The following is a 57,671-nucleotide window of genomic DNA, read 5'->3' on the forward strand; positions in this document are numbered from 1 at the left end:
TTTGCAAGTCTTAGCCAAAGCGTAGGCCTAAGCATACCCTTCACAGGTCTCTCTGTTGGCGAAGTCTTTGATCGCTTCCGCTCCGGACTGGATCAATCCCGCATAATCTTCATAATAGTTCTCGATGAAGTAGACTCACTAATCAAAGACCGCGGCGACGCCTTTATGTACGAACTTACCCGCATCAATGAAACCCTAAATAAAAGTAAAGTTTCCATCATCGGAATATCAAACGACTTACGATTAAAAGAATTCCTTGATCCCCGCGTCTTTAGTTCACTTAGCGAAGAAGAACTAGTTTTCCGCCCCTACGACGCAGGCGAACTCCGCAACATACTCCTCGAACGCTCCAAACTTGCTTTCCAAGACGGCGTGCTCTCTGACTCAGCCCTAAGTATCTCCTCAGCTCTAGCTGCCGCCGAACACGGCGACGCCCGACGTGCCCTAGATCTATTGCGGGTTGCAGGCGAAGTAGCTGAACGCCAAGGTGCAAAAGGCGTAACCGAAGAACATGTACGCCAAGCCGAAAAACACATCGAACACAACCGTGTCATCGAAGCACTCAAAAATCTAACTCTCCACTCAAAACTGGTGCTGTTAAGTGTATATCACCTAAACAAACCCAGCGCTACCACAGGCGAAATCTATGATGTCTACAACGAATTATGCGGCGAAATGGGCGCAGGACTTCTGACACAAAGACGCCTAGGTACCCTTGTTAACGAACTTGATTCCATGGGGTTGGTTAACGCCAAAGTTGTCAGCATGGGCCGCTATGGCAGAACCAAAAAGATCCGGCTTGAAATCAGTCGTGGTTTAATCCGCGATGTTTTTGGCGGCGATAACCGCTTTAGCCAATTGTTTGCCTCCTCTTCAAAAAATAGCAACAAAAACTCAGGATAACGGATTTATAAAATCTAGAACTGCAGTTTCTCTTGTTTGCAGATTTATCACTGGGACTTTTCCTGGGGTGGGAACTAGACCTAGTTTTTCCATATAATCAGTTTGTTCCTGCCAGCCGCCTGAATTCACCACCAAAACTCCACGGTAGTTACAAAGACCATTGACATGAGTATGGCCGGCATGGAATATGTCTGGAACTTGGTCGACAACAAGATAATCACGGTTCTCAGGTGAGAGCATGGTTTTCCCACCATATACCGGTGCTAGATGGCGGCACTGTATCAGTAGTCGCATTGATTTTTCGGGATGCTCATTGTCCATGCCTGGTACAACTCCAATTATGTCATTTAGACTCACACCATGAAACATCAAAACTTCAATGCCATGTAAACTGAGATAGCATGGACTTCCAACAGAGTGAATGTTTGTTTTGTTTTTGATAGATGTAAGATAACCCTCTGGGATGGCGGGTTGGGGTTGGGATTTGCGTGCGGCGTCATGGTTACCCGGTGAGAGCACAATTTCTATATAATTTGGAATTTTTTCTAAATATTTAGTTGCAAAATTATATTGTTTATGTATGTCACGGATGGTTAACTCTGTTTGTTGCCCTGGATAGATACCCACCCCATCCACGATGTCCCCAGCAATTAAGAGGTACTTTACTCTGCCTGCTATCTCTCGCATTGCAGGGGTTCCATATTTTCCTCTGAGCCAAAGTATGAAACGTTTGAAGGCTTCTTTGTTGAACTTTGTACTGCCAACATGAATATCTGAGGTGAAGACTGCATAGACCGGTTCTTGTGCATGCTGAGGTACTTTTCTGCCCACTTCGGGAAAAATAATGTCCTCAACCATCAAGAGATTTGTTTTAGTCTTGATAACTGCCGCACAGAAAATAGTGTCGGGTAGAAGCATAAGCGCTTTTCTTTTAACTTCCTCGGGTGCCTTTTGTGGTACTAGAATAGTTGCACTGCCCCCCAGATCCTCTACAGAGAGTATAGTGCTATTTTTGGAGTCTCGCTTCTCAGTTAACATGCATATAACTTTAAGTTTGGATTGAGGCTGTGATTTGAGTGCTTCCACAATAGGTGTGGCGGCTCTAACATCCATTCGCTGTCTGAGTATTTTCTCTAAGCGTTTGAAGCGGTCTTGGAAGAGCCCTTTGTATTCTTGAAGAGTACCATTGGAGGTTAGTTTGCCTGTGGCATCTTCGAGAATTTTGAGTTCTGAGGGGATGTCTTTGGCATAGGGATAAAAATCGCTATCTGAGCCGTTAAAGCGTACTACTGTTGATTCAGAATAGTTTGGTTCTGACGTGGGTGGTGGCGATGATGGTTGGATGTGTTTTTTGATTGTTTCTTCAACGGTTGCGGTCGCTTGTTGTATAATTGCTTCAAGAAACTCCCGTTCGATAAACATGGGTTTGTCTGTTAGTGCTTCAAGTTTTTGAATTGCCAGCGTCATAATTTCAAGGGGATCGTTGACTTCTGCGTTTTGGATGAGAAATTCAAAGGCTTCGCTGTTTAATTGGTAGCCTGCTGTTATAGTTGATTCGATGGCTCTTTGGAGTTTATCCTGTGCACTCATCATTCTGCCCATGTGATGCTTAATTAGTGTTTAGCCAGTATTGTGTTTGAGTTATTTACTGTTTTGCGTTTGCCGATTCACTTTTAGGAGTCAGCGCTAAAACTATTAGGGCATGCGATAGGTTTAACTTACTTTTACTGGGCTCTCAGCTGTTTCGATATGATCTCCTTACTGATTCTTGGGTTGAAAAAACCCAAATGCCCGCCAGTCCCCGGAGTTCCAGTTCGGTGCAGGGTCCGTATCCTGTTTTGTTTGTTATGGATGAAAAGCTTGTAGTTACAGCTGAATTCTATTTGGGGCCCCACCGTTATGAGCCGAAAGTTTTGGTTTATGATCCTAAGAAAGATGTTTGGAGTGATGAGTCAACGGGGCCTATGGTTATTTGTGATGGGCTGGGTTTGGTAACCTCAGGTGTTTTTGCTCCTCAAAGAGTCTATTTTGTGGGCTCGGCGCCGGGTAGTACTCGGGGGGAGGTGTTGACTAATCAGGCTTATAATTTTGCAGATATGGTGCTTGGACAATTGGTGAGGTATGCCTATGCCTCGGTTAGATTTTGGTACGGTGGTTGTGGATGATATTTTATACGTAATTGGCGGGTATATACATGTTTCAGTTTATCCCTATACACATTATAGTGCTTTAGTTGAGGCGTATGTGCCGTTTGGTTATCGGTCTATACCAACCATTGGGATGGTTTCGCCGTTAGATGTGGTGTATAATGTGTCAGGTGTTGATTTGGAGTTTGTTGTGGATCGGCCATTTAGTTTGTTGTATTATTGTGTTGATGGAGGCGATAATGTGATTTTTGCTGGGAATACTGCTTTATCAGATTTGTCGGGTGGGGTTCATAATGTGACTGTTTTTGCGGAGGATTTTTTGGTAATGTGGGGGTTTCAGAAACTATTGTTTTTACGGTTGATTTTGAACCTGATTTCATATTACCGGTTCCTGTTGTTTGTGGCATTAGTTGTGGTGCCTGTGTTAGTTGCAGTTGTTTTGTTTTTGTTTTTGTTTTTAAGGCGACACAGGGCTGGCAGTCTTTACAGGCGGATTTAATACACCTGCGTTGGAATGTTTATGGGTTATATGCATCGGTAAAACTATTTAGCGTTTCTAGATAGGTTTAACTGATTGTATTTTTATCCTACCGATATATCAACTATAAAATAATTCATATAAGCCATCAAATGTTTAGATGAATTATATTGGTGGTTAATGTAATGGGCGAACTACGTAAGGTTCAACAGACGCCAACCGGCACCTACTTTATCTGTCTGCCACGTGATTGGGCAAAAGAACACAATCTCCAAAAAGGTTCCCAAGTAAATCTAGAAGCCTCAACTGATGGTAAACTCTTAGTCGATACCCAATTTGACATAGAACCCCAGCCAAAAATAATCACCCTCAAAATAGGACCCTACTTGAGCCGCGAAATTATTGGTCACTACCTCTTGGGTTATGATATAATCCGAGTAGAAGCCAAAGGCCGCATAGACCCCGCGGTGCGCAACCAAATCAAGTCCACTGCAAATTCTCTGGCGGGATTGATGATTGTTGAGGAAACTACCTCAATGATGGCCCTTCAATGCCTAATGCAGCAACCCTTCACCTCACCAAAAAAACTGCTCCAACGCAACCAAGGCAGCGCTGCCTCCATGATCCGAGATGCCGCCAGCTCATTTATCAACCGTGACACCGATATGGCACAAAACGTCATCGAACGCGACGTTGAAAACAACCGATTCTACTTTTTGCTCGTACGAATACTACGTACCATAATCCAAAATCCCCGACAAGGCGAAAAATTCGAAATAACCCCCATCGAATGCATAGACTACCGCCTAGCCGCAAGCCTAATCGAGGACATAGGCGATGTCTGCGTCCAAATTGCAACCACCACCCTAGCACTCAACGACGCCAAACTCTCCGACGAAGTACGCAAACTCCTCGCAGAATTACAATACGCCTGCTTTGAAGCCAACGAACAAGCCTTCAAAGCCTTCTTAAACAAAGACATCTCCATAGCAGAAAATGTACGCGATATGCGTGCAAAAATCGAAGCCGCCTCACTAGAAATTGAAGATGCCGCAAAAAATTCCTCCGTGGATTTAATGCCCCAAATACTAGCTGTACGATCGTCTCTAAAACAAATCTATGAATGTAGCGTCGACATGGCTGACCTAGTCGTATAACTCTCTTTAATATACAAAAATAATTTTTCTTTTTATTTTAAGATGTTAATGAGGTTTAGTGTTCCATCCGGTTGAAAGCTGGCAAAGAAAACATTTCGACCAAAAGGCGAATTGCTATAGTCATCTGATCCTAACAGGTCTAATGATGGGCCTTCATAGATCCTGTCATTTGATTGTAAAGATCCATAACTGGAAAAAGATATGCGTAGTTCAGTTATTTCTGGAATTATTCCCGTTTTATTTTGATAGGCCTCTATGGCACAGTTGCAGTACCACCGAAGTCCTAAATCATCAATTTGCTGAAGCGCCTTATCAGATGATTTTTGTTGAGGCGCTATTTGAGATACTGCGAAGGTGTTATCATATGCTGAAACTATTGGAACATCATATACCTGATAAGCTTCACCACTTTTTGCACTAAAACTAATCGCATTGCTTCTCGGGGCGTTAAAGAAACTGTTAGATGACTGTTGAGACAGTACAAATTCAATTCTTCCTCCCATATAATCAACAGTATCTAATGAAATGCCGCCTATGATAGTTTCGCCCGGGTGTTCTAACATGAAAAGCTTGAAGGTAAGCGTGTTTTTGACACTTTGTGCCGCCTCAATTAATGATACGTCTAATATGTGAGGATAAGAAATGGTAACACCGGGTTGTGCGGTGCCAAAAGTTGGGGGATACTCAACATGTCCACGTGCGTAGCCTTCAAATGTTGCAAAGCTTAGAGAAAAAACTGTCACTGCGAGCAGTGTATATTTTAGTGTTCGTCGAAGTAAACCATGGGACACTAACCAACCAATGCTCATAACCACAATTAAACTAATTGTCACAATTTTTATCCAAGAATTACTGAGAAATATTATCGCAGAAAACAAACCCACCGCAGTCATTACGACCATAAACAAATTTTTACCGCTTGCATAGCTACTGTTCTTTGAGGTCATTTGTTTTACCCTTCACCGTTCGACCCTTAGTGTGGACGTTGCAATTTACACACATTTCCTATGTTTTAGCGTTATGTTCGATTTATGACAAACGTTGCAACAATATTACGTATTGCCCATCTTTCAACATACTGAATATGTACCGTTCCTCTCTTTTGTATGCAACAATATCCAACGTACCTTCGGCCAAATGTTGCTTCTCAATAGATGCTGGCTTGAGGGGCTATTGTTTGTCGTATTTCATGATTTCGTCATTTATTATACAGAGTTCGATTCCTGCTTGTTTAAACATCTCGATAGTGTCTGCATCGGCGTGGTAACGTTTCTCACACACAACGCGTTTGATGCCCGCGTTAATTATCATCATCGCACAAGTACGACAAGGTGTCATCTTACAAAACAACATAGCACCCTCTAAGGGAATCCCAAACCGTGCCGCTTGGAGAATCGCATTTTGCTCAGCATGAAGCGTACGCACACAATGCATACTTACTTCCCCATTACCATTAGTCATCTGACGAATATCATGACCTGCCTCTGAGCAGTGTGGTAAACCCGAAGGAGAGCCAACATACCCTGTTGTCATAATACGCTTGTCTTTGACTATAACACAACCACACCGACCTCTATCACAGGTTGCACGTGCCGCTACAGCTTCACACATATCCAAAAAATATCGATCCCAATTAGGACGTAACTTAGACTGGTCTGCCGCCATATTGATACCTCAACTTAAAAAATGTTATCGACCGACTTAATAAATGGTCTCTGTCTGTATAGCGGTTATTTTTGGATGATGTGAATTTCACGCCCAACTTTATGGCGTTCATCCATCTCTACCAATGACGCCATACCCATAAGCCGACCATGCTCAGGCGCATCAGAACTAAACAACTCATCAGTAAAAACATAAATTCGTTTAAAACCAACCTCTTTGAGCTTCTCATCAATAGACATAGTCACCGCCTCACGCGAACGGGTACGAATATAGGGTGTAACCAAAACCAGCCGCCCGCCCGATCTCAAAACCCGATAAGCTTCTTCTATAAATCCTAAAAACAGCGGTTCGAGCTTCTCGATGATTCTTTGCGCATAGGCTCCTGTTGGAGTTTCACGGATCGCCGGACCCAAATCCGGCTCAGAAACAACACAATCAACACTCTCAATTCCCACCTTCTCAGCCAACCGCTCCACATCACCCAGTAAAACCCGAAAATCTGCTCCCGAAATATCATATTCATCGATAAGCCACTCAAGATTCTCCTCTGATGCCTTAATACACCACGAATTAACATCCATCCCAACAACCGCGGCATGTTCCAGCAGGGCTTCTTGGAGAATAGTGCCCACCCCACAAAACGCATCAAGAAGTGTTTTCTCCTCTGTGCAGGCTGAGAGGTTAACCATCATACGTGCCAGCCGTGGCGGCATACCAAAGATCGCCCGCTGATTGGGTTTGTAAACATCTCTTTTTTGAAACTCAAACGGATTATGTACCGCAACGGTATTGGCGATCCAAGTTTGAGTTTTACCGATGCAAAGAAGTACTTCCGCTTGATTTTCTACTAACTTCTTTTTGAGCACCTCAACATGACTAAGCTGTGCCTCACTACGATCTGGTCCAGTACCCATAAAACTTGACTTCTTACCCTGCGCTACCAGTTGATCTTTAATAGCGCTACCTATGAAGCGCTGAATTCTACCCCCCATTGGTTTTATTGCATTATCCGAGGTGTAGATGCTGATACCAAAGAGCAACTTATTGGGTGCTTTTGTCATGCCTTCCAATGCGTTGCTGGTGGTGATGATTTGTACTGTTTGCCTTTGAGCGGGTTTATTTTTTTCAAGAAAGGCTTCTTTGAGCGTTTTTGATGGTAATGTTATTTTTACATGTGCAATTTTTATGGTTCCACCCAAATCGTCAATGATTTGGGGGTTAAGCTGGGTTTCAAAGGTTAATGTGAAGAATTCGGTTGAGAAGTACTCGATGCTAAACTGAGTGTTTCGTGCTTGGAAATATGTGGTAAGCTCTGCTAATGAGAGGGCCCAGTTTTTGCCTGAAATAAAGATATATGTTGGCATTTGGGAAAAAGAAAGGTAGCCTGCCTAATAAGCTGGTGATGGATAATTGTTGTAGTTTAACATTTTTAAGTAAATAGCGAAAACTATCTATAGGATAGAAGGTTTTAAATAAAGGCTGAGAATATTCGTTACTGCTTTAAGCAAATTACGAAATCTGCTGGAGTATGAATACATGCACGCAAGAAACTATCGTCACGTAAAGAATCGTGCCTACACAAGAAAGGATTATGCAAGAGGTTTCCCACCGCCTAAAATCGTAAAGTTCACTATGGGTGATACTAAAGGCCAATTTGACATTGAAGCGACGCTTCTTGCTACTGAGCGCGTGCAAATTCGTCACAGTGCACTAGAGGCTGCACGTGTCGCGTCAAACCGTATTTTAATGGACAAACTCTTAACTGAGTATTATCTGACGGTTCATACTTATCCGCATATTATTCTTCGGGAAAACAAGATGATCTTTGGTGCTCATGCTGACCGTCTTCAGCAGGGTATGAGGCGTAGTTTTGGTACCGCTGTTGGTACTGCTGCAAAAGTAGAGGTAGATCAGCCTATCATTACTGTTAGGGTTAAGGCGGGTGCTTTGGAGACAGCTAAGGAATCTCTTAAACGTGGCAGTGCAAAGCTTCCGATTCACTGCAAAATAGTTGTCAAAAAAATTCAGCCCGCTCCTAGTAGTAGTCCGGTTGAGCAGGCTGAGTCGGAGTCTGAGAGTATTTGAGCGACGGTAAAGTGGTCGAAAAACAGAACGCGCTTGTTTTATTTTTTGATCATTTTACCAACACCGATGTGGCTATTGTCGGTGGCAAGAATGCTAGTCTTGGTGAGATGATTTCTGCAGGGTTGCCGGTTCCTTTTGGTTTTGCTGTGACTGCTCGCTCGTATGAGCGCTATATTGTTGAGACGCAGCTTTCTGAGAAAATATATAGTATAATTAAAGATACTGTTAAAAATCCAAATGATCCTAAACAGTACGATATTGCCTCCAAGCATATTCGGGAGCTTATGGAAAAGACTCCGATGCCTAAAGATATCGAGGCTGCTATACGAGAGGCCTATATCGAGCTTAACAAACGCTTAGCGTTAAAGGATACGTTTGTGGCTGTGCGTTCTAGTGCGACGGCGGAGGATTTGCCGGATGCTTCTTTTGCTGGTCAGCAGGAGACTTATCTTAATGTGAAGGGTTCTGATGATCTTATTGAGAAAGTGGTTAAGTGTTGGAGTAGTCTTTTTACTCCGCGTGCAATTTTTTACCGCAACGAGAAGGGTTTTTCTCATGAGAAGGTTTTCATCAGTGTGGGTGTGCAAAAGATGGTTAACAGCCGTGCTGCTGGTGTAATGTTTACTATTAATCCTGTTTCAGGTACTCCTGATGAGATTGTTATTGAGGGTAATTTTGGTTTAGGCGAAACAGTTGTAGCCGGTGCGGTTACTCCTGATAATTTTGTTGTTGATAAAGAGTCTCTTAAAATTAAGGCTTGCAATATTGCTAAAAAAACAATCAAATACATCCGTGATCCCAAGACGGGCAAAACCGTTCATCTTGATGTTGCTGAGAGGGAGCAGAAGCAGGTCTGCATTACCGATACAGAGATTGCGTACTTGGCCAATTTGGCTAAGCGTATCGAGAACCACTATAAGCGTCCTATGGATATTGAGTGGGCCATAGATCAGGATTTTTCCTATCCTGCCAATATGTTGTTGGTTCAAGCACGTCCTGAGACTGTGTTTGGGACAAAAATTATGGAGGAAACAAAAGTGGAAGAAACTAAAGCTCAAAACGTAAAAATTGTTGTCCGTGGAATTTCTGCTGGACGACGAGGTTATGGTGTAGGTAAAGCTCAAATTGTTCTCAACCCCCAAGATGCACATGAAAAAATGACCAAAGGCGCTATCCTTGTTACCGGCATGACTGACCCTGACTTTGTTCCCTTCATGAAAATGGCCTCAGCCATAGTTACCGATAAAGGCGGCATAACCAGCCACGCAGCGATTGTTAGCCGTGAACTCAACATTCCCTGTGTAGTAGGAACTGAAACAGCCACCCAAGTCATGCAAACCGGAGAAGAATACACCGTAGACTCTCGAAACGGTCTCATCTATGAGGGCATACTTGAACAAGCCACCGCCCCACCCACAAATGTTTGCGCAGCAGTCCAAACAGCTGAACCAGCCCCCGTCACAGCAACAAAAATTTATCTAAACCTTGGCACTCCTGAGATGATCGAGCAGTACCAGAATTTACCCTTTGAAGGCATAGGTTTGATGCGCACCGAATTTATCATGGCAAGCGCCATAGGCAAACATCCCATGCTCTTTGTTGACAACAATGAAAGCCAACAGTTCGTTGACACCTTTGCTGACAACATTGCAAAAGTGGCACGCGTCATCCAACCAAGACCCGTTGTGGTACGCTTTAGTGACTTTAAGACAAACGAGTATCGCAACCTCAAAGGCGGCGATAAATACGAAATTGTCGAAGAAAACCCCATGCTTGGCTGGAGAGGTTGTAGCCGCTACACCAGCAAATGGTATGAAGCAGCATTCCGATTAGAATGCCAAGCCATCAAAAAATGCCGAACTGAATGGGGCCTAAAAAACGTCTACGTCATGCTTCCAATGGTCCGAACACTCTGGGAAGCCAAAAAAGTTTTAGCCCTCATGAAAGAAGAAGGCCTAGAACGCAACAAAGACTTCAAAATCTGGTTCATGGCCGAAACACCCTCCATTGCCATCCTAGCAGACGAATTTAGCAAACTCGTTGACGGATTTAGCATCGGCAGTAATGACATGACCCAAGGCATCCTCATGATTGACCGTGACAGCGAACGCCTCGGCCAAATGGGATACTTTGACGAACGCGACCCCGCAGTTAAACGCATCATTGCTCATCTCATCAAAGTTGCACACGAAAACGGATGCACCGTTAGCATCTGCGGTGAAGGCCCAAGCAACCTACCCGACTTTGCAGAATTCCTTGTCCGCGTAGGCATTGACAGCATCTCAGTTAACAATGATGCCATAGTAGCGACCCGCAAACATGTCGCTCAAGTAGAACAAAAACTTATACTAGAGCGTCTAGCTGAGCAAGCCGCAATAGCCTCTGGTCGCCCAATCAAAAAACCCACTCCCGACTGGGAATGGAACCCCTAAACCCCTTTGGGTTTAAATGTTTGTTTAATTTTTTATCTTAACCGTTGTTAGTGGATACTATGTTAGGGTTTGATTTTGAAGTCGACAAACTAAAACAGGAAATCACTCGACTGGGTGCTAATCGGGTCTTACTTCAAATGCCTCAGGGCCTAAAACCTCACGCAACCCAATTTGCCCAACTGGTGCAATCCTGCAATGCCCTCCCAATTGTCTTAGTTGATCCCTGCTATGGCGCATGTGACATAGCACAAAACGAAGCGGAAGGATTAGATGCTGATTTGATCGTACATATTGGACACACCCAAATGATCAATCAAACAAAAACACCCACCCTCTACATAGAAGCCCACGCTAATCTCCAAATCACATCCGCCATCCAGCAGGCCCTCCCACTACTAATAGATTACAAAACAATCGGATTAACCACCTCTCTTCAACATATAGAAACCCTCAACAGCACAAAACAACTCCTAACCGAACACGGCAAAACCGTTCTTATCGGCGATGCAGGCCAGCTCCCCTATGCCGGTCAACTACTTGGATGCAACTATAGCAACGCTAAAACAATCGCCCACCAAGTTGATGCTTTTCTCTTTATCGGCGGCGGCCTATTCCACGCCCTCGGTGTTGCTTTAGGCACAAACAAACCCACCATCATCGCTGATCCCTACGACAACAAAGCCTACTCCATCACCAACCAAGCCCAACGACTACTACAGCAACGCTATGCAACTCTGCAAGCCGCCAAAGACGCAAAAACCATCGGCATTCTGGTTGGCCTAAAACTAGGACAAAAACATCTCTCCCAAGCCCTAACCGCCAAAACCACAGCCGAAAAATCTGGCCGAATTGCCCTCCTATTGGCTGGACGAGAAATCAACCCCGAGGCACTTATGGATTTTCCCAACATCGATGCCTACATCAACACCGCCTGCCCCCGCATCTCCCTTGACACTCCCAGCAAATTCCAAAAACCCATCCTGACCCCTAACGAGTTTATGGTACTCTGCGGCGAAATCTCATGGACCGACATGCTCAAAAAAGGCTTATTCGAAAACTAGATCTCGAGCTCTTTGTAGCTTCATTACAGCCTCAACCCAACCCCCAAGTGCAACTAGAACAGTATACCACACCTGAAGCCATAGCCGCCAACCTACTCTACCTAGCCGCATACACCCACAACGATATCATAAGCAAATCCGTGTTGGATTTAGGATGCGGCACAGGCCGATTAGGTTTGGGTGCAGCATTTTTGGGAGCGACAGAGATTGTTGGCATAGACCTTGACCCCATCGCCATAAAAACCGCCCAAACAAACACCCAAAAAACGGGTTTATCTAACTGTGCGCAGTGGATCAACGGTGACATATCTGCTATTGAGGGTCGCTTTGATACGGTGGTGCAAAACCCGCCGTTTGGAGTACAAAACCGTAAAGCTGATCAAGCCTTTTTGGTTAAAGCCCTTGAAGTCGCAGACAAAGTCTACTCCATTCACAAACATCCCGAAGTCGATGAACATTTAATAAAGATGCTAAAATCCAGCGGGAGCTTTGTTCAGGTACATCCCTCTCCCTTTTTGGAAGGGTTTATAGCTAAATCTGGCGGAGCCATAACTGCAGTATATTCAATGCTTATGACTATTCCCAAGATGTTTGAGTTTCACCGTAAACTTAAACATGACTTCGTAATTGATCTATACATTATAGAAAAACAGCAGTAACTGCGTGAATAAAGCGTAAACTGATCGTATGTTATAAAACAACACTTGGGTTGGTTGTTTGAGCAAGGTTACCCTCGGTATCGTAGGTGTCAAATCGAAGTGGCGAGTATAGCCCTATAGACTGGCGGTGTTGTTTTTCTATTTGTAGTCGCCTTGGATGGGTGCTCTTTTTGTTTATCAAAAGGTTTATTGAGTAGAATCGAAACTAAACTTATGCGTTTATCAGAATTAACTTACTATTTACGTAACGAAGATGAATATCATGACATTAAAAGCTCCTGAACAAAAAAGTGGTCACCTCGTAATACCCGGCGAACGTCTCGGGGTCATCGAAGAATTTATTCCTGACTCAGGAACCTACGTCAAAGACGGTGTGATATATTCAAAGATTGTTGGCCACAGTCTTCTTGATTTGCAGAATCGGCGCGTCTCTGTTTATCCTTCTATTACTTCTGCTGTGGTACCCAAAGTTGGGACCGTTGTTATTGGACAAATTGGTAATGCCCAGTCCGATAATGTTTTAGTGAAAATCTTTAGGGTGGGTAAAAAACAAGTTTCTGGTACCTTTGGCGGCATACTCCATGTTAGTGATGTTTCTGATCGATATGTGGAGTCGATGGGTGATGTATGTAAACCCGGTGATATCATTCGTGCTAAGGTTATCAGTGAGAAAAACCAAATTTTCCACCTCTCAACCAATGACAAAAATCTCGGGGTGCTCTATGGTTTCTGTAGTCGAGATGGTACCCTGCTAATTCAAGACCATTATGATCTCAAATGTTCTAAATGTGGTAATGTTGAGCGCCGCAAGATGGCTCCAGATTACGGTAAAGAATCGCTATATAGAGGGAAAATAAGTGAAAGTTAGAGTGCTAAAAAAAGAAGGAAACGAACTTAAAATTGAAATTGAAGGCGGTAGCCATGGTATATGTAACCTTATTCAGAAACGTCTTCTCGAAGATGAACGTGTAGAGTTTGCAGGTTATGATGTGCCGCACCCCTTAGCTTCCAGCCCCATAATATATCTGCGTATGAAGGGCCAAGCCAAACCTGAGGATGCCCTAATTGATGCTGTTGCCAAAGTGCGCGAGACTAACGATGCTTTTGGCAAAGAGCTGGCTCGTATTTTTAAAGCTTAACTCTTTTTTATTCTGCTCTGGGTTTACTTACTTGTTTGCTGGTGTAGTTGTAAACCTCAAGGGGCATGGTTTCTTTATTCCAATAGGTTTCAAAATAGCTTCTGGCCAGCATTATGACTGAGGGGCTGTTTGTCCACAAGACGGGGGTTTCTGCAAAATTGCGCTCTTCAAATGATATTATTATTTCTTTTCCATCAAATATGAAGAACTGTGCTCTTGGCGGTGGTATACTATCTTCCATTTTTGCATTGGTTTGCTCATTGTAAACTGAGAGTTTGTTTGTGTCTTTGTCAGTGTTTATTTTTTTGGTTATCCACCTTATTTTTACGCCTTTGTCTTTGGCGATCTTGATTGATTCTTCTACGCTGGTTAACCATGGTAAGAGTTCTCTGTTTGGTGTGAGACTGTCTACTGTGCTTTGAGTTTTCTCAATGGATTCTTGGATTTTACGTATGATGGATTGTTTTTCTGTGATCATTACAATTTGATCTTTTTCATGATAACTTATGGCTGAAGTGTACTTTTCGTGAGCATTATTGGCGAATTCTTCAGCTTTTCGATTTAATTCCTGAAAATTTTCTTTCTTTTTTTCTATGAGAATGGCTGTTGCTTTTTTGGGTTCGACTGCGCGAAATCTAGTTGGTTTGGATATTATTTTTTCAACTATGCCTATTTGTTGAAGTTCGCTTAGTACGCGGTAGATGTCTTGTCGAGCTATGCCTGATACTTTAAAGATGCTGAATGCTTTAGATGCGGTACCTAACCTTAGGAGTGCTAGGTATACTTTTGTTTGGTTGATTGTTAGTCCCAGTTCGGCGAGTATTCTGTTTTCGTCGCTGTCGCTAAATCCTTCCATATTACCTATTGTGTATGTTTTTCTTTTTAACCTTAAGCCTTTATGTCGGATGCTAAACTTATGACATTTTTTAAAAGAATGCTTTAGACTTGACCTGTTGTGTGTAGTTGCAAAAATTTCTTAAAATTAAATTGTTTATTTGTGTGGTATTGGGGGAAACCGGTTGATAAAAAACACTGTGGTCTGTGGTTGTTGTGTTTGTTTGTCTATGTGTTTCAGTTTGTAGGCTTCGTGAAGGGGCTCTGATGTGGTGTGGGTGGTTGTTGCTTGATGTGCTGTCAGTTTTTAGTTGTATGTGTGTATTTTGAGCCGGTTTGGTTGTTGATTTCTTTTGTTTTGTTTGATTTTTATTCTGTTATATTTTTCGTGCTGTCTTGTCATAAGCGATACTTACGGCTTTCTTTTATATATTGACCATTGCATTGATTCTACCCACAAAGCGCTTGACAGATCACAATAGATTTGCTGGCGCTCAAGGAGAAAAAAGAAAAATGCAAACAAAAAACAAACTATTTGCTGCAATCGTAACTATAATACTAGTCGTATCTACGTTTACAGCTCTCGTCAACATACAACCTGCTGCAGGCTACAATGCCGCAACTCAAGCGGCCATCGACGCAGGCATGAAATGGGATCGAACCGAGGATGCCACTTCTCAGAGAATACTGATGTGGGAACGATACAAAGACAAGGTTCCAACATACACCTATGGTGTGGTTACACCTAACCCTGCTGCTGTGGACACTCGCGTATCACTCATTATATTCAACCCTATGCTTCCTCCAGGCGCATCACCAACTAATCAAAGCGACGTCCGCTATCGATACAAAGTAGAAATCACCGATCCTGACGGCAACAAACAATTCTTAAACGGCGGTCATGAAGGCGATATTTATGTCTCTGACTCAACAGGAACAACGTACGCATTCTTCACACCTACCAAAATTGGCAACTATTCCGTCACCATCATGTTCCAAGAACTTTACTTTAAATGGTGGTCTGCCCTTAGCGTTCAGAGATACTATACTGGTACTACATTCTTGGCTAGCAACAGAACCTACAATTTAGAAGTCCTACAAGAAGTCCCTCCACCAACTATGATAACTTGGTATCCTCTTCCTGAGGAATACTGGTCTCGTCCCATAGATGGTCAAAACGATTCTTGGGGTGCAATTTCATCTAACTGGCTCAACAACGCAAAAGACCGAAACTACGGCAGCGTCGAAAACAGATACCAACCCGAGGGTATTGCTCCTAACAGTGGACACATACTCTGGACTAAGGTAACTGAAGACGGCGGTGTTGTTGGTGGAAACCAATACTTCTTCGAAGAAGGTGATAGCGGTGAAGTCTTTAATGCAGGTCACCAATACCAAACAAGATTCCAAACACAGATCATGATGCACGGCAGATTAACCTACCAAGAACCTATATCATTCTCAAACACTGGCGGCGCTTGGGTTACTGTAGATTTGAACACAGGTGAAGAGATTTGGCGCAACCAAACCATGAGTGCTGCTCCTTCATTTGGTTACTACTACGCTTTTGACAACATGAATCAACACGGTGTTGTAAACCCTGGCTACATATTCTCAAACAACTTTGGCACTGCAATTCATCCACGCTATGGTACAACAATGGGAATCTCTGTCACAAACGTTCCTTCTAGCGACGCAGAAGTAATCGGAAACAAAGGCGAAGTCCTACGATATGTCTTTGTTAACCGAGGCACTACAGCAAATCCAGAATGGTGGCTCTATCAGTGGAACTCCTCCCGAGTGTTTATAGACCCTATCGGATCAGCAATGAGTCCAGCTACAGGCACTCTAAACGGTGGAATCACTGGATCCAGATGGCCAACTTATGACTGGAACTCTTCTATGACCAAGTCGGGCGGTGCTCAGGTATTTAGCAATACACCAACACCTATAGCGGTCGTTGATGATGTCTTGCTAGTCAGCAACGGTACACTCACCCGTGGCGGTTCAGGTTCTATGGCTTACGTAAACGCTGGCGAAGTTACTATAACAGGCATCAGCCTCAAAGAAGGCGAAGAAGGCAGAGTCCTATACCAAAAGAATTACGACGAAACTATGGCCGATGGTACACAGAATCTCTTTATACGTGCTGGTGAGGGTGTCTTTATCTTCCAGCGTATGCCTATGCTAAGTTTCACTGCATATGATGTACGAACTGGAAACAAAGTTTGGACAACTCCAGACTTAGCTGACGAAAACCCATACGGCTACTACACATGGAGCAGTCTTATGAACGTACACGGCTCATCAATGGCCTACGGTAAATTCTTCGCAACCGGCTACACAGGCATGGTTCACTGCTACGACGCCAAAAACGGTACCCTACTCTGGAAACAAGAAGCACCCACAGGTTCAGAATTTTACAAATACTACACACTATTCATAGGCACACTAGCTGACGGTAAAATCTTCATTGGAACTCACGAACACTCCGCAGATACTCCATTGCTAAAAGGTGCTAAAGTACGCGTCTATGATGTTGAAACTGGCGACGAAGTCTGGTCCATGATGAGTTGGGCACACCCAGGCACAATGGCAATCGCTGATGGCACTCTTGTCTACTGGAACAACTATGACCACCAAGTATACGCAGTCGGCAAAGGCCCAAGCTCAACTACTGTAAACGTCAAAAACAACATAGTCACTGAAGGCTCTAGTGTTATGATTACAGGCACAGTGCTCGACATTTCAGCTGGAACCAAACAAGGCGAACGTGAATACCGCTTTGCCAATGGTGTCGCTGCAGTCTCTGAAGAAAGCCAAAGCCAATGGATGGAATATGTCTACATGCAGAAACCAAGACCCGCAAACGTAACTGGTGTCGATGTTGTCTTATCAGTGCTTGACTCCAACAACAACTACTATCAAATAGGTACTGCGACTAGCAATAGCGATGGCGACTACAGTTATATGTGGAAACCTGAAGTCTCCGGACCATATGTTGTCTATGCTGAATTCAAAGGCAGTGAATCTTACTACCGCTCTCGTGCATCTACCGCATTTGGTGTGGACGAGGCAGTTGTAACACCTGCACCAACCGAAACCCCACCATCAATTGCTGATCAATACTTTGTCCCCGCAACTGTAGGCATCCTCATAGCCATAATCGCTGTCGGCGCACTGCTAGCACTGCTACTGCTAAAAAAACGCGTCTAAAAAAATAAAAACAAAAATAACTTTCCTCTTTCTTTTTTATTTTTAAACTCTTTTAATACTAACCATACTAACCCCTAATAACCAATAAACTGAGCCCTTGCATATTTTGTCGATAAAACGGCTTTAAAGTAAACTTCAAACTAACTTTAAGATCTGAGCGATTGATGAAAATATGCCTCTAATACTCCTGTACACGATACACCAGTTGTTGCTGTGATTTGGAAAGGTATAAAAGCTCCTACGCTAAGGAATTCCCCCCAAAAGGGAAGGTCAAAATGGAATTTTGTCCAAAGTGTGGTTCACGTCTTGAACCAAAAAAGTCCAAAAGCGGAAAAGAAGCAACACTGGTTCTTGCCTGTCCAAAATGTGGCTATAAAAAGCCTGATGCCGTCGAAAAGGTTGACCAGAAAGTGGCCTCAAAAGTTATCCAGCACAACCCCCAACAGTTTGTAGCAGTTATCGGTAAAGAGGAACAGAAACTTAGCACGCTTCCAACAGTGCGGTTTGAATGTCCTCGTTGCAATAATAATACTGCTTATGTCTGGCAGGTACAGACTCGTGGTGCTGATGAGTCCTCTACCCAGTTTCTGCGCTGTACTAAATGCAACTATACCTTTAGAGAATACAGCTAATCATTTTTCCAAATTCCTGCCTGTATGCACCTGCTACAGGTCAGTATTTTTTAATTTTAATCCGACGCTAATGGTTGTATATTGCCGACTTAGCAAGGGTTTAGCTATCTTCGATTAGAGTTGCTAGTCCTTGCTTGATTAAAATCTGAGCATTTAGCGTCGGCAAAGATGCCACATCCTCAGCGGTGAAGGGTCCATAGGACTTCATGTCTGCACCCATAATGGCTGGAATAGACTTTGTGAAACGCAACGTTAAACGTTTATGAGTGACATGAGCCACAGGTGGTTTGAATTCTGTTTTAGTGGTCTGTAATGTTTGTTGTGCGGGTTGGGTGATTTGGTTTGTTGTTACTGTTATGGGTGTTTGTTCACCCTGTTTGAGGTTCTCTGCAAACTGCATGTAGGTCTCTGCAAAGCTGACAAAATTTTGACACATCTTGGTTTCTTCTTCAGTGAGTAGTTCGATGGGGGCTCTGTGGAGGCGGGTGATGGTTTTGAGGATTTTTCTGTACCGTAGCTCCAACAGTTCGCTAAGCATGTGTTCTACGTTTTTAGTTTCATGCTCCAGCAGATTAACCTTAACAGTTTTTTTATCAAGGGGTTTGGTGTTTTCTTCTTTAATGTGTGATAGGTACTCTGTGATTTTGAGGTAGAAATCTGGCTGTAGTCCCCCAAGTGTGGGGTCATCGATTTCACGGCGCCAAGCTGCATAGAGTTGGTTATACATTAGGGTGCCACCTCAGCTCTTTTTTTGCATATGAGTAAGACCGCGGCAGCTACAGGTAGCTCAACGGTTTGGTTTTTGTATGGACCCAATGTTTCTCCACTCATCCTAAACTCTGGTGCGTCAGATACCAACACTTTCACTTTTCCCTTTTTAAAAGCTACCGCTTCAGTAAAGGGGTCAAAACTTTGTAGTTCTTTAGATTTAAATTCGACTTTTTTGAGTCCGGTTTTGCCATGAAGAGTGCCGTTCATACGGATGAGCCTATGAGTGTCAGTGGTAACCACGGTGTCAATTTTGGCTGCCTGCTCTTGGCGAATATGCTCTGTGAGCTTTAGCCATGTCTGAACACTGACGCCTGGGATGCTTTCCCACAAACCTTCGTTTATAGCACGTTTGATAATGGTTTCTTTGCTCTCAAGTAAGGTCTTGTTTTGTAATCCTGCTTCTTTGAGATCTGCGGGCAGGGCACTTTCAAGAAAGGTTTGCATGCCCCGTTTTAGTCGGCGGTTCCAGCCATAATTGTGCAGATTAAATTTCTTTACACTGGGCTTTTTTTGCGGTTTTTCTTCTTGGGGTTTTGGTTTATTTTTCTCCAAGAGACTTAACCCCAAGCCGGTTACGTAATCGACGATTTCTCTTCTTGCCATGGCATCTAGGGATCGTATGGTTTCGCTTTCAAGATGTATGTGGTAGCCGCGGTGTCCCGAAAAAAACACTCTAACCTCATCTTGGGCAAAACCAAAATCATTCTCCAACATGTCAAGCAGTTTAGCAACTTCGTTACGTGCAGATGCTATACAAAGATCACATGCCCAGATTTTTGTTTCAAACTTTGTAGCTCCACAGCAAGGGCAAACCTCAGGTGTTGTGCCCCGGCCCTCAAAGCCACATGCTACACAGCGAAATTCATCATGAATCTTATTACAAGCGGTGGGTATGTGATCAGCATCTATATCAAAAACCACATCACTGCCTATCCAACCCTTTTTATCCATATCAAAATCTGGATTATCATAATAGGCACAACTATGATAGACATCTGAAGGCACCGTATCAGCTAAAACAACTCGAAAGTTGGCAATTTGCTCAAAACGCCTATGACGCACCATAAATTTTTCTCTAAACATGAGATAGCCAAATTCACGTTGATGCGCCAGAGGCGGAGCAGGCACAGCATTAGCGGGATCACTGTAGAACTCACTAAACAGCTGATAGACAAATTCTCTAGAATCCAACCCCATATACTCGCCCGATATGAATGGTATGTAAACTACCACCAATTTAACCTTGACCCGCAAAAAACCCAAACTATCCCGCTTGGCATCTAATGCCTACGCCCGCTCTAACCTGAGCTGGTAAGAGAACGCGCTGTTTACTTTTTATGTTGGCAAAACACCCTCAGCTAAGCAAAACCTTGTTTGGTATCTTTCTGCCCAGTTCTATGTTGTGCACAAGGTTTCTTTGAGCATATTTTCCTTTTTGTTCTTGGATGCAGAGCAGAACTCTTTGATCTCTCGGTAAGTGTATCGAAGTTTTCAAACAAATTTATTAACCAAACCGCAGTGATAAGCTAAATATAACTGTACTGTATGCTGTGAGCGAGGAAGAGAGGTTAATGTTTAAGCTTAAAGTGTCTGATGCTAAATTACTTCGAGACATGGCAACTGCCATCTCTATTTTGGTCGATGAAGCCACATTTAAAATCGAACCCGATGGACTCAAATTGCGCGCGATGGATCCATCCCGTGTCGCTATGATCGACTTTGAGTGGCCAAAAAGTATCTTCCAAGAATATGACGCTCCCCAGTCCAGCAAAATGTGTCTCAATATAAGTGAACTTCTCAAGCTTCTCAAACGTGCTGGTAAAGAAGAAGCTGTCGAGCTTTGTCTTGATGAAAAAACAGGTAAACTCCAAGTCAGCATAACCGGAAAGTACGTCCGCAAATTCACCATGAGTCTGCTTGAACCAAGCGAGGAAGAAGTACCAACACCTAAAATCAGCTTTAACATCAAAGCCAAAACCACCACCACTGGTCTTAGCCAAGCAATAGAGGACGCACAACTAGTGAGTGATCACGTTAAAATCGAAGCCGAACCCGAAAAACTCACCCTGAGCGCATCAGGTGACATCATGGGCGCAACTATAACCATCCAAAAAGGCAACGATGCACTGTTGGATCTTGAAGTCAAGGAAAACGCTAAAGCAACCTTTAGCCTCAGCTATCTCAGTGAGATTATAAAAGCCGCTTCAGCAACAAGTGACATCGCAACCCTAGAATTCTCAACCGATATGCCAGTCAAAATCGATTTTCAGCAGACCAAAGAGGGCAAACTAACATTCTTCTTAGCACCCAGAATTGAAACCGAATAAAACAATTCATAACTGATTGTTGGGTTCACCAACAACTTGGAAGCCCCTCGGGGTCTCCAAACCTGCTCTTCTTAATATGATTTTAATCAAGTAATTTATGCAAATAATTTCAGTTAATAATCCCTTGCACAATAGCGCTCTGCTTTTAAGTGTAAGTATGTACACCGCAAATACTTGCATTGATCATCTGTATCTACTGTTGGTTAAGCAAGGGAATAGTCGTAGTGGCGGATATTCTTAATGTTTATTAATTTTCTTTCCTTTTCTATTTATGAGTCATTTTAATGGGTTATCAATTAGTCGAGAACGTTAATCACTCTGAGATAGGCGTAATATTGCCAACATTTGGTGAAGCTGACAACATAGCTCAACTGATTGAAGATATTGAAAACCTGCATTTGGACCTATCCATCCTGGTGATAGATGATTCAAGCCCCGATGGAACCGCTCAGATCGTAGAGGAAAAACAAACCAAATATTCCAATTTGTTTCTCTGTAGTCGACCCAAAAAATTGGGTTTAGGCACTGCTATAACTGATGGCTTTAAAATTTTTCTCTCACAAAACCAGCCGCCAAAATACATTCTCACCATGGACGCTGATTACTCCCATAATCCCCAAGACCTGCCCAAACTATTAGCAGTAATGCAACAATACGAATGTGCCATAGTCATAGGTAGCCGCTACAGCAAAGGCGGTAAAATCCTGGGCTGGCCCCTTTCACGAAAACTCATTAGCAAAACCGCTAACACACTCGCCCGAACTTCGTTGGGATTGGATCTTAAAGACTGCACCAGCGGCTATCGTTGCTACGCCACTATTTTTCTCAGAGAAGTCATCAATAATCTGCACAGCCACACCTATGAAATCCAAATTGAAACCATACGACAAGCGGCCCTTAGAAATTTCCAAGTTAGAGAAATCCCTGTACTGTTTGTGAACCGTAAACACGGTAAATCCAAGCTGACTTGGAATGAAATTCAGAACTTTCTCTCATACACATTTCGAACTGTTTGGCATCTTTGAGTGCCCTTTATTTGGGTAATTGGTAAGTATTAGGGTATACCTCTTAAACGGTTGTCGGTAGTGTTGCAAACGATAGCTGACCACTAACAACCTTCTATGGTTGTTAGATCAAAGTTGATTGACGGTAATTGTGTTCTAAACATCATAACCGCTTGTTTACGTCGTTATGGCAAGGTTTATAACTCGTTGTACTATTTGCTAAAGGCGCGAAGCGGATGATCAATGGGACATCGTAAACATCATGCTCCAAGACATGGTTCATTAGCCTACTTACCGAGGCATCGTGCTAAGAAACCAGTAGCACGTATTAGATACTGGCCTCAGATAAAGTCAGACTCACCTAGGCTTTTAGGATTTTCAGCCTACAAGGCAGGTATGACCTACATCTTTACTATCGAAGACCATAAACGGTCACCAAACTTTGGTAAAGAAGTTATGCGGGCCACAACCATATTAGAAACGCCGCCGATTCTTATCTGCGGTATAAGAACCTACACAAAGACCCCCTACGGTTTAGAAAACATAACTGAAGCTTGGATGAAGGAACCTCCAACTGAGCTTGATCGCCTTTTGGTCTTGCCAGATGCCTTCAACACCGAAGAAATGCTTCAGAAAATTCAAGATAACCTTGAACGTACCGATTTTGTACGTGTTATAACCGCAACTCAGCCGACCCAGACCAGTCTCTCCAAAAAGAAGCCAGAGACCTGCGAAGTTCAAATCGGCGGCGGAAGCATTGCACAACAATTCGAATACGCTAAACAACTTCTTGGAAAAACCGTTGCACCTGAAGAAGTCTTCAAAGACGGTCAATACATCGATGTTGCAGGTGTAACAGTGGGTAAAGGTTTCCAAGGTCCAGTTAAACGCTGGGGCGTAACCAAGCTACAACACAAAGGTAGAAAAACCAAACGAGGCATCGCCACGTTGGGTCCATGGAATCCACACCACCTCATGTACAGCATTGCACGTGCAGGTCAAACCGGTTACCATCAAAGAATCGAATTTAACAAACGTATTCTAAAAATCGGCAAAGATGGTAAAGAAGTCACCGTTAAAGGCGGCTACATCCGATATGGCGAAATCAAAGGACCATACATCCTAATAGATGGAAGTATCCCTGGTACTGAAAAACGTATGATTCGCCTCCGCGTTCCTGCACGGCCTCCAACAGAAGCCCCTGAAGCACCACCACAAGTAACATATATCTCACTGGAGTCTCCTCAAGGAAAATAGGTTGAATGACGTATGGCACAGAAAACCGCAGAAATCTTTGACTTACAAGGCAAAGCTAAGGGAACAATAACTCTTCCCGCAGTATTCCAAACCCCGCTAAGACCTGATGTGATTAAACGCGCAGTCTTAGCTATACAATCTAAACGTATTCAGCCACAGGGCAGAGACCCCATGGCCGGCAAGAAAACCACTGCTGAATCACGCGGAACCGGTAGCGGCATCGCACGTGTTCCCCGCGTTAAAGGCGGTAGCGGCAAAGCAGCCTTTGCTCCAAGCACCGTTAAAGGCAGACAACCCCATCCACCACGTGTAGAAAAAATCATAGTTAAAGACATACCCAAAAAAGAAGCTAAACTCGCTTTGATATCTGCCATCGCTGCAACATCTGAAAAAGAAGTTGTTGCCGCCCGCGGACACAAAGTTGACACAGTCATCGGGTTGCCCCTAGTTGTCGAGGACACCATCGAAGGCTTGTCAAAAACCAAAGAAGTTGAAGAAGTTTTTGCAAGCTTTGGCTTTGATGCTGAACTTACACGCGTCAGAGACAGCCGCAGTGTCCGCGCAGGCAAAGGCAAACGCCGAGGCCGTAAGATGAAACAAGCCGTTGGCCCCCTCATCGTGGTGGTTGACGATAAAAGTTTAGCAAACGCCGCCAGCAACATCCCTGGTGTGCAAGTAGCTACTGTCAATAGCCTCAACACTGAAATGCTCGCTCCGGGAACTCATCCAGGCAGACTAACCGTCTGGACTAGCGGTGCAATAGACAAATTAACAACTCTTTATGGAGAATCAGCCTAATGAAGCCAGATGAAATAATCCACTACCCCCTAATGACTGAATCCGCCAGCATCATGGTTGAAAAAGAGAACAAGCTTATCTTTATGGTCAACTCAAAAGCAGGCAAAGCTGACATTAAACGCGCTGTCGAGGTCATGTATGAAGTTAAAGTAAAAGACGTTAACGTACTTATCACACCCCAGGGTGTCAAAAAAGCATTCGTGAAGCTCACACCTGAATTCCAAGCTTCCGACATCGCAATAAAACTTGGAATCCTCTAATAATTTGTAGAAGGCTTGACTATGGGAAAACGTATTCGTGTTCAAAGACGGGGTCGCGGCGGGCAAAACTTCCGCGCCTCAACTCATAAACGTGTTGCACCCGCAAAGTATCCACCAATTGCTCCAAAGGAATCTTTTGAAATTGAACTCCTAGGTGTCATAGTGGACTTAGTTCATGACCCTGGAAGAGGTTCACCCCTTTCACTAGTTGAATTTGAAGACGGCACACTGATGTATAGCATCACACCTGAGAGCGTCTTTATCGGTCAGGAAATAGTCTACGGCGGAAAAGCACCCGCTGAAATCGGTAACATTATTCCATTGGGTAAAATGCCTGAAGGAACCTTAGTCTGCGATCTTGAACTTCGCCCCGGAGACGGCGGCAAAATGGCTCGTAGCTCAGGTGCATATGCAACAGTAGTCGGTCACACCCCCCAGGGTACCATGATCCGTCTACCCTCAGGCCGAACCCGCTACGTCAACGATTACTGCTTAGCTACAGTAGGTGTCATTTCAGCTTCTGGACGCATCGAGAAACCGTTCCTTAAAGCCGGTGAAAAATATCACCTCATGAAAGCCAAAGGCCACAAGTACCCACGTACAAGCGGCAGAAAGATGGTTCCAGCCGTACACCCCTATGGTAGTAGCAAAAAGAGCGCTCGCAGAACAACAACAACCTCACATGGTGCTCCACCAGGACAAAAAGTCGGCTTAATCGCCGCCCGCGGACCCGGCCAGAAAAAGAAACGGGCCATCCGAGGATAAAAATTAACAGGAGAAACAAAAAATGCCCAAAGAATTTAGCTACCGTGGACACAGCCTCGAGAGTCTCTCAGGCATGTCTATGGATGAATTCATCAACCTGCTCCCGTCACGACAAAGAAGAAGCCTCCAACGCGGCCTAACACCCGAACAGCGCATCCTACTTGAGAAACTACGCACAGCCAAAGAAGCCAAAATCACCAAAGAAAGCGGTATAAAAACCCACGTTCGCGACCTCATTGTGCTACCTGAAATGGTTGGCGCAAAAATCAGCATACACAACGGTAAAGAATTTGTCGGCGTAGACATAAGACCTGAGATGATCGGCCACTATCTTGGCGAGTTTGCCATAACAAACAAACCTGTCCGCCATGGTACCCCTGGTATCGGTGCTTCTCGTTCTTCAATGTATGTGCCTCTAAAATAACCCTTTTCTTTTTATTTTCTTAATATTTTTGTTGATGCTTTTGTATACGAGCGGTGCTTGGCAGATAGCAACTAGCGTACTGTGACGATTCTGGTTAAGCAGATCTATTGTTTGGTTAAATAGTTGTTGCTGGCGGCATGCTTTTGCTGTTTGGTTATTTGTTTTTGCTGTCCTTTAAGATGAGTGATCCGTCAACGTAAGCAAAGCTTTGCGGGGGTTTAAAACCTGAAAAAAGTTTGAACGGATCTTTTTCATATTTTAACTTTACTGCTTCTTTAATTTCAAGTGCATAGATTATGTCGACGTCTTTGCAATAGGTGTCAAATTTCTTTTTGGTTGTGCCGCTTGTTTCTTTGCACTTCTCCCAAATTTCTTCTGGGGTGCCTGAATGAATGGTTTCTATGCTAAACCAGCCCACAATTTTTTGTGATGGGGTGGTTTCATAAACAAATACTCGGTCGATATGTTCTTTGGGTAGTTTTCTTCTGAATTCAACCTTTTTTTCGCCTGAGAAGATTTTTTCAGAAGATTTTGGTTTAATTGATAGTAGTACTTCCATTGTATTGTGCCCCTCTGCATATTTTTAATGTCTTTGTAGGTTATATGTGAATCTCGCAGATTAGTTTTTGTATTGAATATTGTTCTAGTTTGAGCGTTTTGATGTTGTTTTTGGAAGGTTGGTTGTGTGTTAGTATACTGAGATTTTGGCTACTCCGGGGACTTTTAGTAACTCGGGGATCAGTTCGCCTGGGATTTTGCGTTCTACGATAAATGTTAGTTTGGGTTCGGGTGAGAGTTCGGGGTCGTCTACTATGGCTTGACGTATGCTGAGTCCTGCGTTGTTGAGGATTACTGCGGTGTTGGATAGGATGCCCAGGCCGGTGGCGTTTGTGGGGGTGATTTCTACAACGCCTAAGTTGAGGTGTTTGGCGATTTCTTTTAGGCTGTGGCCTGCGGGGCGGATTTGTTCAAATATCATGCGTAGTTCGGGGTTGTTGTGGATGCTGCTTAGGGTTTCGTTGACTGTGCGGCGATCAACGTTTGCGGCTCGGGCAACTCGGATTGGTGGGATTTCGATTTTGTTGACATAGATTTTATTGTTTTTGACTGATAATCCGTTTTCGATAAGTACGCGTGTAACTTTTAGGCGTTCGGGGTATTGTTGGAGTTGTGTTTCAATTTTTCCCCACATTTATGTTCTCTCATGTAATATTTTGTACATTAAAGTATAAATGCGTATCTACATGCCCTGTTTTTAAAATCTAACAACCTATAACCCCCCACAACACAACACTGCTAACAAGAGCTCAAAATCAAACTATCTCGCCTATACACTACATTAGAAACAAAAACAACCTAACCATGTACAAAACTGTACAGAAAAGCCTTAAATAAATCAAACAAAGAACCAATCACAGCAAAGGCGAACTAAATTGCCCGACAAAAAAATCCTTCTCCCCGAATCTGACATACCAAAACAATGGTATAACATCGTCCCCGACCTACCCCACCCCCTGCCACCCTTTATCGAAGCAGAAACAGGGAAACCCGGCGTCGGCATAGTCCCCAAAATATTCCCCAAAGCCATCATCGGACAAGAAACCAGCCAAGACCGCTGGATAGACATCCCCGATGAAGTCCGAGAAATCTACAAAATCTGGCGCCCCAGCCCCCTTTTCCGCGCCACAGGCCTCGAAAAAGCACTAAAAACCCCCGCCAAAATCTACTACAAATATGAAGGAAGTTCACCCTCAGGCAGCCACAAAACCAACAGCGCCGTACCCCAAGCATACTACAACATGAAAGAAGGCATCACCCGCGTCACAACCGAAACCGGCGCAGGACAATGGGGCAGCGCACTCTCATTTGCCACCAGCATATTTGGCATAGAAGCAACCGTCTACATGGTCCGCGCAAGCTTCGAACAAAAACCCTACCGCAAAGCCATGATGAACGCATTTGGAGCAACTGTATATGCCAGCCCCAGCCAACAAACCCAAGCCGGCAGAAACATCCTAGCCGAAGACCCCCAAAACAAAGGCAGCCTAGGCGTCGCCATAAGCGAAGCCGTCGAAGACAGCCTAGAAAGCGAAAAAACAGGCAAAAAAGCCAACTACACAATCGGAAGCGTCTTCAACCACGTCTGCATGCACCAAACAGTAGCCGGACTAGAAGCACAAAAACAACTAGCACAAATCGAAGAATACCCCGACATCGTCTATGGTTGCATAGGCGGCGGAAGTAGCTTCAGCGGACTATACTGGCCCTTCTACTACGACAAAGTCTCCAAAAAAGCCCCCAAAGAAACCCAATTCATAGCCGTCGAACCAACCGCATGCCCCAAAGTAACCCGCGGCTACTACACCTACGACCACGGCGACACCGCCAAACTAACCCCCCTAGTACCCATGTACACCCTAGGCCACGACTTCATGCCAGCACCCATCCACGCAGGCGGACTACGCTACCACGGCATCGCCCCAACCATGAGCGTACAAGCCAAAGAAAAACAAATAACCACACTCTCAGTTAACCAAGTAGACGCATTTGACGCCGCCAAACTCTTCATCCGCTCAGAAGGCATCATACCCTCCCCAGAATCAACCCATGCCATCAAAGCAGTCTGCGACGAAGCCCGAAAATGCACCCAAACCAACACCACAAAAACCCTGCTATTTGCACTAACAGGCCACGGCTACTTTGACATGTCCGCATACGACGAATACTTCAACGGACACCTCCAACCCTACGAATACCCCGCAGAAAAAGTAGCCCAATCAATGGAAAAACTACGCAAACTCTACCCCTGGCTCAACGACATCACAAAACAATACATCGGATGCGAAACCTACTAACCCCAATCATCCTCCTTCTCCCTCCCTTTCCAAAAAACCTGCCCTTTCTTTTATTAACCCTCAGCCACCACTAATGATGATACTTTTGATCACCAAACCACCTCCCTCAATTCCAAACAAAACCCTTGGCTTTATCATAAACCCCATAGCAGGCATGGGCGGCACCGTCGGCTTAAAAGGCACAGACGGACAACAAACCCTCAAACAAGCCCTAGCTCTGGGCGCTGCACCCATCGCAACAAAACGCGCCCAAACCTTCCTAACCGAACTCTTGTCTGCTAGACCCCACCTCAAACTGATTGTAGGCGCCGCAAACATGGGTGAAACTGAAGCAAAAAAGCTAGGCTACACCTACAAAGTCATCGGCGAAACTAAACCAAAAACTACCCCCAAAGACACTCAAAGCATTGCCAAAGCCGTTGCTGAAGCCGGCGTAGATTTACTGGTCTACTGCGGCGGAGATGGCACAACACGGGACATCCAAAAAGCCATCGGTATGACCTTACCGGTGCTGGGAGTGCCCACAGGTGTCAAGATGCACAGTGCTCTTTTTGCAACCAGCCCACAGGCAGCCGCTAGAGTTGTGATTGAGTATTTATGGAACGGACTACCGTTACAAGAAGCTGAAGTTATGGATATCGACGAACAAGCCTTCCGAGAGAATCATCTCTCCGCGAAATTGTATGGTTATATGCTGAGTCCTTTTGAGCCACATCTAATTCAGGGCAATAAAATGGAGAGCCCCATCACCGAAAACGAAGTAGAAAACCAAGCGGCAATCGCTCTCTACATCCTAGAAGAAATGCAACCCGGCGTCCTCTATATTGTGGGTCCAGGGACCACCACTCGCACCGTTGCTGATCTAATGGATCAGAAAAAAACCTTATTGGGTGTCGATTTATTCTTAGATAAACAAATAATTGCCCAAGACGTAAGCGAAAAACAAATCCTAATCCACATAAACACCAAACCTACAAAAATCATTGTCACACCCATCGGCGGCCAGGGCTTCATATTTGGCAGAGGCAACCAACAAATAAGCCCCAAAGTCATCCGCCAAGTAGGTATAAACAATATCTTTGTCATCGCCACCAAAAGCAAACTAGCCAAATTCAAACATCTACGAGTAGACACAGGCGACCCCGAACTTGATGAAACATTTAGACAATCAGGCATCAGAGTCATAGTAGACTACAAGATCACCCAACATATGCCCATAGAGTAATAACTGCCCTAACTTGACCTGTTTTTAAATACTCGAGTAACAGTAAACAAAAGGAGACTGGTAAAAATGATACCCATTAACAAACCGCAAACAGATGAAGCAGAAGTCCAAGCTGTATTAGAAGTTATGCGTAAAGGCCCCCTAACAAACGCACTAGGCGCTGGACCTAAAGTCTTAGAATTTGAAAAAGCATTTGCAGAGTTCGCAGGTACCAAACACGCGGTTGCTGTTAACACCGGCACCGCCGCATTACACGCCGCAGTTATGGCAGTAGGCGTCAGACGTGATGATGAGGTCATTTTGCCCAGTTTTACTTTTGTTGCAACCGCCGAAGCCGTGGCTCTATCAGGTGGCAAACCCGTCTTTGTAGATATCGACCCAAAAACCTACAACCTCTCACCCACAGCAGTAGAGAAAGCTATTACCAAAAAAACCAAAGCCATCCTCCCTGTGGATCTCTACGGATTCTCTGCTGACATGAAACCCCTGCGGGAAATCGCTGACAAACACGGTTTGGGCTTAGTTGAGGATGCCGCTCAAGCGCATGGCGCCACCTATGCAGGCAAACCTGTCGGTTCCTTTGCTGATGTTGCCTGTTGGAGTCTCTATGCAAGCAAAAATATGATGGCCGGAGAAGGCGGAGTTATAACAACCAACAGTGATAAACTCGATGAAATCCTTCGCATGATACGTACACATGGTGAAAAAACCAAGTACGCCTCAGAAATGCTGGGTAACAACTACCGCATGATAGAATTACAAGCCGCCATAGCTAATGTACAGTTAACAAAATTACCCTCGTTTGTCGCAAGACGCCGCAGAAACGCTGAACAACTCACCAAAATTCTACAACAAAGCAATAGACTTGTTTTGCCCTACGAAACCCCCGAGAACAAACACAGCTGGTACCTCTACACCGCTCGACTAATCCAAGGTACTCCAGATGCTCGCGACAAACTCCTAAACGATCTCAAAGCCAAAGGCATCGGCGCCGAAGCTTACTACATAAACCCCGTCAATACTATGCCCTTCTACCGCAACAACTATGACGCCCAAACATTGCCAGAAACCGAGCAAGCGGCTAAACAAGTGTTTTCTCTGCCCATTCATCCCGAAGTAACCGAGGAAGAGATAGAATTCATCGGCAAAACAACCCTCACTCTTCTTTAACCGGCGACGGACAGATAACATGTATAAGTAGCTATACCCTTTTGGTTCTACTTGTATTCTCTATGGCGTTCATAAAAGTGATCAGGCAAGTTTACACATTACACCTATGTTTGACTATATAGTTGGGTTGAGTAAATTTGAGATAACGTTAAATTACCCTTTGACCATACACTCTATAATTTGTTATTTTCTAAAGGGGTATGCAAATGAGTAATGATGAAGGCGTTTCCCGCATAAAAATTAAGTTTCTCATTGAAGCTTTAGGTGAAGCTGAAGGTGAACTTGTTCGCTTTTTAGCGCCACGAACTATAGATGCTATTGTGCGCAAATTGCCCATGGAGGGCCGGGCTGCTTTGTGGAAAGAGGAGGTTTATTTTGAGATTCCTCTAAAGATGGGTGAAGAAAAAGCTAAACCCATTGTTGAGGCAGGGACTATTGCGTTTTGGCCCATGGGTGGTGCATTGTGTGTTTTCTATGGTAAGAGCCAGCCCTATAGTCCTGTGAGCATATTGGGAAAAATTACAAGTAACTTGGAGTTGTTCCAGCAGGTTAAAAGTGGTTCAACTATCAAAGTGGTTCTTCTTTCATCTTAAAAAGTTATAGGGAGCTGTCTTTCCACAGCTTTAGGAGTCGTTCACATTCTTCTTTAATTTCTTTATCTTTACTTTTGTCTTTGAGGGCCTCTAGAAACTCTACGCGCTTAGCGATTGAACGTTTTTCTGCGGGACCTCCGTAGTAGAGTTTGCCTTGCATATACTCATGCATGCTGGATGCTTTTTGAACAAAAAGACTGGCGGCATCTACTGGATTGTCTACTGCGAACTTGTTTGCCCAGATGGAAACCTCTGTTTCACGAAGTTGAGTCATACCATCAATTTCTACGATCTTTCGGATGTAGGTCTGTAAATATTCGTAATAGTCTGCAGTTTTTAGATGTTCGAGTGCTTCTTTGACTTTTTTGATAAAGTCGGATTTGCCATCAATACTTAGGTCGTGTTTGTATCCTTGATCTATGAGCAACCTAGCCGCTTTAAGTTCTTTGTTGGTGTATACTTTTTCAGGAAAACTCAAGTGAATAAACTCCAAAAAATTAAAAAGCACAAGTCCGCTTACGCGGCTGGCTTGTAGATTTTTAAGCTATGGCTTCCAGAGACGAGTTGTATTGCACCGTTGTTTTCTAGTTGCTCAAGGAAGTCTTTTGCTGCACTGATGCGTATACCATAGCGTGTTGCAACTGCGTATGGTGTCAGTACGTTCATCTTTTTGACTTCTGCAACGATTTTATCATCCTTGACATCGGGAGCCATGATGCTGATGGTTGTTTTCTTCTGTGGGGGACCCCCTGCCTTTTTGTCTTTCTTGTCTTTTGATTTATCATCAGCTTTATCTTCTTGTTGTTTTTCCATCTGCTTTATGCCGAGCTTCTTTTTTCCACCCATTGATTTTTTCACCTTGCTAAATAGTTTTAATTCACATCTAGACTGTCTGGCTTATTTCAACCTTATGCTTATCTTGCCACTCTTTAATGGGCATGCCAAATTTCTTTTCCACCTCAGCACGGTGAATAGAGTTCATGGTGCAAAACGGTATGATGCGTCCCCCTGGTACAGCATAGTGTATAACACAATTTTGGATGCGTTCGAGGTCAAAGTTGTAGGGATCCATAAAGTGCATAGATGAAATCAGCACAGCTGAGCGTGCAAAGTCCCCTAGTGATTTATAGTCGCCATTCACCAACACTTTTAGCACATATTTGCGCAGAAAACTGAATTTTATATGCCGACCCGCACCAATGAGACGGAGTTTAGCTTTGCTTTTGTTGTTTTTTGCGGCATCATCATAGACACTTTGCAGGGTGCTGACAAATTTTTCAATATTGCCATAGCGCGTGATGGGTGTGATTTTTCCGTTTTCGATAAATACAAAGGTAGCCATGCCGCAGTGGGGATGTGCTGTGAATTCGACATAGCGCTTATCTTTAATGGCACCCACTGCTTTGGAGACAGGAACCACAACTGGGATCGGATAGAAATCGCTGACCTTGATAACGCCCTGGGTTTGTTCTTCAACTTTTGCCATAAAGTCAGGAATGGTTATGCGCATCTTTTCACGCTCATCAGCAGGCAGACGTCCGCATAGTGAGACAGGTTGGACGTTTATACATCTGATAACATCGCTGTTTTTTGCGGCAAAATCAATAATATCGCCTAACTGGTTGTCATTGACACCCTTTACTAATGTGACCACAAGTACTGCACTATTCCAGCCCGCGGCCCGTAGATTCTCAATCGCCTTTAGTTTTATATCAAGTAAATCAACACCGCGGATGTACTTGTAAACTTCTGGGGTTAGGCCATCAAACTGTAGATAGATAGTGCTGACCCCGGCTTCTCTTAGTTGTTTACAAAACTCTACATCTTGGCTTAAGCGCAACCCATTGGTGTTAACCTCCACATGGTTAAAGCCAAGCTCTTTTGCTTTACGAATCATATCGGGGAGTTCTTTGCGAATGGTCGGTTCTCCGCCGCTAAACTGAAGCGCCTGCGCTGGTACCGGTTTGGTTTCACGCAGATTCTTTAGCATATCCACAATCTGCTCCATTGTCGGCTCATAGACATAGCCGGCATAGTTTGCATTGGCAAAGCAGACGGGGCATTTAAGGTTACATCGATTAGTAATATCTATGATTGCCAGCGCAGTGTGGCTTTTATGCTGGGGGCAAATACCACAATCACTTGGGCAATCTAGTTTTTTCTCAGTGTGAGGATTCTCAACACCTGTGCCCTCACAACGAAACTTTTCAGCCCGAACATATTGGTCATAGTCCGACCAATAGAGTTCACTATATGGCCCATGTTGAGGGCAGGTTTTTTTAATAAATACTTTGCCTTGATCCTCATAGATGGTTGCATCAAGAGGTTTGAGGCATTCAGGACAGATACTTTGAGTCTGTTTAATATCTTTCATATCAGTGCCTTCTGGAGGATAGACTACTTTCTTTTCGAAGGGCTTAAGAGTCAATGATGATAATAAGGTTTCCAAACGTTTCCTACGGTGATTGAGGGGAAAGCATGACAGCAAATGAGGAAACCCGCAGTACCCTGCGAGAAATGGGCCTAAACGCCTACGAAATCGACGCCTACATAGTTCTGCTAGCTGGTGGCGAGATGACGGCTATGGAAATTAGCAGTCAAGCCAGTGTACCCTACAGTAAAATGTATGAGGTCCTAAACAGCCTCAAAGAGAAAGGCTGGATTAAAAGCGGCGAAAGTCGTCCCTTTAAATACTATCCCGTGCCTCCCCTAGAAGCTGCCCGATCAACCAAGTTGCGTCTTGAAGACAAATATGTCAGCTGGGAAAATACTATCGTTGAAACTCTCCAGCCTCTCTATGAGAAGCGTGAACTTGTTGAGCGACCTGATATGCTTATTTTGCGTGGCCAACAGGCGGTACTCACAAAGCTCGAGGAGATTTTTAAGAAAGCCTCAGTGGAAATTGTGGTTGCCGCGCCCGAGTTCGCTAAACCCCTGATTGCACTTGCTGAGCCGTTGCTTGGTTCGGGACTCAAAAAGTCTGTCACCATGAAGTTGATGGCCGCGGGCAAAAAAGAGGATTGGCAGTTCATCAAAAAATACTCCGGTTTGGGTGCATTGCGTATTCGTGATCACATGTTTGGCGGGGGCATCATAGCAGATGGTAAAGAGGCAATGCTGTTTTTAGGCGAGGATAAACCTAGCCTTGTTATTTGGAGTAATCATGTGGGGTTAGTGGGGTTTGCACGAGAGTATTTCCAGTTTCTTTGGGACTCATCTGAAATCGCCTAACTTTTTTATGGATCTGCTGAGAAGGTTGTTTGGGGTAGTTCAACGGTGAATCGTGTCCCTTTGCCTGCTTCGCTTTCAAATGTGATGGTGCCGTTTAGTGCTTCTACGAGGCGTTTAACAACGGCTAAACCTAGCCCTTGACCTTTTGATTTGGTGGTAAATAGAGGTGTGAACATTTTGTTGCTGACCTCTTTGGTGATGCCTATTCCCGTGTCCTGTATGCTTATTGTTGCCACATTGTTTTCTACGTCTGTTTTTATTGTTAGTTTGCCTTTTTCTTTCATTGCTTGAACTGCGTTAGTTACAAGGTTTGTTAGAATTCTTTGTATATAGCTGATGTCGGTTTTGATAGGGATGGGGATTTGTTTGCTGTCTATTGTGACCTCAATGCTCTTTGGGACGTTGATGGTTAATAGGGTGCTTAAAATCAGGTCTGAGAGGTTTGTGTTTTGAACGTTGGGTTTGAGGGGTCTTGTGTAGTCTTGGAGGTCGCTGATGATTTTGTTGATATAGTTTAGGTTGTGGTTGACTGAGTCTATGCTCTCGGTTATGACTTGTTTGCTTTGTTTGTCTGGCATGGTTTTGATTTCTTCTAAGATAAGATACATGTCGCTGGTTATGGCTTGCAGAGGGTTTCGAATGTCATGTCCAACCATACTGGCGGTTTGCCCAATAGCTGCTAGACGTTCTGCACTTTGGAGTTGTCGTGCTCTTTGTTCGGCGAGTTTTTCCATTTGGTTAGCATATTCTTCAAGCAGAACCGTGTTTTCTTCTAGTTTTTGTTGTGCTTGGGCGTGTGCGTGTTCGGTTTGTTTTAACTCATCTATGTCTGTAATGTAGATGCGGATTTGTTGGGTTTGGGGCACAAGGGAGAATTGTTGATGATACCAGTGTTTGTCGATCTTTGTTTCTCTTCCCAGAGTGTTTGTTTTTTTTATTTCAAAGGTTTCTTTGATATGTTGCCAGTCTGAAAAGAACTCGTGATTTATTCCCATTGTTTTAAGGTTAGGAAACAACTTTTCGGTTGCAGGGTTTGCGTAGTTTATTTTTCCCTCGAAATCTACTTCAAGTATGGCGTTTGGGCTAAGGGTTGGAAAGCTGGCTAACCGGGAGATTTCTTTTTCTATTTGTTCTCTTTCTGTTATGTCTATGTTGGCCTCAAGAATACTTTCGATTTCTCCCTGTTCAGTTTTTTCCACAAGCCACCAGCTTTGCATAGTCCGGGTGCGGTTATCCTTAGTTTTTTGAGTAACTATCCCTGTCCAGCTTTGTTTGTTTTGCAACTCTGAAATAATGGTGTCAAAGGGTTGGGTGAATTTAGTCTCTAGTAGTTCATGGGTAAATTTTCCTACGGCTTCAGTTTTGGTCCAGCCGTAGGTTTTTTCGGCGCCTTTGCTCCAAAAAGTTATGGTGCCATCGATTTTGCGAACAATATTTGCCACGGGGCTTAGATCGATTAATGCGGCTTGTCGTTTGTTTGCTTCTTGAGCTTTTCTGTGTTTTTTACAATCTTGAAAAACAAAAATAACACCGGGCATGATGCCGTCAGCTGTGATAATTGGTGTCCCGCAGTCTGCAATGGGAATCTCGGTGCCATCTTTGCGTATCAAAAGTGTTTGGTTAGCTAAACCGGTGATAAATCCCTGTGTTAGAACTTTTGTGACTATATCTTTTGGTTTCTGTTTTGTTTGTTCATCTATTATGTGAAAGATTTGTTCTATGGGTTTTCCTGTTGCTTGTTTTTCACTCCATCCCGTTAATTTTTCGGCAACAGGATTCATGAATGTGATTATGCCTTTAGTATCGGTTGTTATCACGGCATCACAGATGCTCTTTAGGGTCGTGGCCCAGCGTTCTTCATTTTCATGCAGGGTTTTTTTATGTTCAATAACTTGTTGTGTGAGTTGGTCACGGTATTTTTTGAGTTCGGTCTCGTTGCGTTTGTGTTCTGTTATGTCGATAACGGCTTCTAAGATATTGGTTGATCCATCATAATCGATGAAGGGATAGCTAAAGCTGTCATAGTATTTGCCATCGGGTCCAATCCATTCCCATCGGATGGGTTTGTTGGTTTTGAGTGCTTTGTAGGCTTCACAGTTTTCGCATGGTTGATTGCGGTTAAATATGACTTCATGACAGTATTTTCCCTGATATTGGCCAAAAATTTTGCGAAAAATGCGGTTTCCAAACAATATTTTATGATCTTTATCTATCAAAACAATATGGAATGGTAATGTTTCCAATACATTATATAGCCTTTGTCTTTCTTTAATTAGCTCCTCTGTGCTGGTTTGTATTTTTCTCTCCAAATCCGCTTTTGTTTGCCTTAGTTCTTCTACAGTTTCTATCTGTGATGGAATCTCTTTAAAAACAACCGCAAAGTAACCGTTTTGAAGACTGTAAACTGAGCTATGGTGCCCTCTGTTGTGTGCTTTAGAATACTGCTGCTCGGTGGTGCTAGATTTACCGCTCAATATGACCGCGCCATAGAGCTGAATCAAACTATCTATGTTCTGCTTTTTCTTAGCAAACACCTCAGTTGCTCTTCTACCGATTACCTCCTCTCTTTTGAGGTTGTTAATTTTCCCATAGGCCTCATTAATATCTAGGTAGAGCCAGTCAACCGGATTGTTTTTTTCATCAGTTAATATCTTGCAATATGCAATGCCCTCTGAGAGTTTAGATAGAAGACCTGTAATCTGCTTATCAGACGTTATGTTCTGCATTCCCTTATCAACCGTCTAAACAGTCTATCATTTTTGACTATTACTATTTAATAGAGTTTCGCATTGTCGCCGAAAAACCCGCTAAACACCAACAAAAATATATGAACTGCTGAAAATTTATCGACAGATACGTATGGTTAATCGCCGAGCAGTTGTCATTTTATTAAGTACCATGTGCTGCTGTTATCGCTAGTTTTTGTCTTTTTTGCGGTATCTGTGTTTATTTCTGATTCTGATTCTGTTTTATCAGGGGATGATTGGCCGATGTTTCGTTATGATGTGTCTAATTCGGGTTTTACAAACAGTTCTGCTCCTCTATCTATGCCCACAAAACTATGGAGTCATGAAACCGCCTCGAATTTCCCTGTTTTACACAGCCGTGGTTCACCTGTTATAGTAAACGGAGTTAATCTATACGGGCCTGTTTGGTTTAGATGCATATGATGCCTCTACAGGTGAGTTGCTCTGGAGGTCCTATAACGAAGCTACGCTGTATGCATCGCCTGTTGTTGAGAATAACGTTGTTTATACTACAAAAGGCGCTGTTAGTGCCATTACCGGAAAACAAATATGGACTATAAATGGCTACAAATGTTGTGCGGTCGAAGATGGTTACTATTACACAAATTACAACGACCCCTCAGATGATACCTGCCATTTTGCCGCGCTAGATGTAAATACCGGTAAGATTCTCTGGCAAAAAAAGCTCAATGGTCAAGCGTCTTCACCTGCAATTGCAGACGGCAAACTTTTCATCACAGACCTATACTCGCCATCTGTTCTTGCTCTTGATGCATATACCGGCGATACGATCTGGGAGTCTGAAACAACCGTCGAGGTATATCTGCCTCCGGTAGTTTGGGGTGATTTTGTTTACGTTTCGGGTTTAGGTGAGAGTTTTCTATACGGTACTAGGAGTGTTTATTGTATTGAGGCCTCTTCTGGGCGGACGGTGTGGAATCAAACGGTAGAGGGTTTTCCAACTGCACCTGCGGTTGCTTATGGGTGTGTTTATGTGGGGACGGGTGAGGGGTATATGTATGCTTTTGATGCTCTAACAGGGGCAAAAAAGTGGGTTTGTGGTGTTGTCTGTTCTGATGGGGGTATTGAGTTTTCGCCTGTTGTTGCAAGTGGAGCGATTTTTTTTGGTGCCAGTGATGGCCATTTGTATGCTCTTAATGCGACCTCGGGGGTGGAGCTTTGGCGTTATGAGATTGGTCGTTTGGGCTCTTTGTATGCTTCGCTGGCGATAGCTAATGGGTGTATCTACATTGGTTCTTGTAGCAGCAAGCTGATGGCGCTTGGTTTTTCATCTGAAGAGGGGGTCTCGTCAGTTGCAGGATCACCTGTTGATGTGCCATCTAAGGCGGAACTGGCCGGACTATTTTTGTCTGCTGGTACAATTTTGATTGGGTTGGGCTCTTTTGGGTCCTCAAAAACTGGCTAATGGATTTAACTTGAAATTTATGGCTTAGACTTGAAGAATTCAAATTTGTATATCCCTAAAGAATCATTGATGAACCTTCATTTCAGAAGACTTAATTAATAAAAACCTTAACTCTTAAATCATTAAACTGTATCACAAACGAGTAAGGTGTAATTAAATTGGCACAACCAACGTACAAAACAGTTTTCTTTTTCCTAGACACAGACAAATACTGTAGCCCCTTTGATATACTAGTCGCCATAGACGTATTCCCCGACTCCTCTATATTTAAATTCGAAAATGTTACCGGCGAAGACGCACCCAAGATAGTCTTTGACCTCCTCTTCCCCCGTGGACCTGAAGGCGCAAAACACACCAAAATTTTCATCAACGGTAGCAACTTTGAAGAAGTAGAAAAAGTTGTCGCCGCAACCCAGAAAGCCATGAAATCCGCTCCATGGGGAAACAGCATCATTGTTGACCCCCGAGGCGGATACAGCACAGCAGCAGCCGCAGTCGCCAAAACTTTTGGCGCATCCATGGAAAGAGGCTTAGGCACCCTAGAGGGCAAAAAAGTCACAGTCTTAGCAGGCACAGGACCCGTGGGACAAACAGCTGCCCGCATCTACGCCGCAGAAAAAGCAGACGTAACCATAAGTAGCCGTAGCCTAGCTAAGGGCCAAATCATAGCAGACAAAATCAACGCCGAATGCGGTGCACAATGCGTCAAAGTTGTCGAAGTCAGCAAACCTGAACAAACAGCCCAAGCCATCAAAGACGCCGAAATTATTCTTGCCGCAGGTGCAGGAGGCATCCAGCTTCTTAGTGCAGCAGATCTAGCTGGCACAGCCAAAGCCAAAATCGTCGCAGATATCAACGCCATAAACCCCCTAGGTGTGGAAGGTTTAGGTTCAAACGATGATAAAGAGTTCAAACCTGGCGTCTGGGGTATCGGTGCACTATCCATTGGTAAACTAAAAATCAAAACCGAAGTAGAAATGATCAAACGCGCCGTTGCTGAACCACAGGGCCTCTTTGACTACTCAATTGCCTACACAATAGCTAAGGACATAATTCTAAAGAAGCTTGCAAAAACCGCTGCAAAATAAGCGGCTTTTCAACCTTTTTTTCATTTGTTGAGAAGTAAATTTATCTATGTGAACTTACTGGCCTTGTAATCCACAAGTCCTATGAAGGATTTTGAGACTACATGAGTTTACCTGCAAATCACGTTAACAGCACTGCGATTCATACCTTTAGTGACGAATTGGGGCACTTGTTAAACATCAGTTCCTCAACTGCTGAACTTTTGATTGCCGTTTTAGTGTTTGTTATAATTGGTTCTGTTGGCTGGGTCTCATATGCCGTTCTTAGTAAATACATCAATCGCTGGGCCGCAAGAAATGCAACAACCCTCGTTGATGAAATAGCGGCAACCTTCAAGATAGTTATAATGACCTTAATTGGCATTCTAGTTATCCAATTTTCTATAGCGCCGCTTTCATTTCTCGATCCCCACCGCTATATACTAACCATTGTATTTTTAATTATACAAATTCTACTTGCCGCCTATGCGGTTTCAAGAATTGCCACAGTCGTTGTTGATAAATTAGTCGACATGACCGTGCAAAGAGGCGGAAAAAACAATAAACACTCCACCTTTATCTTAAAAAAAGTTATAACAGGCGTCATTTTTATCATTGCCTTTCTGCTAATTCTCAACCTCTTTGATTTCCCCGGAGCATGGGAAACCACACTTGCAAGCGTGGGAATAAGCGGTATCGTCATAGCCTTTGCACTCCAAAGCACCCTAAGCGACCTTTTTAGTGCACTATATATCTACCTTGACCGACCCTTTGAAATCGGTGACTTTATTTTTGTAGGCGACTACAGTGGCACAGTCAAAAATATCGGCATAATAAGCACAAGACTCCAACTCTTACAAGGCGAAGAGCTAGTAATTTCAAACAAAGAACTTACCTCCACATATATACGAAACTTTAGAAAACTACACAAAAGAAGAATAGTCTTCAACCTAGGCGTAAACTACGATACACCCAACGAAAAACTCAAAAAAATACCCTGGATAATCTCAGAAATAATCAACAACATCGAGGGCGCTTCACCCCAATTTGTAAGCTTTAACGAATTCGGAGAATACAGCCTCAAATTCTTCATAAGCTACTTCGTCAACGCACCCGACTACGGTAGCTACCTCGCAGTCCAACAACAAATCAACCTAGCAATAAGAGAAGCCTTTGAACGCGAAGGCATAGAACTAGCCTACCTCAAAAACGTAACTTTCATCAAAAGATAAACCCCAATTCACCGCCACATTCTTCTTAAATTGCGGGCTTATTTCTTATCTTTATTCTTATTTTCATCCTCTACTTCGATTACAAACGCAAGGAGCCGACAAAATCACGTAAACCCCATCTGCGGCAACTAATAATTTCAGTTGGATAGCAATTACTAACCAACTGACTGCCTTCCATAACGACAGCATAAATACTAATGCAAAAAATGGCGTAAAAATAAATGTGGGTTAGATGGCGTTTGTAATGCGATCGCAAGCTTCTTTGATGCGTTCTTTAGGTTGCGTAAAGGTTATTCGTACATAGCCTTCTCCATGTTTACCAAACCCAACTCCGGGTGTAACGGCTACTCCGGCTTCAAGTAGCTTAGTTGTGAATTCCATGGAATTCCCTTTGCAGTTAACCCAGACATAGAAGGTGGCCTTAGGTTTCTCACAACTAAATCCAAGTTTGGTAAGGGTATCAACAAGAAGGTCACGGCGTTCCTGTAGGATCTGGTTGCTTTGACGTAAAAATTCTGGGGGATCACGGCTGGTATAGCTACCCAAGGCTCTGACTGCGGCTTTTTGTGTATACACTGGCGGACCTGAGTCGATTTGAGATTTTACTTTAACTAAGCCTGCAATAAGTTCCTTGTTTCCTACCGCAAAGCCAATGCGGTCACCAGTCATGTTAAAGGTCTTGGATAATGAGTTAAATTCTACTGCAACATCCAAGGCGCCCTCCACTTCTAAAATACTTGGGGCACGATACCCCTCATAGGTAATCTCTGAGTAGGCATTATCATAGCAGAGAATAATGTTGTTTTCTTTGGCAAACTCGACGGCTTCTTTTAGGGTTGTGTGATCAACTATGGCGGCTGTGGGATTGTTGGGGTAGTTGAGAAACATCATTTTAACATTGTGGGTATCAACTGATTTGAAGTATGGTTGATAGTTATTCTCTTCTAATAGCGGCAAAGCAACTGCGGTTCCGTCACAGAGAATGGTGCTGCCATTGGCATAGACTGGGTATGCGGGATCAGGACAAAGCACACAGTCCCCGGGGTTGATAAAAGCTCGAGCAATGTTTGCTATACCCTCCTTGGAGCCCAACAATGCCATAACCTGATCCGATTGGAGATCTACACCAAAGCGGGTCTTATACCAGCCTATAACCGCTTCCCGAAACGCGGGTTCGCCATGGCTAAAACTATAGTTATGATTTTTTTGATCTGCCGCCTCTTTTGCTAACGAATCTGTGATAAATTGCGGCGGGGGTAAATCCGGATCCCCAATAGACAACGAAATAAGATCCATACCCTGCGCTTTTTTGGCTTTCTGAATTTTCTCTATCTCTGCAAAGAGATAGGGCGGTAGTTGTTTGATCCGCTTCGCATACTCAAAAGTCAAATTGGTTCCTCCCTAAACAATTTACCCTCAAAGACCTTCTCAGCAGGGCCCCTCATATAGATGTTGCCCTCTTCACCCTCTGTGATCTGCAGGTCTCCTCCTCTTAGGTGTACAATGACTTTGTCTTGAACTCTGCCAAGTTTTTTAGCTGTTGCAAACGATGCACAAGCCCCCGTACCACAGGCCAAGGTTTCTTTGCATCCCCGTTCCCAAACACGCACACTCATTTCACAACAATTGTGCACCTCAACAAAAGCCGCATTGGTTCGTTGCGGAAAGGCCGGGTGAGTTTCTATCCGTTCTCCAACCAAACCAACCGGAAAGTTCTCTATATCTTCAACAAAACTAACACAGTGCGGATTGCCCATAGACAGTGTAGTCACTTGATAGATCTCCTCACCGACTTGAAGCGTTTGATCTATACAGGTGCCTTCTCCAATCATAGGCACTGATGCTCGTTGCCAGTTGGGCACCCCCATATCGACCTCTACCGCTAGAACTTGACTATCTTTAACTGTGAGCCAAACCGGTTTTATACCTGCCAAGGTCTCAATTCTAAACTCAGCTTTTTTCACAATGGCATTTTCGTAACAGTACTTGCTAAAACAACGAATACCATTACCACACATCTCCGCCTCACTGCCATCGGCATTAAACATCCTCATCTTTACATCAGCAACTTGGGATGGACAAACCAACAAAAGCCCATCTGCTCCAACTGCGAAACGCCTCTCACAGAGTTGTTTAGCCCATCTTTGAGCTTTTTGATCGTTGATTTGTTCTTGGCGGTTGTCAATTACTATGTAGTCATTTCCTAAGCCCTGCATTTTCCAAAACTGCACTAAACCTCACCATGCATCTTTTGGTTGGCTACTAGATCTTTTAGTTGTTCGCGTTCTCTGACCAGTAAGGGTTTACCTCCGCGTATGAGAACCTCCGCTGCTCTTGGACGTGAGTTGTATTGACTGCTCATGCTATATCCATAAGCTCCTGCATTAAGAACCGCTAAGAGATCCCCTTCGTTAATGTCTGGCACCGCATGGTCTTTTGCAAGTAAATCTCCTGATTCACAGATAGGACCTGCTATATCATAGGTTTCTGTACTAGCTGCGGTCAGGTTGTTGGCAACCAGTATGGGGTGGTAGCTACCATACATTGCAGGACGCAATAACGTGTTAAAGCCTGCGTCTACACCTGCAAATTTGCGGTTTGGTGTAACTTTGATGGTGTTTACAGTTGTCAAGAGAACACATGCATCGGCAACCAGATATCGGCCAGGTTCTACAAAAAGAAACGGTTTGCCCAGTCCATATTCTTTGGTTTTGTTTTTAAATAGGTTGACGACTTTGTTGGAGAATTCTTGGACGTCAAACTCTTTTTCTGTAGGCTTGTAGGGAACCCCAAAGCCTCCGCCGATGTCGATGAATTCAAAGTCTATCCCAACCTCTTTGTGCACCCGCTTAGCTATACTTAGTAGCTTCTCCACTGCTTGTATATAGGGTTCGAACTCGAGGATACCTGAGCCTATGTGCATGTGGATGCCAAAACGTTCTACACGGGCGCGTTGGGCGATGGCGTAGGCTTGAATTACCTCTTCTTCCCAGAGGCCAAACTTGGATTCGGGACCTGCAGTGATGCAGTGATCATGGTGGCCTGCGCCGACTTCGGGGTTGACGCGCACGGAGAGAATTTGGGGCACCGAGATTTTGAGCAGACGATCCATCTCTGATTGGGAGTCCACATTTATGGTAATATTGGCATCTGATAGCATCTTTAACTCATCATTTCTCACGTTTGTGCCGGTGAAAAGAATGCGATCGGGTGTGAAGCCGCTACTAAGGGCCAAAAACACCTCGCCTGGGCTGACCGTGTCGAGGTATGCTCCCTGTGACTGCAAGATGCGAAGCACATTTAGGTTTGTATTGGCTTTGGCGGCGTAGTAGATACGCACATACTTGTAGTTGTTAACCAAAGCGCCATAGAGACGGTTATAGTTGTCTTGGATGCGTTTTTCGCTTATAACATAGAGCGGGGTATCGTAAGTTTTGGCTAGATCAACTGTTGAGACGCCATCAAAGTAAAGGTTGCCTTTGCGGTCTTCTAGGGGTTCACGAAGTTTTTTCTTAACCATAAGCTTCACCAATTGTTGATATTTTGTTATTATGCTAATCCTTTTGATACATAGAGTTCTGCGCTTAGAATTCCTCCGCCGGCGGCTCCGCGGACTGTGTTGTGGCTTAGGCACATATACTTAAGTGTCATAATGGGATCTTTGCGTAGTCTGCCAATCACAACGCTTTGCCCTTGTTGTGTGTCTCGATCGTATCGGGGTTGGGGGCGGTTTTTTTCGTGGCGGATAATTATGGGTTGTGTTGGTGCTGAGGGTAGTTTGAGGGTTTGGGGTTCGCCTCTAAAGGTTGTGAATGCGGTTTGGATTTCTTCGAGGGTGGGTTCTTTGGCGAGTTTTACAAAGATCGATTCGAGATGTCCATCACTGACATTGACGCGGTTGCAACTTGCACTGAGCTGGAAATTTGCATAATCGATGGTTGTTCCGTTAAAGTTGCCTAAGATTTTTAGGGCTTCGGTTTCCATTTTTTCTTCTTCGCCTGAGATGTAGGGAATTACGTTATCGATAATATCTAATGATGGTACGCCGGGATAGCCTGCGCCGCTGAGTGCTTGCATGGTTGTTACCATGACTTGTTGGATGCCAAACTGCATAAGGGGTTTTAATGTGATGACCATGCCTATGGTGCTGCAGTTGGGGTCTGTTGTGATAAACCCTTTCCAGTTGCGGTTTTTTTGTTGGACTTTAACTAGTTCAATATGGTCGGGGTTGATTTCGGGGATAATTAGGGGGACGTCTTTGTCCATGCGATGGGCGCTGGCTTTGCTAAATACTGGATAGTGGGCGCCGAATTCGGTTTCTACTGGGCCTGCCAAGTCGCTAGGGAGAGATGTGAAAACTAGGTCAAAGTCGCCTGTTTGTTCTGCGGATTTGACATCTATGTTGGCAACCGGCATCTCGGAGATTTCTTTGGGCATTTCAGTATCCATTAGCCAGGTGGTGGCGTCTTTGAATTTTTTACCTGCGCTTCGTTCAGATGCGGCAAGTACTGAGATCTCAAACCATGGGTGCTCCTGTAGGAGCTGAATGTAGCGTTGCCCTACGGCTCCGGTTGCGCCTAGTATGGCAACTTTGCGTTTATTGGTCATATAATTCTCCCTTAATGTCTCTCTATAATATAGTTGATAAAAAAGTTAACGGCCTTATTTTGTGCTTTAGTTTAATCCTAGTACATCGGCCATGCTGTAAATCTGTGGTTTGGATTGTTGGCTTAGCCACTCAGCGGCATACACTGCTCCTTGAGCAAACACATCGCGGCTAAACGCTGTGTGTTCAATGCGTAGCATTTCGTTGGATCCTGCGATGATGAGGCTGTGGATACCTGCGACGCCTCCTGCACGAAGGGTGGTGACTTCAAGTTCGTTTGGTTGTCGGGGGCTTATGCCTTCTCTGCCTGAAATTGTTTTTGTGTAGCCCCGTACGTCGGTGATGATTTCGCCGAGTTTTTTAGCGGTTCCACTTGGGGCATCAACTTTGCCGATATGGTGAATTTCATTTATGCTAAAATCGTAGCCTTGTGGAAATGCTTTGAGCTGTTCGGCGAGTTTAAAGAGAATATTGATACCCACGCTATAGTTGGGTGAGAATACTGCGGGAACTTTGCCTGCCATGGTTGCTGTGATTTTTTGGTGTTGATCTGGTGTGAAGCCTGTGGTGCCCAAGATTATACGTTTATTGAGAGCTACTGCAGTTGGAATGTTGATCAAGTCGGCGGCGGGGGTGGTGAAGCTGATGAATATATCAGCGTCTTGGAGAGCCGTGTTTATGTCTGTGCAGATTTTTGTCTCAGAGTTGACTCCAAAATCGCATAGAGCTCTGCCTAATGCGGGACAGTTTGGTGCTTCGGTGGCTCCTGTTATTTGGTGTCCTTTGGCGAGGGCTTCAGCAATTATGGCCTGGCCCATTCTGCCTGCGGCGCCTGCAACACAGAGCTTAAGCATAGCTGAGTCCTTCGTGGTATTTGGGGTTGGCGAGGCGCTCGTCTATATCGATGCCGAAGTGGTTGGCGATTGGTTGGAGGATTTGGGGGTTGGCTTTGTGGACTTTGCGTGTGGCTGTTAGGATGACTTCTAGTCCGTTGGGAGTCATTTTGCCCAGAGGTTGGCGGCAGGGGCCGGAGGGCATGCCTAGGATGTTCATCAGGGTTTTGATGGCTAGGGGGTTGCGCGCTTTGCATACGGTTGGTCCGTAGGGTGTTTGTTCGGTGGTTTTTACTGTTATGATGTTGAAGAGGGGTTGGAGTGCTTGGGCGATTATGTTGGCGGCTTCTTGGTTGTCTTCAAGTGAGTATTGTACCATGTCTGTTATTGCGCGGGGGGCGATGTTGGATATGACGGAGATGACGCCGCTTGCTTTGATGGCGGGTGAGGTTATCATGGTGTAGGTTTTGTCGTCGTCGCCGCTTAGAATGTCAAAGTCTGGGCCGCAGAGTTTTCGGGTTAGTTCCATGTTTTGGAGATCGCCTGTGGCTTCTTTGACGCACCGCAGGTTTGGGTATTGGGCGTGGAGTGTGGCGAGATCTTGGGGTAGGAGTTGGGTGCCGGTTCTGCCGGGGATGATGTAGGGTATGATTTGGATTTGGGGGAAGCGGCTGGTGATGGGTTCGATGTATTCACGGCGGATTTCTGTGGAGCTGGGTCCGTTGTAGTAGGGGTCAACAAGAAGCACAGCGTTTGCACCTGCGTTTTGGGCGTGGTGTGTTCCTTCGATGGCTTCTTGGGTGTTGTTGCTGCCGGTGCCTGCAATTGTTGTGCAGCGGGTTTGTGTGTATTGGCATGTTTTTTCTATGACTTTGCTGTGTTCTGTCCAGTCTAGGGTGGGTGATTCGCCGGTTGTGCCAACGGCAAGGATGCCTTGGACGCCGTTTTTTATTTGGAACTCTATTAATTGTTGTAATCCGTCGTAGTCTACTTGACGGTTAGGGGTCATGGGGGTTATTAGTGCGGTATAGCACCCGCTAAATGTTGCCATTTTGATTTCCTTCTGATGAATCTTTAGTAGATTATACAATATTTAAAGTTTACGTTTGCCACATTTTTTTTACGAAAAACGGAAAAAGTTAATGCTTATCAGCTAAACAGCATCCAGCTGTAAACGTTTTACGTACCAAATTGGGCCCAAAGGCACCACACAATACCGCCAGACACCAAAACCAGCAAAACCTAACAAACATGACAAACCACCAAAAATAGTAAGAGGTAGCTGCACTATGCGCTCCCAAAAATTAATTGATCCGTAAACATATCGCGAGGCGGAGCGGCTTTTGCCGCTTATAGCTTGTAACTTTTGGGGCTTTCTGTAAAATTAAATAATTCTTTCTCCTTACTTCTGCACAGAAACACCTAAAGGCAAACAAAACAAATTCGCTTAAAAGCAGATAATTAAAAAGGAAAAATTTGGGTGAATCGTAGAAGAGGCTTGCGGGTTTACCCTTTGCCTTTTTCTTCTTTTCCGAAGTACTGTGTCCACTTGAGTTTGCGTGCGTCGCGTTTGAATGCTAAGCTGCTTTTCTTGCATTTGCTGGAGTCGTACCAAAGGATTGAGCCGTCGTTTTTGACGTACATCATGCCTGTGCCAGCTGGGAAATCAGCACCACAGAACGAACATTTTCTCGGTTTTGGCATGACAATTTTCTCCTGTCAGTTTATCTTGTGATTTTCTTTGCTTCCCGTTCAGTTTCTCGAAGCATCAAGATGTCTTGAACGCGCACGGGTCCTTTAACGTTGCGAGTAATGATTCGACCTTTGTCTCTGCCTTCCATGATGCGGACGCGAACCTGCGTAATTTCGCCGGTTACACCTGTGCGACCGATGATCTGAATAACTTCAGAGGGAGTTAATTCATCGGTTGACTCTTTGCTACTCATGTTACTGAGTGCCTCGTTTAACCTGATCGATGCGTGTCACGATTTCTTTAATTAATCCTGCTGCTTCCCCTTCTCTCATGATGCATGCGGCTGCGCATGGAACGTCAATACCGATGGATTTGCCGAGCTGTTCTTTACTTGGTACAAACACGTATGGAATTTTGCGTTCATCGCAGAGCAATGGTAAGTGTGCAATGACTTCTGGGGGATCAACGTCTTCAGAGATGACAACAAGTTTTGTTTGATTTCGCTCTACCGCTTTGGTAGCTTCGTTGGTTCCTTTCCTAACTGACCCTGATTTTGAAGCAAGCGTTAGGGCTTCATAGGCTGCATCCACGAGTTCTTTTGGGGCTTCATATTTTACATAGAATGGTTTAGTCATATTTCTTAGCCTCACCCTTTTTTAAGGCACACTCTTATCCCCACTTCTTATTTAATAAGCTTTCTACACTAAAGCCGCAGAGCCATCTCTCTACATATAACTAAACCAGTAGTTCCGCTGAGTGTAACTAAACTATTTGATGTGATATTTAAATTCTAAAAACCATAACGAATCAAACGACAAACAACCAATTATTAGTAAGTTACTAATGTTCCAGTTATTAAATTAAACTTAGAATAAATTATCTAACAGTTATTTTTAAAACAATACATGCATTAAAAGAAGGCTTTAAAAACAACTGACAACAGCAGAAAAATTATATTCGTAACAACCGTTTGAACTTCAGAAAAACCTCTTAGTACTCACCTATATTTTTGTCTAGTGGACTTGCGGTTGACATCATTTTCTTAACATCAGAAAAACATTACAATGCCTAAAACATCAGAAAAACAGTATTGATTATAAACTTACATGATATGTTTGCTATCTTTTTGTCCATTAAAAGTTAATTGATTAATAGATAGTACAGCATTTTTGAACTACTATAAACCCAGAAACATTTAAATCCAAAGCTACGGCTACCTACATGTTCTTGAGGGGGCATAACATTTGCAAAAATTAGGTAAAATAACAACAGTATCTCCTTCAGGGAATGCGCTAGTTAAAGTAGAGAACCCTCCAAAAATAGGCTCCGAAGTTGTCGATGAGAACCTACACGTTGTCGGTAAAGTTTTCGATATTATTGGGCCAGTCTCAGCCCCATATATAGTGATTAAACCAACCGTTAGGGAACCCGCCAGGTTAGTCAATAAACCGGTGTATTTACTCCTCTCGAAAACGCAACGGAGCAAACGAGACAAATGAGTAGAGACAGTAACCTGCACATAACCGAAAAAGACTCCACCACAACACAGCCAGAGCTCCCCAAAACACGTGTCTGTCCTGAATGCGGGAGCACCCGACTTATGCACGACTCCGAAGTCTCTGAAATAGTCTGCATGGATTGTGGTGTTGTAGTACAACAAAAACTTGCTGACCACGGACCTGAATGGCGCGCTTTTGATGATGAACAACGCACAAAACGAATCCGTGTCGGCGCACCTCTCACGTATACCATCCACGATAAAGGGCTATCCACAACTATCGATTGGCATGACCGCGATGTTTATGGCAAAAGTCTCTCCCCCGGTCAAAAAGCCCAAGTTTATCGCCTGCGAAAATGGCAACGCCGCATTCGAGTCTCCGATGCAACCGAACGCAACTTGGCTTTTGCGCTCTCTGATCTCACAAAAATCTCCAACAACCTCAACCTGCCAAAAAACATTCTCGAAACTGCCTCGGTTATCTATCGCAGAGCAGTCAAAGAACACCTCATCCGAGGCCGGTCAATCCAGGGCGTCACATCAGCATCCCTTTATCTAGCATGCCGACAATGCGGACTACCCCGAACCATAGATGAAATCTCCAAAGTCTCCACAGTAAGCAAAAAAGAAATCGGACGAAGCTACCGCTTTCTCATACGCGAACTCGACTACTCAATTCCACCCCTAAAACCCAGCCAATACATCACCAAATTCTCCAACAAACTCACCATGCAGGGCAAAGTAGAAGAAATCGCCCACAAAATCATAGGCGCGGTCAAAGAACTCAAACTAACCTCCGGCAGAGGCCCCACAGGCATCGCAGCCGCCGCAAGCTATATCGCCTCAGTACTAACAGGCGAACGCAAAACACAAAGAGAAATCGCCGAAATCGCCCAAGTCACAGAAGTCACAATCCGCAACCGCTACAAAGAACTCGCCGAACGCCTAATGTTCCAAATAAGCATCTGACCCCGCCAATCAAACACATAGAAAAAGAAACTGCCAATTAGACGAATTTGTCAACTATCCTAAAAACAAGGTTGTTGTTTTGTTCCATAACTGGAACACTATGTTCCAAGCGTAGAACTAAAAATACGTTTATCCATTTTAGCACAGGGAACTATATTGAAAGTAACTATATTGAAAATTGTCGCTGTTGCTTCAATAATGCTAACTTTGCTGTTATGTCCTTTTAGCCTATTTATCAAAAATGCAGATGCACAACCCTCAGCTATCACGATATTTCCAGATGGGACTGTTGATGCCTCAAGCGGGATTCAAAAAGACGGCAACACCTATACACTAACAACAGACCTCAAACTGCCTATTGAAGTCCAAAAAGATGGCATCACACTAAACGGAGCAAACCACACCCTCCAAGGGCCGGATATCGACTCAGGCTTGGCCGGCATTACTCTAAAGGCAAGCAATGTAGTGGTCACTAATTTCAACATTAACCGTTGGTCAGCTGGAATATATGGTGCATACAACAATAATACCATAACAGCCAACAAATTTACTGATAATGATCGCGCTATAGCATTGTATGCCACTAATTATGTCATAAGTAAAAACATCATACAGACAAGCACTAGTGGGATCTATATTAAAGATGTATTCACTCCCACAGGAGACACCAACCTCATAATCAACAACCAAATAAGCAACAACTTTTGGGCATTTAACATAATAGACAGCAATGGGACAACAATAACCCAAAACGACGTTATGGACAATGATGTAATACTAACCCTTGGTAGCCGCTCTGGAGTTGCGGGTTATCATTTGATTTATCTTAACAATTTTGTGAACAATCAACAAGCGCTCCATGTTCATCTCCCAGGCCCGTTTGTATCTGGGCTTCCCACGATTTTTCCTGCTGGAAACTGGGACAATGGTAAAATGGGCAATTATTGGCACGACTACACCACAAGATACTCCAATGTATCTGAGATAAGTAATTCAGGCATAGGCGATACAGCATATTTAATCGAATCCGAACCCATACCTTGGAGCCACGGTAATGGAGACGAAGGCATAGCCATTTTAGGCAAAGGAGTCGACCACTATCCACTTATCTCCGACTACAGCATAGCAACTTTACCAGATAATAACTCACCAAATAGTAGTAACTTACCCATTGAATATGTGGCTGCAGTGATACTTGCGGTTGCCCTTTTAATCACAGTGCTGATTACAATAATATACTGAAAAAAACACCGACAAAACTGATGCAAGCAGTCTCTGCTTATGTCTTTCATCTTACCTACATATACCCCTCTATAATTTTGTGGGGTAAGTCAAGTTTTAGATTAGATAATTTTTTATCCAATGGCACCACACTACTTTTGTGCTTGCAGAAAAAGATAAAAAATCCAGCAATCTTAGACTTGCCCGGATTTTGTTGTTCATATTTGCCATCGCATCAGTTATACTTCTTTTCTACTCCTCAACAATACTAAAGGTCATTTCAAACGACGTCTATCTTATCGGCGGCTTTGGTGTAGTGGTAGCCTCAGCAATAATCAACTATGTACTCATCCGCATTTATGGCAAAAGACCCCCCAAACAATTGCCTAACAACACAGATAGCCAATAGCGCGTAGTAGTCCCAACGGCTTTTATGTTTGGGTGCTGTTTAACATCACGTTTTGAGGGATATGATGCATACAAAACAAATTGGAAAAAACCTCTACCAAGTTGAACTCGACACTGGCGGTTTTAAACAACTCATCTGCAGCTATATCATTACCGGCTCAAAACCAATACTTATCGAGTCTGGCCCAACAAACTCAGTACCCAACCTCCTTAGCGCTTTAGAGGAACTAGGCATAGCCCCCCCAGCCATTGAGTATGTTGCAGTGACTCATATCCATCTTGATCATGGCGGCGGCGCAGGCACACTGCTAAAATCTCTGCCAAACGCCAAGGTTATTGTCCACCCGCGTGGCGCACCCCACCTAATCGACCCTGAACGCCTCTGGCCCTCAAGTCAAGCCGTTTTAGGTTATGTTAGCGAAGTCTTCGGTAAACCCGAACCCGTATCCAAAGACCGTGTGATCCCCATAACTGAGGGCGTTTTTGATTTAGGCAACGGCGCTAAACTCACTGTGCTTGAAACATTGGGCCATGCCTCACACAACCTCAGTTTCCAAGAAAACCTCAACAATGGCGTTTTTCCCGGTGATGCCGCAGGTACCTACCTGCCCAAATGCAACACCGTTGTTCCCACAACTCCCCCGCCGTTCTATCTCGAATCAGCATTGGCCTCACTTGACAAACTCATCGCCCTCAACCCCCAAGCACTCTACTTTAGTCACTTCGGACGAGCCGATGATGCAGTTAACCGACTTGAAGCCTACAAAACACAATTACGACTCTGGGCAGACATCGCACAAGCAGGCGTAGAAACAAACCAAAGTCTAGAAACCATTCGAGAAAACATCATCCAAGCAGACCCCGTTATGACCAAAATTATCAACTACATCCAAAACCATCCCATCTACAAAAAAACAGTGCTGGAAAACTGCATCATGGGATTTATCGAATACGCCAAGACCAAACAGCCCAAAACCCAACCATAAACGTTTTAATAATCTGCTTGGGTTTTTGTCATGTCGTGAAGTGTTTTGGGCGAAAATGAAAGCAGACCCGCTCCTGAACGGGTGCCTCTTGAGAAAGTTAACGATTACATGTGGCAAATTCCCAAGTACAAACCCCATATGAAAGTTCCCGCCATGATTTTTGCCAATAAAGCATTACTGGAAAAAATGCAAACTGACCGCACACTTTGGCAATGCGGCAACGTGGCACAACTCCCCGGTATTTACAAACACGCCATCACACTCCCCGATGGACATGAAGGCTACGGCTTCCCAATCGGCGGCGTCGCAGCAACCGACTACACCGACGGAGTCATAAGCCCAGGCGGCGTTGGATATGATATCAACTGCGGCGTTAGACTCCTAACAACCAACATAACCGACACAGAAGTCCGACCCAAACTAACCTCGCTCACCGACACAATCTTTCGCAACGTACCCTCCGGCTTAGGAAGCCGCAGAAGAGACTTTACAATCTCTAATCGCGACCTTGACACACTTGCCGTTGAGGGCGTACAGTGGCTCATTGATCGAGGCTTAGGCTGGAGCGAAGACGCCAAACACTGCGAAGAAAACGGCCATATGCCCAACGCTAACCCTGATAAAGTCAGTCAAACCGCTAAAAACCGCGGTTTAACCCAACTTGGCACCCTAGGTAGCGGCAACCACTTCTTAGAGATCCAAAAAGTAGATAAAATTTTCAACCCCAAAACCGCCAAAACCTTCGGCATCACCCACGAAGGCCAAGTTACCGTTATGATTCACTGCGGTAGCCGCGGATACGGCCACCAAGTCTGCTCCGATTACCTTCGTGTAATGGAACATGCAGTGCAAAAATACAAAATCAGCCTCCCTGACCGCGAACTAGCCTGCGCTCCTGGCAACAGCCAAGAAGCCAAAGACTACGTTGAAGCCATGGCCTGTGCCGTTAACTATGCCTTCTGCAACCGCCAAGCCATAATGCACTGGGTCAGACAGAGCTTCCAACAAGTCTATGGACAGGACCCCGAAAAAATCGGTCTCAAACTTGTCTATGATGTTGCGCACAACATTGCAAAAATGGAAACCCACGATGTTGGGGGCGGTGTACAAAAGAAGGTCTGGGTTCACCGCAAAGGCGCCACCCGCGCGTTCCCTCCAGGACATGAAGCAGTGCCTGAAGATTACCGAAGCGAGGGCCAACCAGTGCTTATCCCCGGAAGCATGGGCACCAGCTCTTGGGTACTTGTGGGCACACAAAAAGCCATGGAGTTAACCTTTGGTTCCACAGCCCATGGCGCCGGACGTACAATGAGCCGTTTTGCCGCCAAACGCCAATTCGGAGGCGCAGAAGTAAAAAGCCGCCTCGAAAAACGCGGCATCGCAGTCCGTGCCGCAAGCCCAACTGTACTTGCAGAAGAAGCAGACCCCGCCTACAAAGACGTAGACATGGTTGCAGAGGTCAGCCACCAAATCGGCATAGCCACCAAAGTTGCCCGCCTCACACCACTAGCAGTCGTTAAGGGCTAACCCCTTTTCTATATTTTTACTCCTAACTTCACTAGATAACTGTACTTCTCAAATTTTCCCCTAAAATTCCGCTTGGCAGGTGTGGAGATAACTAGTATCTGATTGTTTGTACTTCTAGTTTTGGTGATATCATGTGTGGCTAACTTGTTGCGCATAAGTAGTCAAATCGAAGACTTTTGTTAGTGAGCGTGGGGTTTATGAATGTAGATTCTTTGGGTTTGGCAAGTGTTGCCAAGATTCATCGGTGAACGATTGTGATCAATGTCTGATCACTTATCTCAAAATATAGTTACCTCCAAAAAACTAAAATGCGGTATCTTCGTTGCTTACCGATAATTGATAGATATGAACAGGAATTTGCTCTACATTGGTATTATTTTGATTGTTTCTATCTTGTGTGTAGCGGCGATGTTCCAGTTCACTGTTAAGCAAACTGTGGGAAAGCCCATCCGTGTCGCCTGTATCGGAGATAGTATAACCGAATATGGTGGATATCCCAATAAGCTTCAAGCGTTACTTGGTTCCAATTATATTGTTGAAAATTTTGGTGTTAGTGGTGCAACATTAACCACAAATTCAACACTACCATACATCTCTAGACCTCAATTTCAAGATGCTCTAAAGTATCAGCCAGATATTGTAATAATCATGCTGGGAACCAATGAAGCCAGCATAGAAAATATGGGAACTAACACAGATTTGGTGGACCAATATTCCTATTTGATTAACGCTTTTCAGAATCTTCAAGGTACTCAACTGATCTGGATTGCTAAACCGCCACCAATCATTACCAACCCAAACTTTGACTCAGATTACTTAGAGAATATAGTTATTCCCCAAATCTTGACCGTCTCAGACCAATTGAACCTGCCCCTTATCGATATTCCCTATGTTGTTGGTAGTGACATCTATTTCGCAGATGGTGTTCATCCCACCTATGAGGGTTCAACGTTAATAGCGGCAGTAGTGTACAATGCCATAACCCTGCCAGATGGCTCCCCCGACATCACCGCTTTTGGCGAAGGATATATCGGCTAATTATCCCATCCAAAACACGCTGATAATTTAGTAAAAAATAAATCTTAATACACTTATACACTGGTAAGTTGCGGGAACATCAAGCGCGTGAGGAGTCCACACTCCCTGTTGACCTGATTCGGACCGTTGCCCTATTCTTGATTATTCTACTCCATGCCTCTGTAGGCGCAAATGCTGCTATTGATTTTATGTCTCCGCGGGGTGTCGAACTCTGGTGGACTGCAAATGTCTATAATTCTCTCTCACTGGTAGCTGTTCCTTTATTTGTTATGTTGACGGGTGCACTGTTACTTTCACCAAGCAAAACAGATGAACCCCTACGCGTTTTCTTTAAGAAAAGATGGAACCGAATAGGCATACCTGTCATATTTTGGATGATAATTTACTTTCTTTGGCTTTTCTACAGTCAAAACCAGCCCCTGACAACCACCTCACTGTTACAGGGAGTTTTTGCTGGACCCTACAACCATTTCTGGTATATCTATCTGTTGCTTGGGTTATACCTTGCTACACCGTTTATTCGGGTGTTTACTGCTCATGCAAACTGGAAGACGGTGCGATATTTTTTAGTGCTCTGGGTTATCGGCACTTCCATCATATCGCTCTTAACACTATATTCCCCTATAAGCTCTGAGGTTACTTGGTTTAGAAGCACTGTTTTCTTGTTTAGCGGTATAATAGGCTATTATATTTTGGGCAGTTACCTAACCAAAATAAAAATCCGCACCGTTTTTCTCTATCTCGGTTTTGCTCTGAGCAGTGTTTTTACTATACTTGGAACTTACTTTTTGGTAGGCTCACTGGGTGAGGTGTATGGCCAGTTCTTCTATGACGCCTCAAGCATTAGCATCCTTGTTGCATCAGTAAGCTTGATGCTTATTTTTACAACAATACCTAGCCACCTCATCAAAACAAAACATCCAAAAATCAGCCAAGGGCTCAAAATCATAAGCCTCAACACTTTGCCAATCTATCTTTTTCACTACATAATTTTGGAAACCCTTCGCAACGGAATATTAGGCTACAGAATAGATGTAACAACCCTAAATCCAATCCTAGCAATTCCCCTTCTAGCCATTCTAACCCTGGGAATCTGCTTAGCCATCATCATCCCACTTAAAAAAATCCCCTATGTAAACCGCATCATAGGCTAAAACCAAAAATAAGCAAGTTTATGCCTCAGTACTTGCATGCTACGCTATAGCTTTCTTGTTATCATGACGTAAAATACGCTGACTTGACACAGTGTTGGACGACTCGCTAAAGGGAAACCATAGAGTTGGGTGACAAGGCTCTTTTTAGTCTGGGTGGTCCTTTTTGTTCTACTAACAACAC

The 57,671-nt window shown here is 44.1% G+C and carries 57 protein-coding genes (1 of these 57 only partly in view); 35 read left to right on the forward strand and 22 right to left on the reverse strand.

The genetic code is table 11. The annotated features are described in order from the left end of the window. Positions 1 to 903, forward strand: the 3' portion of a protein-coding gene (locus FWF39_RS00275) for an orc1/cdc6 family replication initiation protein (protein ID WP_343381426.1). 327 nt of this gene lie to the left of the window's left edge; 903 of the gene's 1,230 nt are visible here — the last part of the coding sequence; its start codon lies beyond the left edge, outside the window; it ends in the stop codon at positions 901 to 903. Here the strand turns inward: FWF39_RS00275 and FWF39_RS00280 are convergent. Then, positions 895 to 2,496, reverse strand: a complete 1,602-nt coding sequence (locus FWF39_RS00280) for a DNA-directed DNA polymerase II small subunit (protein WP_343381427.1) — start codon at positions 2,494 to 2,496, stop codon at positions 895 to 897. The genes FWF39_RS00275 and FWF39_RS00280 overlap by 9 nt on opposite strands. Before the next feature lie 254 nt (positions 2,497 to 2,750). Here FWF39_RS00280 and FWF39_RS00285 point away from each other — a divergent pair, with 254 nt between their 5' ends. The 3 genes from FWF39_RS00285 to FWF39_RS00295 all read left to right on the forward strand — a co-directional run bounded on the left by FWF39_RS00285 (position 2,751) and on the right by FWF39_RS00295 (position 4,685). After that, on the forward strand, positions 2,751 to 3,068 hold the full coding sequence (locus FWF39_RS00285; RefSeq protein WP_343381428.1) for a hypothetical protein: 318 nt from the start codon (positions 2,751 to 2,753) through the stop codon (positions 3,066 to 3,068). Next, a complete protein-coding gene (locus FWF39_RS00290; RefSeq protein ID WP_343381429.1) occupies positions 3,031 to 3,549 on the forward strand; it encodes a hypothetical protein in 519 nt (172 codons plus the stop codon). The genes FWF39_RS00285 and FWF39_RS00290 overlap by 38 nt, the downstream gene beginning before the upstream one ends. A 164-nt stretch (positions 3,550 to 3,713) precedes the next feature. Then, a complete protein-coding gene (locus FWF39_RS00295; protein WP_343381430.1) occupies positions 3,714 to 4,685 on the forward strand; it encodes a phosphate uptake regulator PhoU in 972 nt (323 codons plus the stop codon). A gap of 32 nt (positions 4,686 to 4,717) precedes the next feature. On the opposite strand, the gene FWF39_RS00300 is transcribed toward FWF39_RS00295, so the two are convergent. From FWF39_RS00300 to FWF39_RS00310, 3 genes are all read right to left on the reverse strand, one after another. Continuing rightward, positions 4,718 to 5,632 carry a hypothetical protein gene (locus FWF39_RS00300; RefSeq protein ID WP_343381431.1) on the reverse strand — a complete coding sequence of 305 codons (915 nt, stop codon included), beginning with the start codon at positions 5,630 to 5,632 and terminating at the stop codon, positions 4,718 to 4,720. A 223-nt stretch (positions 5,633 to 5,855) separates the two neighbouring features. Further along, positions 5,856 to 6,350, reverse strand: coding sequence for a cytidine/deoxycytidylate deaminase family protein (locus FWF39_RS00305; protein WP_343381432.1), 495 nt, complete (start codon positions 6,348 to 6,350; stop codon positions 5,856 to 5,858). Positions 6,351 to 6,415: 65 nt separating this feature from the next. After that, positions 6,416 to 7,714 carry a methyltransferase domain-containing protein gene (locus FWF39_RS00310; protein WP_343381433.1) on the reverse strand — a complete coding sequence of 433 codons (1,299 nt, stop codon included), beginning with the start codon at positions 7,712 to 7,714 and terminating at the stop codon, positions 6,416 to 6,418. 172 nt (positions 7,715 to 7,886) lie between these two features. On the opposite strand from FWF39_RS00310, the gene FWF39_RS00315 reads away from it, so the two are divergent. The 6 genes from FWF39_RS00315 (at position 7,887) to FWF39_RS00340 (ending at position 13,726) form a co-directional block, all read left to right on the forward strand. Further along, a complete protein-coding gene (locus FWF39_RS00315; RefSeq protein ID WP_343381434.1) occupies positions 7,887 to 8,435 on the forward strand; it encodes a 50S ribosomal protein L16 in 549 nt (182 codons plus the stop codon). After that, positions 8,432 to 10,867, forward strand: coding sequence for a phosphoenolpyruvate synthase (gene ppsA / locus FWF39_RS00320; protein ID WP_343381435.1), 2,436 nt, complete (start codon positions 8,432 to 8,434; stop codon positions 10,865 to 10,867). Before FWF39_RS00315 ends, ppsA begins: the two co-directional genes overlap by 4 nt. Positions 10,868 to 10,926: 59 nt before the next feature. Further along, a complete protein-coding gene (dph2, locus tag FWF39_RS00325) occupies positions 10,927 to 11,928 on the forward strand; it encodes a diphthamide biosynthesis enzyme Dph2 (RefSeq protein ID WP_343381487.1) in 1,002 nt (333 codons plus the stop codon). Beyond that, the gene (locus FWF39_RS00330; protein WP_343381436.1) at positions 11,889 to 12,587 is read left to right on the forward strand and encodes an METTL5 family protein; all 699 of its coding nucleotides are present in this window, start codon (positions 11,889 to 11,891) and stop codon (positions 12,585 to 12,587) included. Before dph2 ends, FWF39_RS00330 begins: the two co-directional genes overlap by 40 nt. Positions 12,588 to 12,849: 262 nt before the next feature. Next, a complete protein-coding gene (locus tag FWF39_RS00335) occupies positions 12,850 to 13,455 on the forward strand; it encodes an exosome complex RNA-binding protein Csl4 (protein WP_343381437.1) in 606 nt (201 codons plus the stop codon). Continuing rightward, the gene (locus FWF39_RS00340) at positions 13,445 to 13,726 is read left to right on the forward strand and encodes a DNA-directed RNA polymerase subunit L (RefSeq protein ID WP_343381438.1); all 282 of its coding nucleotides are present in this window, start codon (positions 13,445 to 13,447) and stop codon (positions 13,724 to 13,726) included. The genes FWF39_RS00335 and FWF39_RS00340 overlap by 11 nt, the downstream gene beginning before the upstream one ends. 7 nt (positions 13,727 to 13,733) lie before the next feature. On the opposite strand, the gene FWF39_RS00345 is transcribed toward FWF39_RS00340, so the two are convergent. Continuing rightward, positions 13,734 to 14,582, reverse strand: coding sequence for a helix-turn-helix domain-containing protein (locus FWF39_RS00345; protein WP_343381439.1), 849 nt, complete (start codon positions 14,580 to 14,582; stop codon positions 13,734 to 13,736). Positions 14,583 to 15,073: 491 nt separating this feature from the next. Between FWF39_RS00345 and FWF39_RS00350 the strand changes: the two genes are divergently transcribed. Both FWF39_RS00350 and FWF39_RS00355 read left to right on the forward strand, forming a co-directional pair. Then, positions 15,074 to 17,776 carry a PQQ-binding-like beta-propeller repeat protein gene (locus tag FWF39_RS00350; RefSeq protein ID WP_343381440.1) on the forward strand — a complete coding sequence of 901 codons (2,703 nt, stop codon included), beginning with the start codon at positions 15,074 to 15,076 and terminating at the stop codon, positions 17,774 to 17,776. A gap of 275 nt (positions 17,777 to 18,051) precedes the next feature. Then, a complete protein-coding gene (locus FWF39_RS00355) occupies positions 18,052 to 18,408 on the forward strand; it encodes a transcription factor S (protein ID WP_343381441.1) in 357 nt (118 codons plus the stop codon). 100 nt (positions 18,409 to 18,508) lie between these two features. Here the strand turns inward: FWF39_RS00355 and FWF39_RS00360 are convergent, their stop codons facing one another. Both FWF39_RS00360 and FWF39_RS00365 read right to left on the reverse strand, forming a co-directional pair. Further along, complete coding sequence (locus tag FWF39_RS00360) at positions 18,509 to 19,135, reverse strand: hypothetical protein (RefSeq protein WP_343381442.1); 627 nt, start codon at positions 19,133 to 19,135, stop codon at positions 18,509 to 18,511. Next, positions 19,135 to 20,412 (reverse strand): DNA primase small subunit domain-containing protein, encoded by a 1,278-nt coding sequence (locus FWF39_RS00365; protein ID WP_343381443.1) that lies wholly within the window; start codon positions 20,410 to 20,412, stop codon positions 19,135 to 19,137. The genes FWF39_RS00360 and FWF39_RS00365 overlap by 1 nt, the downstream gene beginning before the upstream one ends. Before the next feature lie 338 nt (positions 20,413 to 20,750). Here FWF39_RS00365 and pcn point away from each other — a divergent pair, with 338 nt between their 5' ends. The 7 genes from pcn to FWF39_RS00400 all read left to right on the forward strand — a co-directional run bounded on the left by pcn (position 20,751) and on the right by FWF39_RS00400 (position 26,014). Then, complete coding sequence (gene pcn / locus FWF39_RS00370) at positions 20,751 to 21,506, forward strand: proliferating cell nuclear antigen (pcna) (RefSeq protein WP_343381444.1); 756 nt, start codon at positions 20,751 to 20,753, stop codon at positions 21,504 to 21,506. A 284-nt stretch (positions 21,507 to 21,790) separates the two neighbouring features. Further along, a complete protein-coding gene (locus FWF39_RS00375; protein ID WP_343381445.1) occupies positions 21,791 to 22,531 on the forward strand; it encodes a polyprenol monophosphomannose synthase in 741 nt (246 codons plus the stop codon). A gap of 222 nt (positions 22,532 to 22,753) precedes the next feature. Beyond that, entirely contained in the window at positions 22,754 to 23,767 is a 1,014-nt protein-coding gene (locus FWF39_RS00380) for a 50S ribosomal protein L3 (protein ID WP_343381446.1), read from the forward strand. A gap of 12 nt (positions 23,768 to 23,779) precedes the next feature. Then, a complete protein-coding gene (gene rpl4p, locus FWF39_RS00385) occupies positions 23,780 to 24,565 on the forward strand; it encodes a 50S ribosomal protein L4 (protein WP_343381447.1) in 786 nt (261 codons plus the stop codon). Next, positions 24,565 to 24,825, forward strand: coding sequence for a 50S ribosomal protein L23 (locus FWF39_RS00390; protein WP_343381448.1), 261 nt, complete (start codon positions 24,565 to 24,567; stop codon positions 24,823 to 24,825). The genes rpl4p and FWF39_RS00390 overlap by 1 nt, the downstream gene beginning before the upstream one ends. A 21-nt stretch (positions 24,826 to 24,846) precedes the next feature. Further along, positions 24,847 to 25,590: a 50S ribosomal protein L2 gene (locus FWF39_RS00395; RefSeq protein ID WP_343381449.1), complete on the forward strand. Its 744-nt coding sequence runs from the start codon at positions 24,847 to 24,849 to the stop codon at positions 25,588 to 25,590. Positions 25,591 to 25,612: 22 nt separating this feature from the next. Continuing rightward, positions 25,613 to 26,014 carry a 30S ribosomal protein S19 gene (locus tag FWF39_RS00400; protein WP_343381450.1) on the forward strand — a complete coding sequence of 134 codons (402 nt, stop codon included), beginning with the start codon at positions 25,613 to 25,615 and terminating at the stop codon, positions 26,012 to 26,014. 154 nt (positions 26,015 to 26,168) lie between these two features. On the opposite strand, the gene FWF39_RS00405 is transcribed toward FWF39_RS00400, so the two are convergent. Together FWF39_RS00405 and FWF39_RS00410 are read right to left on the reverse strand one after the other, a co-directional pair. Beyond that, positions 26,169 to 26,573: a hypothetical protein gene (locus tag FWF39_RS00405; RefSeq protein WP_343381451.1), complete on the reverse strand. Its 405-nt coding sequence runs from the start codon at positions 26,571 to 26,573 to the stop codon at positions 26,169 to 26,171. A gap of 129 nt (positions 26,574 to 26,702) precedes the next feature. Beyond that, on the reverse strand, positions 26,703 to 27,206 hold the full coding sequence (locus FWF39_RS00410; RefSeq protein ID WP_343381452.1) for an amino acid-binding protein: 504 nt from the start codon (positions 27,204 to 27,206) through the stop codon (positions 26,703 to 26,705). A 241-nt stretch (positions 27,207 to 27,447) separates the two neighbouring features. Here FWF39_RS00410 and FWF39_RS00415 point away from each other — a divergent pair, with 241 nt between their 5' ends. The 4 genes from FWF39_RS00415 to FWF39_RS00430 all read left to right on the forward strand — a co-directional run bounded on the left by FWF39_RS00415 (position 27,448) and on the right by FWF39_RS00430 (position 31,857). Continuing rightward, on the forward strand, positions 27,448 to 28,869 hold the full coding sequence (locus FWF39_RS00415) for a TrpB-like pyridoxal phosphate-dependent enzyme (RefSeq protein WP_343381453.1): 1,422 nt from the start codon (positions 27,448 to 27,450) through the stop codon (positions 28,867 to 28,869). 85 nt (positions 28,870 to 28,954) lie between these two features. Continuing rightward, the gene (locus FWF39_RS00420; protein WP_343381454.1) at positions 28,955 to 30,094 is read left to right on the forward strand and encodes an ATP-NAD kinase family protein; all 1,140 of its coding nucleotides are present in this window, start codon (positions 28,955 to 28,957) and stop codon (positions 30,092 to 30,094) included. A 66-nt stretch (positions 30,095 to 30,160) separates the two neighbouring features. Beyond that, positions 30,161 to 31,264 (forward strand): DegT/DnrJ/EryC1/StrS family aminotransferase, encoded by a 1,104-nt coding sequence (locus tag FWF39_RS00425; protein WP_343381455.1) that lies wholly within the window; start codon positions 30,161 to 30,163, stop codon positions 31,262 to 31,264. 206 nt (positions 31,265 to 31,470) lie between these two features. Beyond that, a complete protein-coding gene (locus FWF39_RS00430) occupies positions 31,471 to 31,857 on the forward strand; it encodes a cyclophilin-like fold protein (protein WP_343381456.1) in 387 nt (128 codons plus the stop codon). A gap of 4 nt (positions 31,858 to 31,861) precedes the next feature. Here FWF39_RS00430 and FWF39_RS00435 read toward each other — a convergent pair whose 3' ends face one another. The 3 genes from FWF39_RS00435 to tes are packed head-to-tail and all read right to left on the reverse strand — an operon-like array spanning position 31,862 to position 34,306. Continuing rightward, entirely contained in the window at positions 31,862 to 32,335 is a 474-nt protein-coding gene (locus tag FWF39_RS00435) for a hypothetical protein (RefSeq protein WP_343381457.1), read from the reverse strand. Positions 32,336 to 32,373: 38 nt separating this feature from the next. Next, positions 32,374 to 32,703, reverse strand: coding sequence for a 30S ribosomal protein S25e (locus FWF39_RS00440; RefSeq protein WP_343381458.1), 330 nt, complete (start codon positions 32,701 to 32,703; stop codon positions 32,374 to 32,376). A gap of 37 nt (positions 32,704 to 32,740) precedes the next feature. Continuing rightward, positions 32,741 to 34,306 (reverse strand): tetraether lipid synthase Tes, encoded by a 1,566-nt coding sequence (gene tes, locus FWF39_RS00445; RefSeq protein ID WP_343381459.1) that lies wholly within the window; start codon positions 34,304 to 34,306, stop codon positions 32,741 to 32,743. 29 nt (positions 34,307 to 34,335) lie between these two features. On the opposite strand from tes, the gene FWF39_RS00450 reads away from it, so the two are divergent. Beyond that, positions 34,336 to 35,088, forward strand: a complete 753-nt coding sequence (locus tag FWF39_RS00450; protein WP_343381460.1) for a helix-turn-helix domain-containing protein — start codon at positions 34,336 to 34,338, stop codon at positions 35,086 to 35,088. A gap of 5 nt (positions 35,089 to 35,093) precedes the next feature. On the opposite strand, the gene FWF39_RS00455 is transcribed toward FWF39_RS00450, so the two are convergent. After that, on the reverse strand, positions 35,094 to 37,814 hold the full coding sequence (locus FWF39_RS00455) for a PAS domain S-box protein (RefSeq protein WP_343381461.1): 2,721 nt from the start codon (positions 37,812 to 37,814) through the stop codon (positions 35,094 to 35,096). A gap of 421 nt (positions 37,815 to 38,235) precedes the next feature. Between FWF39_RS00455 and FWF39_RS00460 the strand changes: the two genes are divergently transcribed. From FWF39_RS00460 to FWF39_RS00470, 3 genes are all read left to right on the forward strand, one after another. After that, positions 38,236 to 39,261, forward strand: a complete 1,026-nt coding sequence (locus FWF39_RS00460) for a PQQ-binding-like beta-propeller repeat protein (RefSeq protein WP_343381488.1) — start codon at positions 38,236 to 38,238, stop codon at positions 39,259 to 39,261. Between the two features lie 158 nt (positions 39,262 to 39,419). Next, on the forward strand, positions 39,420 to 40,349 hold the full coding sequence (locus FWF39_RS00465) for a methylene-tetrahydromethanopterin dehydrogenase N-terminal domain-containing protein (RefSeq protein WP_343381462.1): 930 nt from the start codon (positions 39,420 to 39,422) through the stop codon (positions 40,347 to 40,349). A gap of 101 nt (positions 40,350 to 40,450) precedes the next feature. Further along, positions 40,451 to 41,557: a mechanosensitive ion channel family protein gene (locus tag FWF39_RS00470; RefSeq protein WP_343381463.1), complete on the forward strand. Its 1,107-nt coding sequence runs from the start codon at positions 40,451 to 40,453 to the stop codon at positions 41,555 to 41,557. A gap of 228 nt (positions 41,558 to 41,785) precedes the next feature. On the opposite strand, the gene FWF39_RS00475 is transcribed toward FWF39_RS00470, so the two are convergent. The 9 genes from FWF39_RS00475 to rpl7ae all read right to left on the reverse strand — a co-directional run bounded on the left by FWF39_RS00475 (position 41,786) and on the right by rpl7ae (position 49,324). Further along, the gene (locus FWF39_RS00475; protein WP_343381464.1) at positions 41,786 to 42,946 is read right to left on the reverse strand and encodes an aminotransferase class I/II-fold pyridoxal phosphate-dependent enzyme; all 1,161 of its coding nucleotides are present in this window, start codon (positions 42,944 to 42,946) and stop codon (positions 41,786 to 41,788) included. Further along, entirely contained in the window at positions 42,943 to 43,788 is an 846-nt protein-coding gene (dapF, locus tag FWF39_RS00480) for a diaminopimelate epimerase (protein ID WP_343381465.1), read from the reverse strand. Before dapF ends, FWF39_RS00475 begins: the two co-directional genes overlap by 4 nt. Next, the gene (lysA, locus tag FWF39_RS00485) at positions 43,788 to 45,077 is read right to left on the reverse strand and encodes a diaminopimelate decarboxylase (RefSeq protein WP_343381466.1); all 1,290 of its coding nucleotides are present in this window, start codon (positions 45,075 to 45,077) and stop codon (positions 43,788 to 43,790) included. The genes dapF and lysA overlap by 1 nt, the downstream gene beginning before the upstream one ends. A gap of 29 nt (positions 45,078 to 45,106) precedes the next feature. Then, the gene (asd, locus tag FWF39_RS00490; RefSeq protein WP_343381467.1) at positions 45,107 to 46,165 is read right to left on the reverse strand and encodes an aspartate-semialdehyde dehydrogenase; all 1,059 of its coding nucleotides are present in this window, start codon (positions 46,163 to 46,165) and stop codon (positions 45,107 to 45,109) included. Between the two features lie 66 nt (positions 46,166 to 46,231). Continuing rightward, positions 46,232 to 47,017 (reverse strand): 4-hydroxy-tetrahydrodipicolinate reductase, encoded by a 786-nt coding sequence (gene dapB / locus FWF39_RS00495; RefSeq protein WP_343381468.1) that lies wholly within the window; start codon positions 47,015 to 47,017, stop codon positions 46,232 to 46,234. Further along, positions 47,010 to 48,047 (reverse strand): 4-hydroxy-tetrahydrodipicolinate synthase, encoded by a 1,038-nt coding sequence (gene dapA / locus FWF39_RS00500; protein ID WP_343381469.1) that lies wholly within the window; start codon positions 48,045 to 48,047, stop codon positions 47,010 to 47,012. The genes dapB and dapA overlap by 8 nt, the downstream gene beginning before the upstream one ends. Before the next feature lie 455 nt (positions 48,048 to 48,502). After that, on the reverse strand, positions 48,503 to 48,700 hold the full coding sequence (locus tag FWF39_RS00505) for a 50S ribosomal protein L24e (protein WP_343379599.1): 198 nt from the start codon (positions 48,698 to 48,700) through the stop codon (positions 48,503 to 48,505). A gap of 20 nt (positions 48,701 to 48,720) precedes the next feature. Next, positions 48,721 to 48,942 carry a 30S ribosomal protein S28e gene (locus FWF39_RS00510; RefSeq protein WP_343381470.1) on the reverse strand — a complete coding sequence of 74 codons (222 nt, stop codon included), beginning with the start codon at positions 48,940 to 48,942 and terminating at the stop codon, positions 48,721 to 48,723. A 1-nt stretch (position 48,943) separates the two neighbouring features. Further along, on the reverse strand, positions 48,944 to 49,324 hold the full coding sequence (gene rpl7ae / locus FWF39_RS00515; RefSeq protein ID WP_343381471.1) for a 50S ribosomal protein L7Ae: 381 nt from the start codon (positions 49,322 to 49,324) through the stop codon (positions 48,944 to 48,946). A 609-nt stretch (positions 49,325 to 49,933) separates the two neighbouring features. Here rpl7ae and FWF39_RS00520 point away from each other — a divergent pair. The 8 genes from FWF39_RS00520 (at position 49,934) to FWF39_RS00555 (ending at position 57,490) form a co-directional block, all read left to right on the forward strand. Further along, complete coding sequence (locus tag FWF39_RS00520) at positions 49,934 to 50,188, forward strand: Gar1/Naf1 family protein (protein ID WP_343381472.1); 255 nt, start codon at positions 49,934 to 49,936, stop codon at positions 50,186 to 50,188. Beyond that, positions 50,185 to 51,156 carry a transcription initiation factor IIB gene (locus FWF39_RS00525; protein WP_343381473.1) on the forward strand — a complete coding sequence of 324 codons (972 nt, stop codon included), beginning with the start codon at positions 50,185 to 50,187 and terminating at the stop codon, positions 51,154 to 51,156. Before FWF39_RS00520 ends, FWF39_RS00525 begins: the two co-directional genes overlap by 4 nt. Positions 51,157 to 51,312: 156 nt before the next feature. Continuing rightward, on the forward strand, positions 51,313 to 52,398 hold the full coding sequence (locus FWF39_RS00530) for a NosD domain-containing protein (RefSeq protein ID WP_343381474.1): 1,086 nt from the start codon (positions 51,313 to 51,315) through the stop codon (positions 52,396 to 52,398). A gap of 190 nt (positions 52,399 to 52,588) precedes the next feature. Further along, the gene (locus tag FWF39_RS00535) at positions 52,589 to 52,786 is read left to right on the forward strand and encodes a hypothetical protein (RefSeq protein WP_343381475.1); all 198 of its coding nucleotides are present in this window, start codon (positions 52,589 to 52,591) and stop codon (positions 52,784 to 52,786) included. A 61-nt stretch (positions 52,787 to 52,847) separates the two neighbouring features. Continuing rightward, positions 52,848 to 53,771, forward strand: coding sequence for an MBL fold metallo-hydrolase (locus tag FWF39_RS00540; RefSeq protein ID WP_343381476.1), 924 nt, complete (start codon positions 52,848 to 52,850; stop codon positions 53,769 to 53,771). A gap of 108 nt (positions 53,772 to 53,879) precedes the next feature. Next, positions 53,880 to 55,298, forward strand: coding sequence for an RtcB family protein (locus FWF39_RS00545; RefSeq protein ID WP_343381489.1), 1,419 nt, complete (start codon positions 53,880 to 53,882; stop codon positions 55,296 to 55,298). 345 nt (positions 55,299 to 55,643) lie between these two features. Beyond that, positions 55,644 to 56,336 (forward strand): GDSL-type esterase/lipase family protein, encoded by a 693-nt coding sequence (locus FWF39_RS00550; RefSeq protein ID WP_343381477.1) that lies wholly within the window; start codon positions 55,644 to 55,646, stop codon positions 56,334 to 56,336. Positions 56,337 to 56,404: 68 nt separating this feature from the next. Then, a complete protein-coding gene (locus tag FWF39_RS00555) occupies positions 56,405 to 57,490 on the forward strand; it encodes an acyltransferase family protein (RefSeq protein ID WP_343381478.1) in 1,086 nt (361 codons plus the stop codon). The last annotated feature ends 181 nt before the right edge of the window (positions 57,491 to 57,671 follow it).

Source organism: Candidatus Bathycorpusculum sp., assembly GCF_009778815.1.
Lineage (GTDB): Archaea > Thermoproteota > Bathyarchaeia > Bathyarchaeales > Bathycorpusculaceae > Bathycorpusculum > Bathycorpusculum hydrogenotrophicum.

Excerpts from the sequence above, each read along its gene's own strand:
- FWF39_RS00360 (WP_343381442.1), bottom strand. The coding sequence starts at position 19,135 with ATGTATAACCAACTCTATGCAGCTTGGCGCCGTGAAATCGATGACCCC.
- FWF39_RS00330 (WP_343381436.1), top strand. The coding sequence starts at position 11,889 with ATGGACCGACATGCTCAAAAAAGGCTTATTCGAAAACTAGATCTCGAG.
- FWF39_RS00300 (WP_343381431.1), bottom strand. The coding sequence starts at position 5,632 with ATGACCTCAAAGAACAGTAGCTATGCAAGCGGTAAAAATTTGTTTATG.
- FWF39_RS00350 (WP_343381440.1), top strand. The coding sequence starts at position 15,074 with ATGCAAACAAAAAACAAACTATTTGCTGCAATCGTAACTATAATACTA.
- FWF39_RS00400 (WP_343381450.1), top strand. The coding sequence starts at position 25,613 with ATGCCCAAAGAATTTAGCTACCGTGGACACAGCCTCGAGAGTCTCTCA.
- FWF39_RS00510 (WP_343381470.1), bottom strand. The coding sequence starts at position 48,942 with ATGAGTAGCAAAGAGTCAACCGATGAATTAACTCCCTCTGAAGTTATT.
- asd (WP_343381467.1), bottom strand. The coding sequence starts at position 46,165 with ATGACCAATAAACGCAAAGTTGCCATACTAGGCGCAACCGGAGCCGTA.
- pcn (WP_343381444.1), top strand. The coding sequence starts at position 20,751 with ATGTTTAAGCTTAAAGTGTCTGATGCTAAATTACTTCGAGACATGGCA.
- FWF39_RS00295 (WP_343381430.1), top strand. The coding sequence starts at position 3,714 with ATGGGCGAACTACGTAAGGTTCAACAGACGCCAACCGGCACCTACTTT.
- FWF39_RS00550 (WP_343381477.1), top strand. The coding sequence starts at position 55,644 with ATGAACAGGAATTTGCTCTACATTGGTATTATTTTGATTGTTTCTATC.
- FWF39_RS00395 (WP_343381449.1), top strand. The coding sequence starts at position 24,847 with ATGGGAAAACGTATTCGTGTTCAAAGACGGGGTCGCGGCGGGCAAAAC.
- FWF39_RS00450 (WP_343381460.1), top strand. The coding sequence starts at position 34,336 with ATGACAGCAAATGAGGAAACCCGCAGTACCCTGCGAGAAATGGGCCTA.
- FWF39_RS00425 (WP_343381455.1), top strand. The coding sequence starts at position 30,161 with ATGATACCCATTAACAAACCGCAAACAGATGAAGCAGAAGTCCAAGCT.
- FWF39_RS00310 (WP_343381433.1), bottom strand. The coding sequence starts at position 7,714 with ATGCCAACATATATCTTTATTTCAGGCAAAAACTGGGCCCTCTCATTA.
- FWF39_RS00540 (WP_343381476.1), top strand. The coding sequence starts at position 52,848 with ATGATGCATACAAAACAAATTGGAAAAAACCTCTACCAAGTTGAACTC.
- FWF39_RS00455 (WP_343381461.1), bottom strand. The coding sequence starts at position 37,814 with ATGCAGAACATAACGTCTGATAAGCAGATTACAGGTCTTCTATCTAAA.
- FWF39_RS00390 (WP_343381448.1), top strand. The coding sequence starts at position 24,565 with ATGAAGCCAGATGAAATAATCCACTACCCCCTAATGACTGAATCCGCC.
- rpl4p (WP_343381447.1), top strand. The coding sequence starts at position 23,780 with ATGGCACAGAAAACCGCAGAAATCTTTGACTTACAAGGCAAAGCTAAG.
- FWF39_RS00505 (WP_343379599.1), bottom strand. The coding sequence starts at position 48,700 with ATGCCAAAACCGAGAAAATGTTCGTTCTGTGGTGCTGATTTCCCAGCT.
- FWF39_RS00280 (WP_343381427.1), bottom strand. The coding sequence starts at position 2,496 with ATGATGAGTGCACAGGATAAACTCCAAAGAGCCATCGAATCAACTATA.
- FWF39_RS00355 (WP_343381441.1), top strand. The coding sequence starts at position 18,052 with ATGGAATTTTGTCCAAAGTGTGGTTCACGTCTTGAACCAAAAAAGTCC.
- dph2 (WP_343381487.1), top strand. The coding sequence starts at position 10,927 with ATGTTAGGGTTTGATTTTGAAGTCGACAAACTAAAACAGGAAATCACT.
- FWF39_RS00285 (WP_343381428.1), top strand. The coding sequence starts at position 2,751 with ATGGATGAAAAGCTTGTAGTTACAGCTGAATTCTATTTGGGGCCCCAC.
- FWF39_RS00440 (WP_343381458.1), bottom strand. The coding sequence starts at position 32,703 with ATGGGTGGAAAAAAGAAGCTCGGCATAAAGCAGATGGAAAAACAACAA.
- FWF39_RS00470 (WP_343381463.1), top strand. The coding sequence starts at position 40,451 with ATGAGTTTACCTGCAAATCACGTTAACAGCACTGCGATTCATACCTTT.
- dapB (WP_343381468.1), bottom strand. The coding sequence starts at position 47,017 with ATGCTTAAGCTCTGTGTTGCAGGCGCCGCAGGCAGAATGGGCCAGGCC.
- FWF39_RS00375 (WP_343381445.1), top strand. The coding sequence starts at position 21,791 with ATGGGTTATCAATTAGTCGAGAACGTTAATCACTCTGAGATAGGCGTA.
- FWF39_RS00405 (WP_343381451.1), bottom strand. The coding sequence starts at position 26,573 with ATGGAAGTACTACTATCAATTAAACCAAAATCTTCTGAAAAAATCTTC.
- FWF39_RS00290 (WP_343381429.1), top strand. The coding sequence starts at position 3,031 with ATGCCTCGGTTAGATTTTGGTACGGTGGTTGTGGATGATATTTTATAC.
- FWF39_RS00305 (WP_343381432.1), bottom strand. The coding sequence starts at position 6,350 with ATGGCGGCAGACCAGTCTAAGTTACGTCCTAATTGGGATCGATATTTT.
- dapA (WP_343381469.1), bottom strand. The coding sequence starts at position 48,047 with ATGGCAACATTTAGCGGGTGCTATACCGCACTAATAACCCCCATGACC.
- FWF39_RS00380 (WP_343381446.1), top strand. The coding sequence starts at position 22,754 with ATGGGACATCGTAAACATCATGCTCCAAGACATGGTTCATTAGCCTAC.
- FWF39_RS00410 (WP_343381452.1), bottom strand. The coding sequence starts at position 27,206 with ATGTGGGGAAAAATTGAAACACAACTCCAACAATACCCCGAACGCCTA.
- lysA (WP_343381466.1), bottom strand. The coding sequence starts at position 45,077 with ATGGTTAAGAAAAAACTTCGTGAACCCCTAGAAGACCGCAAAGGCAAC.
- FWF39_RS00335 (WP_343381437.1), top strand. The coding sequence starts at position 12,850 with ATGACATTAAAAGCTCCTGAACAAAAAAGTGGTCACCTCGTAATACCC.
- FWF39_RS00525 (WP_343381473.1), top strand. The coding sequence starts at position 50,185 with ATGAGTAGAGACAGTAACCTGCACATAACCGAAAAAGACTCCACCACA.
- FWF39_RS00345 (WP_343381439.1), bottom strand. The coding sequence starts at position 14,582 with ATGGAAGGATTTAGCGACAGCGACGAAAACAGAATACTCGCCGAACTG.
- FWF39_RS00430 (WP_343381456.1), top strand. The coding sequence starts at position 31,471 with ATGAGTAATGATGAAGGCGTTTCCCGCATAAAAATTAAGTTTCTCATT.
- rpl7ae (WP_343381471.1), bottom strand. The coding sequence starts at position 49,324 with ATGACTAAACCATTCTATGTAAAATATGAAGCCCCAAAAGAACTCGTG.
- FWF39_RS00315 (WP_343381434.1), top strand. The coding sequence starts at position 7,887 with ATGCACGCAAGAAACTATCGTCACGTAAAGAATCGTGCCTACACAAGA.
- FWF39_RS00545 (WP_343381489.1), top strand. The coding sequence starts at position 53,880 with ATGTGGCAAATTCCCAAGTACAAACCCCATATGAAAGTTCCCGCCATG.